Consider the following 56,762-nt stretch of genomic DNA (forward strand, 5'->3'; position numbering starts at 1 on the left):
GACCGGGCCCAGGTCGGCGGACCACCCCGTACCCCCACAAGCCGACCGCGCCGCGCCCGCGGACCGGGCCCAGGTCGGCGGACCACCCCGTACCCCCACAAGCCGACCGCGCCGCGCCCGCGGACCGAGCCCAGGTCGGCCGACCACCCTGCGCCCGCGCAAGCCGACCGCGCCGCGCCCGCGGACCGGGCCCAGGTCGGCGGACCACCCCGTGCCCGCGCAAGCCGACCATCCCGCACCCGCAGCCGCGGACCGGGCCCAGGTCGGCCGACCACCCTGCGCCCCCACAAGCCGACCGCGCCGCGCCCGCGGAAAACAGGTTTCCGTGTTCGGAAGTGGCCGCTAGCGTGCCCGCCATGGACAGCCCCGCCGGCCCTGCCGCGCCCGATCTGGCGATCACCACCCTCGCCGAGCGGCCTCAACTGCAGGACGCGGTCTGGGGTCTCGGTGACTCGTGGCCCGAGTTCGTGCTCAACGACCCGGTCGGCTGGTCGCACTACGGACGGATCGTGAGCGAGCTGCCCGAGTACGCCATGGTGGCCACGGACGAGCGCGGCGAGGTCGTGGCGCGCTCGCTCAGCGTGCCGTTCGCGCTGGCCGCGGAAGGGCGCGGCGAACTGCCCGCGGGCGGCTGGGACCAGGTCCTGATGTGGGCCTTCGCGGACCGGCGCCGCGGCGTCGAACCGGACACCGTGAGCGCCGTCGAGATCACCGTCGCGACCGGACTGCAGGGGCGCGGCCTGTCGTACACCATGCTCGCCGCGATGCGTGACAACGTCCGCGGCCATGGCTTCACCGAACTCGTCGCGCCCGTACGCCCCAACGCCAAACACCTCGAACCGCACGCCCTGATCGAGGAGTACGCACACCGCGTGCGCCCGGCCGACGGCCTGCCGCACGACCCGTGGCTGCGGGTCCATGTCCGCGCGGGCGGTGTCATCGAGCGGATCGCGCCCCTGTCGATGACCGTCAGCGGCACGCTCGCGCAGTGGCGTGAATGGACTGGCCTGCCCTTCGACAAGGAGGGTCTCGTGACGGTCGAGGGAGCCCTCGTACCGGTGCACTGCGTTCCGGATCGGGACTACGCCGTGTACGTGGAGCCCAACGTGTGGGTGCGGCACACACTTTGAGCGTCCGGGGCGGTCAACCCCGGTCCGCACCCCGGCTCCGAGGGCTACGCTCGACCCAGCACACGCCCGTTCGGTTCCCCAGGAGCAGTCCCCATGCACGGCCACGGCTTTGCACCGCCTCCTCAGCGCCCCTCGACCGCGCTGCCCGTCGTGCTGCGCGTGATCTTCGTGCTCCTGGCGGTGTTCTCCTGCGGCCTGCTCGCGTGGGCGCCGCTGCTGCGGCTGGCGATCCTGACCCGCGAGGTGCGCGACTGGGTGCTGTTCGGCGTCTCGTTCGTGCTGATCGTCACCTCTCTGATCCTCATAGGCGCCGAACCCACCCAGGAACTCGACACCGGGCAGGAGTACTTCGGCCTCGTCCTGCTGCTCGGCGGCGGCGCCGCGATCGTCGCGTACTACCTCTTCGCGGAGATACGCCACTTCTCACGGCCGCACCCGCAGCCCCACGCCGGCTACGCACCCACGCCCCCGCCGCCCGCCTACGGCTATCCGCAGCCGGGGCCCGCGCCGCACCAGCAGACCACCCACACCTCCGGCCCGCCGCCGCACATTCCGCCGCAGCCGCTCCACCCGCAGGCCGCACAGGCCCACCTCCATCCCCACCCCCAGCCGCACCCCCACCCCCAGCGCCCCGCCCCCGCGCGCATCGACCAGGTCAGGGCCGAACTCGACGAGCTCAGCAGCCTGTTGCGCAAGCAGGACGAGCCGCGGGAGCGCCCTGAGGGCGAGCCGCGGTGAGCGGACGCCTCATCGCCGGCCGCTATGAACTGTCCAAGCTCATCGGGCAGGGCGGCATGGGCCAGGTCTGGACGGCGTACGACCAGCGCCTGGACCGCCGGGTCGCCGTGAAGCTGCTCCGCCCCGACCGGGTCGCGGGACAGGACGCCGACGAGCTGCGCCGCCGCTTCGTGCGCGAGTGCCGCGTCACCGCGCAGGTCGACCACCCGGGCCTGGTCACCGTGCACGACGCGGGCAGCGACGACGACGACCTGTTCCTCGTGATGCAGTACGTCGACGGCACCGACCTCGCCGGACACATCGAGCAGCACAAGCCCTACCCGTGGCCGTGGGCCGTCGCGATAGCCGCGCAGATGTGCGCCGTGCTGTCCGCGGTGCACGCCGTGCCGATCGTGCACCGCGACCTCAAGCCCCGCAACGTGATGGTCAGGCCCGACGGCACCCTCACCGTCCTCGACCTCGGCGTCGCCTCCGTCATGGACGCCGACACCACCCGGCTCACCCACACCGGCTCACCCATCGGCAGCCCCGCCTACATGGCGCCCGAGCAGGCCATGGGCGGCGCGGTCGGCCCGTACACCGATCTCTACGCCCTCGGCATCCTGCTGTACGAACTGGTCAGCGGGAACGTCCCGTTCGACGGCGCCACCGTCCTCGGCGTCCTGCACAGCCACCTCTACGAGACGCCCGTCCCGGTACGCAGGCTGCGCCCCGACCTGCCCGAGGCCCTGGACGCCCTGGTGACGCGGCTGCTCGCCAAGGACCCGCAGCACCGCCCCGGTTCGGCCCAGGAGGTGTACGAGTCGCTCGCCCCGCTGCTGCCCGCCCGGGGCGCCGACCGATGCGCCGGACCGCTCGACCCGACCCGGCCCTTCCTGCGCCCGGGCGCCCCCTGGCCGGACCGTGCGTCGGCGCCCGCCCCGGGACCCGTCCCCGCCATGCCCGCCACCCCGCCCGCGGCCGCGCCCTCCGATGTCGCCCGCGCCGTCGACGACGTGAAGCGGCTGCTCGGCGAGGGCCGTGTCACCCAGGCCGTCGACCTGCTCGGCGCCATCCTGCCCACCGCCGAGGCCCAGCACGGCCCGCGCTCCACCGTGGTCCGCACCCTGCGCAAGCAGTACGCCGCCACGCTCATGGACGACGGCCAGTACCGCCGCGCCCTGCCCGAGCTGCGGCGCCTCGCCGACGAGCGGAGCGCGGAGGCGGGCCATGCCGACCCGGCCTCGCTCCAGTTCCGCTACGAGGCCGCGCAGTGCCTTGAGCAGCTGGGCGAACCGGCCGCCGCGCTCACCGAGTACCGGGCCCTGCAGCCGTTCTACGAGAACCAGTACGTCGGCGGCGACCCGGGCACCGCGCTCGAACTGCGCCGCCGCATCGGCCAGTTGCTGCTCGCCCTCGGTGACCGCGCCGCCGCACACGAGACCCTTTCCCGGCTCCTGTACGACGCGGAGCGGCTGCACGGCCCCGCCCACCCGATGCCCGGCGAGATCCGCCGCACGCTGCACTGGCTGGGGCAGGTACGGGGCTGAGACCGGGCAGATATGGAGGGATACGGGCGGGTACGGGCAAGCAGGGGGCCGAGCGGGCGGTCGCGCGGAGGGGGCGTACCCCCAACTCCTGCCGAATCGTTGGTCGAATCAGTGGCCGAACCCCCGGCCACTGCCTAACATCGATCTCCGCAAGGCCCTTGTGCAACGACGCACAAGCTCGCCGCTCGCCGCCGGGAGGCCCCTTTGCACCGCCTGAACCGCCTGCATCGCCGCCGTCGCACCGCGCTCGCCGTCTCCGCCGCGCTGCTCGCCGCGGCCCCCCTCCTGACCGCCTGCGGCAATGACGCACACCCCGGCGCCGCGGCCGTCGTCGGCGGCGACCGCATCACGGTCGCGCAGCTGCAGTCCCGGGTGAAGGAAGTGCGGGTGGCACAGCGGGCCGCCACCGAGAAGTCCGGGCAGTACGCCCAGGCGGTCGAGAAGACCGGCGGCCTCACCCGCGACACCCTGCAGTCGATGGTCCTCGACAAGGTCCTGCACCGCGCCGCCACCGACGCGGGCGTCGAGGTCAGCCGCCGCGAGATCCAGGAGCTGCGCGGCAAGCTGGAGCAGCAGGCGGGCGGCACCAAGGCCCTGGAGACGGGCTGGCTGCAGCAGTACAACATCCCGGCGTCCCGGATCGACGACAGCCTGCGCACCGAGATCGAGGCGCAGAAGCTCTACGGCAAGCTCGGTGTCGACCCGAACACCCAGCAGGGCCAGGCCGCCTTCTGGAAGGCCCTCTCGGAGGCCTCCAAGGACCTGAAGATCGACCTCAACCCGCGCTACGGCACGTGGGACGTGGACAAGAGCCGCCGCGTGGACGCCCGCACACCGTGGGTGAAGTCCGGCCCGTCCGGCTCCTCCGGCGTCTGAGGAACGGGGGAGGGCAGGCGCCCGCAGGCACGGGCGGCGGGACCCGTTAGGTTCGGGGGGTGAACGCTGAACCCCTCGCGCCCGGCCGCATCGTCCTGCTGACCACGTCCCACCGCGTGGCCCCCGGCCTCCTCTCCTGGCCCGCCTGGAAAGAGCTGAACCAGGCGGCCAGCGTCCTGTGCGCCGACCCGGACCATCCGCAGCTGCCCTACCTCCGCGAGGCGGGCGTCACCGTCACCGTGTCCGCGCCCACCGCCGAAGAGCTGGTCGACGCCTGCGCGGACGGCCGCACCGTGATCGTCGTCGCCACCGGAGAGGGCGAGCCGCGCCTGACCGACGGCCTCGCACGCCTGGCCGGCTCGGGCCGGGTGCAGATGCCCGACCTGGAGCTGCTCCCCGCCTCCTACGACCTGCCGGGTGCCCGCCTCCTCGACCTCGTCCAGGTCATGGACCGGATCCGCGTCGAGTGCCCCTGGTCGTCGCAGCAGACCCACGAGGGCCTCGCGAAATACGGCATCGAGGAGGCGTACGAACTCGTCGAGGCCATCGAGGACGGCGACCGCGCCGAACTGCGCGAGGAGCTCGGTGACGTACTCCTGCAGGTGGTCTTCCACGCCCGGATCGCCGAAGAGGCCGACCCGGAGGACGGGGAGCCGTTCTCCATCGACGACGTCGCGGGCGGCATCGTCGCCAAGCTGATCCACCGCCACCCGCATGTCTTCGGCGACGACTCCGCCGAGACCCCCGAGGACGTCAAGGCGCACTGGCTGCGCACCAAGGCCGAGGAGAAGCAGCGCGACTCCGTGACCGACGGCGTCCCGCTCGGTCAGCCCGGGCTCGCGCTCGCCGCGAAGCTGGCCTCCCGCGCCCGCACGGCCGGGCTGGACGTGACACCGCCCGCAGGCGAGGGCATCGGCTACGACCTGCTCGCCCTCGCGGTGCGCGCCGAGGCCGCGGGGACCGACCCGGAGGCCGCCCTGCGAGCCGCGGCCCGCGCCTACCGCGACGCGATCCGCGCGGCGGAGGCGCAGGCGTGAACCCGCACGGCAGCACCTCTGCGGACGCAGACGCAGACGCGACCCCGCATGGCAGCACCTCTGCGGACGCAGACGCAGACACAGACGCGACCCCGCATGGCAGCACCGCTGCAGACGCAGGCGCGTGCCCGCACGACCGCACCGCCGATGGGCCCCAGCCGCCGCTGTTCACCTGGGAGTTCGCGACCGATCCGTACCCCGCGTACGCCTGGCTGCGCGAGCACGCTCCCGTCCATCGCACCCAGCTGCCGAGCGGGGTGGAGGCCTGGCTGGTGACCCGGTACGCGGACGCCCGGCAGGCCCTCGCGGACCAGCGGCTCTCGAAGAACCCCGCGCACCACGACGAGCCCGCGCACGCCAAGGGCAAGACCGGTATCCCCGGCGAGCGCAAGGCCGAGCTGATGACACATCTGCTCAATATCGACCCGCCGGACCACACGCGGCTGCGCCGCCTGGTGTCGAAGGCGTTCACCCCGCGCCGGGTCGCGGAGTTCGCCCCGCGCGTACAGGAACTCACCGACCGGCTCATCGACGGCTTCGCCGCGAAGGGCGAGGCCGATCTGATCCATGAGTTCGCCTTCCCGCTGCCCATCTACGCGATCTGCGATCTGCTCGGTGTCCCGCGCGAGGACCAGGACGACTTCCGCGACTGGGCGGGCATGATGATCCGGCACGGGGGAGGGCCACGCGGCGGTGTCGCCCGCTCGGTGAAGAAGATGCGCGGCTATCTCGCCGAGCTCATCCACCGCAAGCGCGAGGAGCCCGGCGACGATCTGATCTCCGGCTTGATCAGGGCCAGCGACCACGGCGAGCACCTCACCGAGAACGAGGCCGCGGCGATGGCCTTCATCCTCCTCTTCGCCGGCTTCGAGACCACGGTCAACCTCATCGGGAACGGTACGTACCAACTCCTGCGCCACCCCGAGCAGCGCGAGCGTCTGCAGCGCTCCCTGGCGGCGAGGGAGAGCGGCCTCCTGGAGACCGGCGTCGAGGAACTCCTGCGCTACGACGGCCCGGTCGAGCTGGCCACCTGGCGGTTCGCCACCGAGCCGCTGACGGTCGGCGGCCAGGCCATCGCCGCCGGCGACCCGGTCCTGGTGGTGCTCGCCGCCGCCGACCGCGACCCGCAGCGCTTCGCCGGGCCCGACACCCTCGACCTCGCCCGCCGCGACAACCAGCACCTCGGCTACGGCCACGGCATCCACTACTGCCTCGGCGCCCCGCTCGCCCGGCTCGAAGGCCAGACGGCGCTCGCGACCCTGCTGCGCCGCCTTCCGGATCTACGGCTTGCGGTGGAACCGGATGAATTGCGCTGGCGCGGCGGCCTGATCATGCGTGGACTGCGCACGCTGCCGGTCGAGTTCGGCCCCGAGTGACAAGCCATAGAACTGACGGGGCGTCAAGACTGTGACTTTCACGTGATCTCCGCTGCATCGCCTTGTGACAAGCGTTCGACTCTCGCTACGTTCACTGTCGGCTCAGCAGCCACGGCAGCAGTCATGCCGGCAGTCACGCGAAAGGGAACCGCATGCTCTCCGGTAACGGCCGTCACCGACGCCCCCGCCAGGCTCCGGCCCTCGTGGTCGCGGCAGGCGTCACCGGATCGGCCATCGCCATCCCGCTGCTCGGCGCGGGCAGCGCGAGCGCCGCGGACGCCGCCACCTGGGACCGGCTCGCCGAGTGCGAGAGCGGCGGCGTGTGGAGCGCCGACATGGGCAACGGCTATTACGGCGGACTGCAGTTCACCCAGGCGACCTGGGAGGAATTCGGCGGCCTCGAGTACGCCCCGAGCGCCGACCTCGCCAGCCGTGCCCAGCAGATAGCCGTCGCCGAGCAGGTACTCGCCGAGCAGGGGCCGGGGGCCTGGCCGACCTGCGCCCCGGTCGCGGGCCTGGCGACCGAGGCTCCGGCGGAGCCCACGCCGACGCCCACGCCCACCGACCCGGGGTCCGAGAAGCCCGCGCCCGAGAAGCCCGCGCCGGGTGAGACGGAGACCGGGCCCTCCGAGCCGGACGGGACGCAGTCGCCGCAGCCGGAGTCGCCATCGGGCGAGCGTCCGTCGGACGAGCGGCCCGCGGACGAGCACCCCACCGACGAGCCGCCCACCGACGCCCCGTCAGCTGACGATCCGTCCGACGGCGCCCCCTCCTCCGGTGCGCCGACCGAACAGCCCACGACTCCGCCGTCCACCGACACTCCGGATGAATCGGGAGACAAGAGTCACGACGAGGGCGCGGGCAAACCGGACAACTCACATCAAGACGGCAAGGGTCGGCACCGCGGCGACCGCGCCCCGGAGGGTCCGGACGAGGGTCGCGACGGCAACTCGTCGGGCCGGCACGCCTCGCGCGGCGACGACTCCCGCGACGGCGGCGAGGGCGGCTATGAAGTCCGCCCCGGCGACAGCCTCTCGGCCATCGCCGCGAGCCGCGGCGTCGACGGCGGCTGGCCCGCTCTCTACGCCGCCAACGAGAAGACCGTCGGCGGCGACCCGGATCTCATCCTTCCCGGTCAGCACCTTGATCTGACCGGAAAATAACGGCAGTTCGGACATCGCTCCGCGGTGAATGTCCGTAATAAAGAGACATCGGCCCCGGTGAGAGATGGGTCTCATCAGCCCAGATCGTCTTTGTATTTCTGCCGATCGCATGTTTACGGTCGTGACCGCTCGCCACTGGCGGGCCCCGATGGCCGTCACGCCGAATCCTGCCGGCGGCTCTTGGGCACAGTCGTCGCGTAAAGCGCCGTAGGCAGGAGCGGGGGACCCAAGGTTTGTGCCGGGGCCGCACGTTGAGAGACGCGCGGACCGGCTTGGGGTGAAGCCGCCGGTACGTCCACGACGTACCCGGTGGCCGGGCAACTCACTTGGCCCGAACCCGACAGCTCACCTCGCAGGCGTCGGTGAGGGGATATCTCCATGCTGTTTTCCGGCAAGGGCAAGCACCGTCGTATGACCAAGGCCGAGAAGGCCGGCCGCGCCGTCGCCGTCGCCGGCGTCGCCGGTGCCGCGGTCGCCGCGCCGCTGATGACCGCGGGCACCGCCTCCGCCGCCACCTCCTCCGAGTGGGACGCCGTCGCACAGTGCGAGGCGGGCGGCAACTGGTCGATCAACACCGGCAACGGCTACTACGGCGGCCTGCAGTTCTCCGCCTCCACCTGGTCCGCGTACGGCGGCACCAAGTACGCCGCCACCGCCGACCAGGCCTCCAAGGCCCAGCAGATAGAGATCGGCGAGAAGGTTCTCGCGGGTCAGGGCAAGGGCGCCTGGCCGAACTGCGGCACCGGCCTGTCCAACGCCGCGTACAGCGGCGGCGGTTCGCAGCAGCAGAGCGCCCCCGCGCAGGAGTCCGCCCCGCAGCAGCAGGAGCAGAAGTCGGCGCCGCAGCAGCAGGCCGCTCCGCAGACCGAGGCCCCCAGCACCAAGGCCGAGACCCCGAAGAAGACCGTCGAGACCCCGACCGGCAAGAAGGTCGAGAAGGGTGACGGCGAGTACAAGGTGAAGACCGGCGACACCCTCTCGAAGATCGCCGAGGCGGAAGGCGTCAAGGGCGGCTGGCAGAAGCTGTACCAGCTGAACAAGGACATCATCGACGACGCCGACTTCATCTTCCCGGGCCAGCAGCTGCACCTGAAGTAAGCAGCCGTACCTGAAGCGGGCAGCCGCGCCCGCAGCGGGCGGCCACGCCTGAAGCGGGCGGCCACGCCTGAAGCAGCCGGTACGCGTCGCCCGGCCGGCCGAGCAGTACCCCCACCACCACTCGGCCAGGCCAGGCGCGCGGCCCGTACCGCGGTCACATCCCCCCCACACCCCGCCCCGGCGCGCATTCCCCCGTACGCGCCGGGGCGGGGTCATGTCCGGACGCCCGCGCCTCGAACGCGGGCCGGAAGGCGCTCGTGAATTTGTCCACTCTGTGACTACTGCCCAGTAATAAAGAGGTCGGCAACGAGGTCTTTTGCCCCGCACTGCGGGCCTTCGGGCCTCTTTTCGTCCCAGGGGACGGGCGGTCGGCTGGCCGAAGCCGTCGGGGCGGTTAGGCTCGGGAGACGCAAGGCCATGCAGACCGCGGCGCACGCACAAAGTGCGTCCACCCCTATGCGTCACATCCCAGAAGGAGATGCTCGTGCCGTCCATCGACGTCGTCGTAGCCCGGGAAATCCTGGACTCCCGAGGCAACCCCACGGTCGAGGTCGAGGTCGGCCTCGACGACGGCAGCACGGGTCGTGCTGCCGTTCCGTCCGGTGCCTCCACCGGTGCCTTCGAGGCCATCGAACTCCGTGACGGTGACCCCAACCGTTACCAGGGCAAGGGCGTCGAGAAGGCCGTCCTCGCCGTCATCGAGCAGATCGGCCCGGAGCTGGTCGGCTACGACGCCACCGAGCAGCGCCTGATCGACCAGGCCATGTTCGACCTGGACGCCACCGACAACAAGGGCTCGCTCGGCGCCAACGCCATCCTCGGCGTCTCGCTCGCCGTCGCCCACGCCGCCTCCGAGGCCAGCGACCTGCCGCTCTTCCGCTACCTGGGCGGCCCCAACGCGCACCTGCTGCCGGTGCCGATGATGAACATCCTGAACGGCGGCTCGCACGCCGACTCCAACGTGGACATCCAGGAGTTCATGATCGCCCCGATCGGCGCGGAGTCCTTCTCCGAGGCCCTGCGCTGGGGCACCGAGGTCTACCACACGCTCAAGAAGGTCCTGAAGGACAAGGGCCTGGCCACCGGCCTGGGCGACGAGGGCGGCTTCGCCCCGAACCTGGACTCCAACCGCGAGGCCCTCGACCTGATCGTCGAGGCCATCAAGCAGGCCGGCTACGAGCCCGGCCAGCAGATCGCGCTCGCCCTGGACGTCGCCGCCTCCGAGTTCTACAAGGACGGCAAGTACCAGTTCGAGGGCAAGGACCGCTCCGCGGCCGAGATGACCGAGTACTACGAGGAGCTCGTCTCCGCGTACCCGCTCGTCTCCATCGAGGACCCGCTGTACGAGGACGACTGGGCGGGCTGGAAGGTCCTCACCGACAAGCTGGGCAGCAAGGTCCAGATCGTCGGCGACGACTTCTTCGTCACCAACCCGGAGCGCCTGGCCCGCGGTATCGAGGAGGGCTCCGCCAACTCCCTCCTGGTCAAGGTCAACCAGATCGGTTCGCTGACCGAGACCCTGGACGCCGTCGAGCTGGCCCAGCGCAACGGCTACAAGTGCATGATGTCCCACCGCTCCGGCGAGACCGAGGACGTCACCATCGCCGACCTGGCCGTCGCCACCAACTGCGGCCAGATCAAGACCGGCGCCCCGGCCCGGTCCGAGCGCGTCGCCAAGTACAACCAGCTGCTCCGTATCGAGGAGATCCTCGACGACGCCGCGGTGTACGCGGGCCGCTCGGCCTTCCCGCGCTTCAAGGGCTGACACAGCCCCTGGGGCCCGTAGAAAGCCCGGTTACGTACGTCCCCGCACTCGGTCCCGTACCGTGTGCGGGGACGTACGCGCGTATCGGGGAGGCGGGTCAGTCGTGGCAGCAGCGAAGAAGGACCGTGACCGGTTCTCCACCGCCACACGCCTGCGGCTGTTCGGCGAGCAGACCGCGGCCCGCGTCTACCGCTCCCAGACCCGCCGCCAGGCCCGCCGCTCCCGGCTCACCGGCCGCGCGGCCCTGCTCGCCCTGGTCCTGTGCTCGCTGATCGTGGCGCTCGCGTACCCGATAAGGCAGTACGTCGCCCAGCGTGCCGACATCCAGGAGCAGGAGCGCAAGCTGGCCGACGCCCGGGAGCGGACCGAGGAGCTGCGCGACGCGAAGGCCCGCTGGCAGGACCCCGCGTACGTGGAGCGCCAGGCCCGCGAGCGCCTGCACATGCAGCTGCCCGGCGAGACCGGCTTCACCGTGCTCGACCCGGACGCCGAGACCCGGCGCCGCACCGACCGGGGCGCGGCCGACCGTGCCTGGTATGTCAACCTCTTCGACGGCGTCGACAAGGCGGACCGCAGCAGCACCGACGACTGACGCCGTCGTACAACACTCACCGAAAGACATAAGCACCGGCATGGAAACGCCCCCGCCCTCCACCCCGCGCACCGAGCCCACCGACGCCGACGTCGAGGCCTTCAAGCAGCAGCTCGGCCGCCCGCCGCGCGGCCTGCGGGCCATCGCCCACCGCTGCCCGTGCGGTCAGCCGGACGTGGTGGAGACGGCCCCGCGGCTTCCCGACGGCACCCCCTTCCCGACGCTGTACTACCTGACGTGCCCGAAGGCCGCCTCGGCGATCGGCACCCTCGAGGCCAACGGCGTGATGAAGGAGATGACCGAGAGGCTCGCCGTCGACCCCGAGCTCGCCGCGGCCTACCGCGCCGCCCACGAGGACTACATCCGCCGCCGCGACGAGATCGAGGAGCTCTCCGGCTTCCCGAGCGCCGGCGGCATGCCTGACCGCGTGAAGTGCCTGCACGTCCTGGTCGCGCACTCCCTCGCCGCGGGCCCGGGCGTGAACCCCCTGGGCGACGAGGCCGTGGCGATGCTGCCCGAGTGGTGGCGCAAGGGTTCGTGCGTGCCCTCCCATACAAGCCCCTCCGGCGATTGAGGAGCGGGGGTCTGGGGGCAGAGCCCCCAGGACACGGCGCCGCACAAGACCACGAACAGGAGCCCCCACCCATGACCCGGGTAGCCGCGATCGACTGCGGCACGAACAGTATTCGCCTCCTCGTAGCCGACGCGAACCCCCGAACCGGGGAACTCCTCGACCTGGACCGGCGCATGACCGTCGTCCGCCTGGGCCAGGGCGTCGACAGGACCGGACGGCTCGCGCCCGAGGCCCTGGAGCGCACCTTCGCGGCCTGCCGCGAGTACGCGGACGTGATCAAGGAACTCGGTGCGGAGCGCATCCGCTTCGTCGCGACCTCGGCCTCGCGCGACGCCGAGAACCGCGCCGACTTCGTGCGCGGTGTCGTGGACATCCTCGGCGTCGAGCCCGAGGTGATCAGCGGTGACCAGGAGGCGCAGTTCTCCTTCACCGGTGCGACCAAGGAGCTGACGGGCCGCACCGACCTGGCCCAGCCGTATCTGGTCGTCGACATCGGCGGCGGCTCCACGGAGTTCGTCGTCGGCACCGACAGCGTCCGCGCCGCCCGCTCCGTGGACGTCGGCTGCGTACGGATGACGGAGCGCCATCTCGTCCACGACGGGAAGGTCAGCGACCCCCCGAGCGAGGCGGAGACCGGCGGGATCCGGGCCGATATCGAGGCGGCCCTCGACCTCGCCGAGGAGACCGTGCCGCTCCGCGAGGCCCGCACCCTTGTCGGGCTCGCGGGTTCGGTGACCACGGTGGCCGCGATCGCGCTCGGCCTCGAGGAGTACGACTCCGCCGCGATCCACCACGCGCGCATCCCCTATGAGCAGGTCGTCGAGATCACCAAGCGGCTCCTGAGCTCGACGCACGCCGAGCGCGCCGCGATCGGGGCGATGCACCCGGGCCGGGTCGATGTGATCGGCTCCGGTGCTCTCGTACTGCTCGCGATCATGGAGCGGATCGACGCCGCCGAGGTCGTCGTCAGCGAGCACGACATCCTCGACGGGATCGCCTGGTCCCTGGCCTGAGAACGGGCACAGCGGGGGCGGGCCGGGCAGGCGAGCGGGGCCGGAGAAGCGGTGCGGCGGGCCGGAAGCGGGACTTCCGGCCCGCTTTCCACAAGAACTTCGTGAAGTTCTTCACAAGGAAAAACGGCCTGATGGGGGTATGTGACGGCCCTTGAGCCCGAATCGGGGAGCGCTACCGGGCGGAGTCACTGATTCCGGATCGTTCCCGGGGTGTGACGGGCGGATGAACCGGGGCGGTGGTCCAGTGCCGACCGGACCCGGAGTGGCAGCTCAGCACGGGTCTCAACGGTCCCGCCAGGCCCCATGGTTCCCTCGCGTGGCCATGAGGTGAGTCACGTGGGCCGCGCAGTGTAGCAGAGGGTGTACAGACCCTTGTGAAGGGGCTCACGAGCGACCCTCGACCAAGGGGTGGATACTCGATGGCATGAGCACCACGGAGCGTCCCAGGATCCTCGTAGTAGGCGGTGGGTACGTAGGCCTGTACGCAGCTCGACGCATTCTGAAGAAGATGCGCTACGGCGAGGCGACCGTCACGGTCGTCGACCCGCGCTCGTACATGACGTACCAGCCCTTCCTCCCCGAAGCCGCCGCCGGCAGCATCTCCCCGCGCCACGTCGTCGTACCCCTGCGACGTGTGCTTCCCAAGGCGGAGGTCCTCACCGGCCGGGTCACCACCATCGATCAGGACCGCAAGGTCGCCACGGTCGCGCCGCTCGTCGGCGAGGCCTACGAGCTGCCCTTCGACTACCTGGTCATCGCCATGGGCGCGGTCTCGCGCACCTTCCCGATCCCCGGCCTCGCCGAGCAGGGCATCGGCATGAAGGGCATCGAGGAGGCCATCGGCCTGCGCAACCACGTCCTCGAGCAGCTCGACAAGGCCGACTCCACGACGGACGAGGAAGTCCGCCGCAAGGCGTTGACCTTCGTCTTCGTCGGCGGTGGCTTCGCCGGCGCCGAGACCATCGGCGAGGTCGAGGACATGGCCCGTGACGCGGCCAAGTACTACAACAACGTCAAGCGCGAAGACATGCGCTTCGTGCTCGTCGACGTCGCGGACAAGATCCTCCCCGAGGTCGGCCCGAAGCTCGGCCAGTACGGCAAGGAGCACCTCGAGGGCCGCGGTGTCGAGGTCTACCTCAAGACCGGCATGGACTCCTGCGTGGACGGCCACGTGGTCCTGAACAACGGCCTCGAGGTCGACTCCAACACGATCGTCTGGACCGCGGGCGTCAAGCCCAACCCGGCGCTCGCGCGCTTCGGTCTGCCGCTCGGCCCCCGTGGCCACGTCGACACCCAGACGACCCTCCAGGTCCAGGGCACCGACTACATCTGGGCCGCGGGCGACAACGCCCAGGTCCCGGATCTGGTCGGCCGCGCCGCGGGCAACGAGAACGCCTGGTGCCCGCCCAACGCCCAGCACGCCCTTCGCCAGGCCAAGGTCCTCGGTGACAACGTCATCTCGGGCATGCGCGGCTTCCCGCAGGGCGAGTACAAGCACGCCAACAAGGGTGCGGTGGCGGGCCTCGGCCTCCACAAGGGCGTCGCGATGATCGTCATGGGCAAGATGAAGATCAAGCTCAAGGGCCGGCTCGCCTGGTACATGCACCGCGCGTACCACGGCATGGCGATGCCGACCTTCAACCGCAAGATCCGCGTCTTCGCCGACTGGACCCTCGCGATGTTCCTCAAGCGCGAGGTCGTCGCCCTGGGTGCCCTGGAGGCGCCGCGCGAGGAGTTCTACGAGGCCGCGAAGCCGGCCCCGGTGGCCCCGCCGGCCGTCGAGGCCACCGACAAGCCGGCCGCCGCCGGCAAGTCGGAGAAGGCCAAGGCCTCCTGACCCTCCGGTTTCACAGTCCGACCCCGCAGGGGCCGTCCGCCATCCGTGGTGCGGGCGGCCCCTGCGGCGTTTTCGGCCAGACCCTCGCCCGCTGCCGCTTCTGGCCAGACCTTGGCCCGATTTAGTTGGTAGGGCCATGTATTTTGCCGTCCTGTTACCCCGCAACGGGACTGCGGGCAGGCCCTGTTGGTGTTTACGTGGTGTTGGACCGTTCCGGGACATGAACCAGGGAAGGTGACCCACCATGGCAGATGCCGCGCTGCGGCTGAGGACCCTCGCCGAAGACTTGCTGGGCGGAGCCCGGCTCCCGGTCCGCATCCGCGCCTGGGACGGCAGCGAGAGTGGGCCCCCCGGAGCGCCCCTGCTGGTGGTACGCAACCGCCGTGCCCTGCGCCGGCTGCTGTGGAAGCCCGGCGAGCTGGGCCTGGCCCGTGCCTGGGTCGCCGGTGAGATCGATATCGAGGGCGATCTGTACGAAGCCCTCGATCAGCTCGCGGGTCTGATCTGGGAGAGCGACGAGCCCGCGCGGTCCAGGCGGGAGATCGCCCGCGACCCGCGGATCCGTGCCGCCGTACGCGAGATGGTGGCCCTCGCGGGACCGCTGCCGCCCCCGCCGCCGCCCCGCGAGGAAGTCGGCAGACGCAGCGGCCCGCTGCACACCAAGATCCGTGACCGGCAGGCCATCAGCCACCACTACGACGTCGGCAACGACTTCTACTCCCTGGTGCTCGGCCCGTCGATGGTCTACTCGTGCGCGTACTGGGAGTCCGGTGAGGACGGGGCCACGACCCTGGCGGACGCCCAGCGCGACAAGCTCGAACTCATCTGCCGCAAGCTGGCGTTGCGGCCCGGACAGCGGCTGCTCGACGTGGGCTGCGGCTGGGGCTCGATGGCGATCCACGCGGCGCGTGAGCACGGCGTCCAGGTCGTCGGCGTCACGCTCTCCCGCGAGCAGGCCGCGTACGCCCGCAAGCGGATCGCGGAGGAAGGCCTCACCGACCGGATCGAGATCCGCGTCCAGGACTACCGCGACGTCGCCGACGGCCCCTACGACGCGATCTCGTCCATCGGCATGGCCGAACACGTCGGCTCCACCCGGTACCTGGAGTACGCGCACGTCCTGTACGCCCTTCTGAAGCCCGGCGGGCGGCTCCTGAACCACCAGATCGCGCGCCGCCCGCAGTCGGACGAGTCGTCGTACACGGTGGACGAGTTCATCGACGCGTATGTCTTCCCCGACGGCGAACTGGCCCCCGTGGGCCGCACGGTCTCGCTCCTGGAGGACGCGGGCTTCGAGGTCCGCGACCTGGAGTCGATCCGCGAGCACTACGCGCTGACGCTGCGGCACTGGGTGGCGAACCTGGAGGCGTCCTGGCCCCAGGCCCTGCGCATGGTCTCGCCCGGCCGGGCCCGCGTCTGGCGCCTGTACATGGCGGCGTCCGCGCTGGCCTTCGAGCGGAACCGGATCGGGGTCAACCAGGTCCTCGCGGTGAAGACCCCGGTCTCGGGCGAGTCCGGGCTGCCGCTGCGGAGCCGGGAGTGGCGCTGAATCAGGCGGGACCGGCGCTGAATCAGGCGGAACCGGCGCTGATTCGGGCCGCGCAATGAGAAGGGCCCGGGCGCGACGCATCCGCACCCGGGCCCAACTCCCGTACCCCTACTCCGCCTTGATGGCCGACAGCATGTTCAGGCGGGCCGCACGCCGCGCCGGCCAGAGCGCGGCCAGGACGCCGACCACCGCGGCCAGGGCCAGGAACAGACCCATACGGCCCCACGGCAGCACCATCTCGTACGTCCCCACGGACGCGCCGATCAGCTCACCGGCCGCCCAGCCGAAGAACACCCCGAGCCCGATCCCGAGCACCCCGCCGAAGAGCGAGATCACCAGGGACTCCATGCGCACCATGCGCTTGATGCCCTTGCGGTCGAGGCCGATGGCGCGCAGCATCCCGATCTCCTGGGACCGCTCGAAGACCGACATGGCCAGGGTGTTGATGACACCGAGCACGGCCACGATGACCGCCATCGCGAGCAGGCCGTACAGCATGTTCAGCATCAGCGTGAACATCTGGGCGATGCCATCGGAGATGTCCTTCTTGTCCTCGACGGCGATGGCCGGGTTGTCGCCGAGCGCCGTGCGGATCGAGTCCTTGGCGCTCGCCGTCGCGCCGTCCGAGGTCTTGACCATCACCTGCATATCGCTGATCTCGGCCTGGTGCGGGGCGAGTTCGTCCTTGTCGAGCATGATGCCGCGCAGCATCTCGTTGCCCTGGTAGACGCCCGCGACCTGCAGGGTGCCCTTCTTGCCGTCCTCGTATGTGACGGTGAAGCCGGAGCCCGCCTTCCAGCCGAACTGCTCGGCCGTGTCGGCGTCGACGACGACCTTGTGGCCACCGAGCCCGTCCCACGAGCCCTGCTTGAAGTCCAGCGTGGCGAGGTCGCCGATGGTCCTGGCGTCGACGCCGGTCAGGTACTCGCTCTTGCCGTCGATCCGCGAGGGCGAGTTCCGCAGCGGGCTGGTGGCCGTGACGCCGTCGATCTTCTGCAGCTTCTTCTCCACGTCGGGCGAGAGCGTGTTGAAGTTCTGCATGGAGACGACGTAGTCGGCCTTGAGCGAGTCCGTGGCCATCTTGTCGATCGCCTTCTGGAAGCTGCCCGCGATCACCGTCATACCGGTGATCAGGGTGAGCCCGATCATCAGCGCGGAGGCGGTGGCGGAGGTGCGCCGCGGATTGCGCACGGCGTTCTGCCGGGCCAGCTTGCCGGAGATCCCGAAGAGCTTCAGGACCGGGGACGCGAGCGCGATGATCGGCCGCGAGAGGAGCGGGGTCAGCACGAAGACCCCGATCAGGAGCAGCCCCGCGCCCAGGCTCATGGGCATCTTTCCGTCGCTGCCCATGCCGACGCCGGCCAGCACACCGGCGGTGCCGGCAGCGGCGAACAGGGCGCCGATGGTGTTCCGTACGACCAGGGACTTGGTGGTCGCTGCGGCGTGCACGCTGTTCATGGCGGCCACCGGCGGGATCTTCGCGGCGCGGCGGCCGGGCAGCCAGGCGGCGAGCATCGTGACGACGATGCCCACGACGAGCGAGGCGAGCACCGTGGACGGCGAGACGACGAGCGGACCGTCCGGCACCGCACCGCCGAAGGAGCCCATCAGGGAGCGCAGACCGGCGCCGATGCCGACACCGGCGGCCAGACCGGCGACGGCCGCGACCGTGCCGACCACGAAGGCCTCGAGGAGCACGGAGCGCGTGACCTGACGCCTGGAGGCGCCCACCGCGCGCATCAGGGCCAGCTCCTTGGTGCGCTGGGCGACCAGCATCGTGAAGGTGTTGGCGATGATGAAGATGCCGACGAAGAGCGAGATACCGGCGAAGACGAGCATGCCGGTCTGCATACCGCTCATGGAGCCGGCGATCTGCTCGGCCTGCTCATCGGCGAGCTGCTTGCCGGTGGTGGCCTCGGCGGTGCCCTTCGGCAGCACCTTCTCGATCTCGGTCTTCAGCGCGGCCTGGCTGGTGCCGGCCGCGGCCTGGACGTCGATCTCGCTGAACTGGCCGGGCTTGGCGTACAGCGACTGTGCGGTCTTCGTGTCGAACAGGGCGAGGCTGCCGCCCGCGGCGACATTGCCGTCGTCGGTGGTGAAGATGCCGGAGACCTTGGGCGTGAGCACCGGGCCGTCGATGGACATCCGGACGGTGTCGCCGATCTTGAATCCGGCGCGCTCGGCGGTCTTCGCGTCCAGGGCGATCTCACCCTTGTCCGCGGGCGCCCGGCCGTCCTTCATCGGGTAGCGCGGGTCCTTGCCGTCCTTGCCGGCGTAGTAGTTGGCCCCGGTGGTGGACCAGCCCTCGCCGACGAGCTTGCCGTCCTTGTCCGCGATGGCGGCGAAGCCGGAGACGGTGCCGGTCGCGGAGGCGGCGCCCGGCACGTTCGCGGCCTTGTCGAGCAGGTCCTGGGTCAGCTTGGGCGCGGCGCCCGGCTTGGCGCCGTCGCCCTCGCCCCGCTCCGGCTTCACGGCGACGTCGACATGGTCGAGGCCCTTGGCCGAACTCTGCTGGTACGCCTGGGAGATGGTGTTGGTGAAGACCAGGGTGCCGGAGACGAAGGCGACGCCGAGCATGACGGCGAGCACGGTCATCAGCAGCCTGGCCTTGTGCGCGAGGACATTGCGCAAGGCGGTACGGAACATGGTGGAAGTCCTGGTGGTGGGGGCCGTGGGCGGCCGTCAGTGAGGTGGCCTGCGGGTGACTCAGCTGGTGCGGCCCTTGGCGTCGAACCGCTTCATGCGGTCCAGGACGGCGTCCGCGGTCGGCTCGTAGAGCTCGTCGACGATCCGGCCGTCGGCGAGGAAGACGACGCGGTCGGCGTAGGCGGCGGCGACGGGGTCGTGGGTCACCATGACGACGGTCTGGCCGAGCTCGCGCACGGAGTTGCGCAGAAACCCGAGCACCTCGGCCCCGGAGCGCGAGTCCAGGTTTCCGGTCGGCTCGTCGCCGAAGATGATGTCGGGCTTGGAGGCCAGGGCGCGGGCCACGGCGACGCGCTGCTGCTGGCCGCCGGAGAGCTGGCTCGGCCGGTGGCTGAGCCGCCCGGACAGGCCCAGCATCTGGATGACCTGCTCGACCCACTGCTTGTCCGGCTTACGGCCCGCGATGTCCATGGGCAGCGTGATGTTCTCGGCGGCGGTCAGGGTCGGCAGCAGGTTGAAGGCCTGGAAGATGAAGCCGATCTTGTCCCGGCGGAGCTTGGTGAGCTGCTTGTCCTTCAGGGAGCCGAGCTCGGTGTCACCGATCCGCACGGACCCGGAGCTGAACGAGTCGAGCCCGGCGACGCAGTGCATCAGCGTCGACTTGCCGGAGCCGGACGGGCCCATGATCGCGGTGAACTCGGCCTGCCGGAAGTCGACCGTGACCCGGTCGAGGGCGACCACCTGGGTCTCGCCCTGGCCGTAGACCTTGGTCAGCTCGGTGGCGCGCGCGGCTACTGCGGTGGCCTGGTGAGCAATGGGAGTGGTGGTCACGGGGCGGAGCTCCTGTCGGCACGACGTCAACGATCTCCGAGAAGGCTCTGTCCGAGACTTTCTCCGTGACCGTTATCTGAGGACCGTTCCATCGTGCTGTCGGATCCAGGCCCGGAAGTCAGCCCCAGCTCTCGTTCTGGGCTTCCTCTTCAGGCGGACCGGGAGGGGCCCGTGTCATACCTGGGGATGACCGTGGACCCTGAGACACCCCCGCTCGGGGCGACAGAATTCCGTCATTCCTTCACGGCGCCTCCGCAGCGGCGGAAAGGCCGCCAGCACGCAGCGATGACCGCTTCTGACGCCTGACGCCCCCTCAGACGTCAATAAAATAAGACAACATCGGTCTGTCGTTCCGCTGTTCGGGGGATGTGTCCGGATAGGCTCGGGGCCCCGCAAACGCGGAGTCCACGGCCTGCCCGGATGGTGGAATGCAGACACGGCGAGCTTAAACCTCGCTGCCCCTCGCGGGCGTACCGGTTCAAGTCCGGTTCCGGGCACCTTCCGCTTCCTGGATCTCGGCGGGGTCACCTGGAGCGGTCCGCCTTCCGCGCATCCCCGATTCACGGGATCATGCCCTTTCGCCCGCCCCGCCCAGGTCTCCGCCCGGGGTCTGAGGCACTCTGGAGGGAAAGATCCTCCCAGAGCACTAGGGTGCATCTTTTGCTTACGCATTACTCTTGACCTAAGGCCACGCAGGGTGGCCATGGAGGAGTGAAATGAGGAGCAGCAACCCGGTCTTCTCGCGACGGGGGTTCAGCCGCGACAACGGCTATGCGGGCTTCGGCTCGGCGCCGCAGGCCGGGGGCCCCGCCGTCGGTACCCAGGGCAACCCGTACGCGGGTGGCACCGCCCAGGCGCCGACGAACCCGTACGCGCAGAACCCCTACGCGCAGCAGGACCTCCAGCACGGCGCCCCGCAGGCGCCGGTCTCCACCGGCAACAAGATGACGATGGACGACGTCGTCATGCGGACGGGCATCACGCTCGGCCTCGTGATCGCCGGCGCCACCGTCGCCTGGGTCACCAATGTGAGCCTGGGCATCGCCATCGGCGCCGCGCTGGTCGCGATGGTGTTCGCCCTGATCCAGTCGTTCAAGCGGAAGCCCGTCCCGGCGCTGATCCTGGCGTACGCGGCTCTTGAGGGTGTCTTCCTGGGCGCGATCAGCAACTACGTCAACACCTACGTCGCCGAGGGTGCGGCGATGCAGGCCGTGCTCGGCACCATGGCGGTCTTCGTCACGATGCTGGTGCTCTACAAGACCCGTATCGTCCGCGTCACCGCGCGCTTCACGCGCTTCCTGATGATCGCGGCCACCGCGTTCCTGGTGCTGACCGCCGTGAACCTGCTGTTCATGGTGTTCGGCGGCGGTGACGGCCTCGGCTTCCGCAGCGGCACGATGGGCATCATCTTCGGCATCGTCGGCATTCTGCTCGGTGCCTTCTTCCTCGCCCTCGACTTCAAGCAGGTCGAGGACGGCATCGCGTACGGCGCTCCGCGCGAAGAGTCCTGGATGGCCGCGTTCGGTCTGACCATGACCCTCGTGTGGATCTACCTCGAGATGCTGCGGCTGATCTCGATCCTGCAGGGCAACGACTAGCGGTAGTCGCAGCAGTAGCAGCTGGTTAAGCAGGCGAAGGGCCCGCGGAGTTCGCTCCGCGGGCCCTTCGTCGTCTTCGTCTTGTGGTCGGTCGTCTTCGTCTGGGAGGCGCAGGCTCACATCAGCCTGCGCGCGGCCCTCCTCATGTCGTACTCGTGGACGATCGCTTTGGCATGACCGTGGGCGAGGTCGTATTCGCCCCGGAGCCAGCTGACCTTCTCCTCGAAGCGGAGGAAGGACGGACCTTCGTCGACTGCGCGAAGCCAGTCGGACACTTCGCGGCCTGTGCAATGGGGGATGCGGGCGAGCAGATTGCGGTGGGTCTCCTCGGAGAAGACTAGGGACATCGGCGCCTCCGGACGCTGTCGATGCAAGTCCTTCACGTCACCGTGCCTGAGTGTTGGGTTGTTGGCAACAGCCCAGGAAAGGCGCATAGGGTCGGAGGGTGCTCGATACGAAGTCTTTGACGGATGCCGTGGACCAGTTCGCCGACCGGCTGCGGGCCGCGCCCGAGAGCCGCCTCCAGCGGGCCGCGGCGGCCGAAGCCCTCGCTCTGGCCAGGGAGTTGGCCGTGCGCGCGCAGCGGATCGAGGCGCCGCAGGACGAGGCCCGCCAGATGCCGGACGCCGGACTGTTCGCCGTCGCCGACCAAGTCACCGTCGCGGGGCGCGATTTGGCCCTTGTGCTGACGGATGCCCGGCAGCTCGACGAGGCACTGGAGCTCGTGCGGGGCGCGCAGAAACGCGCCGGAGTGTAGCCACTCCGGCGCGTTCGGATACGTAGGACGCGGTGGGTGCCGCCTCCTGTCGGCTCAGGCCGAGGCGATGACGCGGTCCGCCAGGATGTAGACGTTCTCGTCGCCGCAGGCGAAGGTCAGGCTGTACGCGCCGGAGACACCGGAGCCGCCGAGCAGTACCGGGGTGTCGCCGGTGCGCAGGGCCTCGGCGAGGCGCTCCGCGGTCTCGCGGTGGCCCGGGGTCATGCAGAGCGTCGTGCCGTCGGTGAAGACATATACGTCGAGGGTGCCGAGCGGGCCCGGGCGGACATCGCTGAGGGCGGTGCGGGCCTGGGCCAGCTCCTCCAGACAGCTCACGGTGTGCTCGTGGTCGCCGCCGGTGGCGTCGCGCATGGACTGCACCGGCACGAAGTCCGGGTGGGACGGGTGCCGGCGGCGGGCCGCGGCCAGCTCCGGGGAGTCCTCGGGGAACTCCTCGACGGCGCTGAAGTCCTCGGTGGACTCGGCCAGTTCGTGCTGCAGCTCGCGCTCGATGCCGGCGAAGTCGGACTGCCGGGGCAGAAACAGCTCCTCGGCCAGGTTCGGGGGCAGGCCGCCGAGCAGCGACGGGGCGTCGGCGGCGTCGCGGGCCTCCTGCGCGGCCCAGAACGCCCGCGCCTCGGCCAGCTCGCGCTCCCGCTCCTCGGCGAGGGCTTCGGCGACGGCCGTGCGTATGGCGTCGGTGTCGGGGGTCTCCGATGCGGTGCGGGCAGCCGGCACGGTGGGCCGGTCCGCGTGCTGCTCAAGGCTCGCGGTGAGCTCGGTGCGCAGCGCGGTGATCTCGGCGAGCTGCTTGCGCAGCCCGTGCACGGCGTGCAGGGCGGCGGCGCCAACGGCCGTGGCAGCGGCGGTGGCGAGCAGCAGGGCAAGAGGCATGGCGCTCACTGACGTACTCCCGGTTTCAAGTCGACCCCCGACTTCCTACATCAGCTTGTCGGAGGCGGCTAAAGCCTGTCAGTGCATTAGGTCACGAATTGGACAGGTCTTTCTACCCGACGATTACGCTCACAACGCTCTGACCTGCGCAAATGTCACTCCCCCAGGACATAGGTCACATCCTGGGGGAGTTTGTGTCACGGCTGGGACTCAGGGGGTCACGCGGAGTGCGTGTGCCTTACCCGAGGTGCCGCCCGGCCGCCCGGCCGCCGGCCGCCCGGTGTCAGCTGAGGCGCTCGATGACCATCGCCATGCCCTGGCCGCCGCCCACGCACATGGTCTCCAGGCCGAACTGCTTGTCGTGGAACTGGAGTGAGTTGATCAGGGTGCCGGTGATCCGGGCGCCGGTCATGCCGAAGGGGTGGCCCACGGCGATGGCGCCGCCGTTGACGTTCAGCTTGTCGAGGTCGATGCCCAGGTCGCGGTAGCTCGGGATGACCTGGGCGGCGAAGGCCTCGTTGATCTCGACCTGGTCGATGTCGTCGATGGTCAGGCCCGCGCGGGACAGCGCCTGCTTCGAGGCCTCGACCGGGCCGTAGCCCATGATCTCGGGGGAGAGGCCGGAGACGCCGGTGGAGACGATCCGGGCCAGCGGGGTCAGACCGAGCTCGCGGGCCTTGGTGTCGCTCATGATCACGAGCGCGGCGGCGCCGTCGTTGAGCGGGCAGCAGTTGCCCGCGGTGACCAGGCCGTCGGGGCGGAAGACCGGCTTCAGGCCCGCGACGCCCTCCATGGTGACGCCCGCGCGGGGGCCGTCGTCCTTGCTGACCACGGTGCCGTCGGGCAGCGTGACCGGGGTGATCTCGCGCTCCCAGAACCCCTTGGCGATGGCCTGCTCGGCGAGGTTCTGCGAACGCACGCCGAACTCGTCCATGTCCTGGCGGGTGACGCCCTTGAGGCGGGCCAGGTTCTCGGCGGTCTGGCCCATCGCGATGTACGGGTCGGGGATCAGGCCGTCCTCGCGCGGGTCGTGCCAGTCGGCGCCCTCGGTCTCGGCGGTACGGGCGGTACGGGCCTCGGCGTCGGCGAACAGCGGGTTGTGGGTGTCGGGCAGGCCGTCCGACGAGCCCTTCACGGAGCGGGAGACCATCTCGACGCCGGCCGAGATGAAGACATCGCCCTCGCCCGCCTTGATGGCGTGCAGGGCCATGCGGCTGGTCTGCAGCGAGGAGGAGCAGTAGCGGGTGATCGTGCAGCCCGGCAGGTGGTCCATGCCCATCTGCACGGCCACGATCCGGCCCAGGTTGTGGCCCTGCTCGCCGCCGGGCAGGCCGCAGCCGAGCATCAGGTCGTCGATGTCCCTGGGGTCGAGCCCGGGGACCTTGTCGAGCGCGGCCTGGACGATCGTGGCGGTGAGGTCGTCCGGGCGCAGGTCCTTCAGGGAGCCCTTGAAGGCGCGGCCGATCGGGGAGCGGGCGGTGGAGACGATCACGGCTTCGGGCATCAGGGAGCTCCCTCGGTGCGGGTTGGGCAGGACCGTGAGGGAAGTTACCCCTACGTACGGCGAAGGTCACCGTCCAGGGCGTGTGACCCCTGCCTCTTTTCTAAGCGCTTGCTCAGACCCTTGCGCGGCGCCTTGCCCGGCCCCGGACCCGGCCCCGGAGGCCGGTTCGGCCGCGGAGGTCTCGCCCGGTGGGCCCTCGGGCGGCTGGATCCGCCGCCGGCGCCGGTGCTTGAGCAGGGCCCACGGACCCCGCGGGCCGGTCGGCATCGCCGCGGCGACCTCGGTGCCGCCCTCGGCCGCCGCCTCCGCCGCGGCCCTGGCCACCGGCAGGAAGCCCTCGTGCCGGGAGACGTCGGGGCGCTCTTCCTCGGGCCAGAGGCCCAGTGCCGCGCACACGGTCGGCAGGACGGCCATCGCCGCCGTCGCGTAGCCCTCGGCCGACGGGTGGTAGTTGTCCGGGCCGAACAGCTCGCGCGGGTTGGCGATGAACTCCGGTCCGAGCAGATCCCCGAGCGACACCGTCCGCCCGCCCTGCTCGACCGTGCCGATGGTCTGCGCCGCCGCGAGCTGCCGCGAGACCCGCCGGGCCAGCCAGCGCAGGGGCTGCTGCACCTGCTCCACCGAGCCCAGGTCGGGGCAGGTGCCGACCACCACTTCGGCGCCCGCGGTGCGCAGCCGGCGTACCGCGGCGGCCAGGCAGCGCACCGAGCGGGTGGGCGGCATCCGGTGGGTCACGTCATTGGCGCCGATCATGATCACGCAGACATCGGGCACGGCGGACGAGTTGGCGAGCAGCAGGGTGACCTGCCGGGCCAGGTCGTCGGACATCGCGCCCGGCAGAGCGACATTGCGCAGCACCACGGGGCGCTCGGCGACCGCGGCGAGACCCTGCGCGATCAGGGCGCCCGGGGTCTGCTTGGCCCGGTGCACACCCTGGCCCGCCGCCGTGGAGTCGCCCAGGAGCGTGAGGCGCAGCGGTGAGCGGTTGTCCAGGGGGTCGACGAAGGCCCTGCCGTACAAGCCGTCCGCGTTCGGCGGCTGCGGCGGCTCCGTGCCCCGTGGCGTACCCACATGCCGCTTGGCCATCTGTACCTCGGCCAGCAGCACACCCACCGTCGCCGCTCCAAGGAGCCCGACTCCGCCGCCGCCGTATGCCGCGCCCGCGGCGATCCGCCGTGCCACCCTCGCCCTCGACATGAACCGAAGCCACCTCCTTGTAGCGCCGTACATCAACTGCTTGCCCGGTAGGGACGGTGGGTCAATCTCCGACCCGGCCAGGGGGCGCAACATTGGCGACTCCTGGCGGCGCGGTGACGACGGGCCCGCGCCCCCGCAGGCAGCGGCCCGGCGCCCGCCGAGGGGGGTGCGGCAAGGCGCCTGGACCGCTCCGACGTCGGCTTTCGCCCGAGTCGCAGCGACCTCTGGCAGTCTGCCTCGCACCGCTCGAATTCCGCTTAGGCTGACCGCATTCCTAGGGAGAACCGGAGACAACGGTGCAATTCCACGACTCGATGATCAGTCTCGTCGGCAACACCCCGCTGCTGAGGCTCAACAACGTGACCGCGGGCATCAGGGCCACCGTCCTGGCCAAGGTCGAGTACTTCAACCCGGGCGGTTCGGTGAAGGACCGCATCGCGCTGCGCATGATCGAGGCCGCCGAGGCCAGTGGCGAGCTGCAGCCGGGTGGCACCATCGTCGAGCCGACCAGCGGCAACACCGGGGTCGGGCTTGCCATCGTGGCCCAGCAGAAGGGCTACAAGTGCGTCTTCGTCTGCCCGGACAAGGTCTCCACGGACAAGATCAATGTGCTGCGGGCGTACGGCGCGGAGGTCGTCGTCTGCCCCACGGCCGTCGACCCCGAGCACCCGGACTCGTACTACAACGTCTCCGACCGGCTGGTCCGTGAGACGCCCGGCGCCTGGAAGCCGGACCAGTACAGCAACCCGAACAATCCGCGCTCGCACTACGAGACGACCGGACCCGAGCTGTGGCAGCAGACGGACGGGAAGATCACCCATTTTGTGACGGGCATCGGCACCGGCGGCACCATCACCGGCACCGGCGGCTATCTGAAGGAGATCAGCGGGGGCCGGGTGCGGATCGTGGGCGCCGACCCCGAGGGCTCGGTCTACTCCGGGGGCTCGGGGCGGCCGTATCTCGTCGAGGGCGTCGGCGAGGACTTCTGGCCGACGGCGTACGACCGGAACGTCACCGACGAGATCGTCGCCGTATCCGACAAGGACTCCTTCCAGATGACCCGCCGCCTCGCCAAGGAGGAGGGCCTGCTCGTCGGCGGCTCCTGCGGCATGGCGGTCGTGGCGGCCCTGAAGGTGGCCGAGGGGCTCGGCCCCGATGACGTCGTGGTGGTCCTGCTGCCGGACTCGGGGCGCGGCTATCTGTCGAAGATCTTCAACGACGAGTGGATGAACGACTACGGCTTCCTGGAGCAGCCCGGTGACGCGCCGCGCGTCGGCGACGTCCTGGAGCACAAGGAAGGCGGTATCCCCAAGCTGGTGCACATGCACCCGGAGGAGACCGTCGGCGATGCCATCGACGTCCTTCGTGAGTACGGCGTCTCGCAGATGCCGATCGTGAAGCCGGGCGCGGGGCATCCGGATGTGATGGCGGCCGAGGTGATCGGCTCCGTGGTCGAACGCGAGCTCCTGGACGCCCTGTTCGCGCAGCGTGCCTCGCTCGCCGACCCGCTGGAGAAGCACATGTCGGCGCCGCTGCCGCAGGTCGGCTCGGGCGAGCCGGTGGCCGATCTGATGTCGGTGCTTTCGTCGGCGACGGGGGCGGACGCGGCGATCGTGCTTGTCGAGGGCAAGCCGACGGGTGTGGTGAGCAGGCAGGACCTGCTGGCCTTCCTGGCGCGGGACACGAAGTAGCGGGCTGCGGCGGGGTGTTGGGCGCGGTGCCGGCCGTCGCGACTGCGGGGTTCGTGGAAAAGGTACGAGCGCGACACGTCCGCGCAGCACTCGCTTAACACGGATCCGGCACATTAAGGGGTGTCGGCGGGGGAGGGAGCGGCTCCCCTCCTTGGCCGGCACCGAGCGGCGAGCAGGTACCTCCGGAGCGGCTCCCGGACCTCCTGAACGCCCTGGACGCGGAAGCCGGCCCTGACCCGGCCCGCGTCCCTCGCGGGGACCGCCGTCGTCCCGCCCTCCGGTTCGCCGGGGGTGCGGCGGTCCCCGCGCAATCGCTCCGCTTGGCTTGGGTTGTCGGGTTTACGTCACTTGTGACCTTGCTGTCGGGGTGCTTGCCGCTACATCGGCCTGCGGCCTCGTCCTCAAACGCCGGACGGGCTGATTGAGCCCTCAGGCGGTGGACGGGCTGGTCGGTGCCCAGCTGCCCAGGAGCGCCAGGCGTTCTGCTGTTTCTGAGCCCGGGGTCGGGGTGTAGACGACCAGGAGTTGGTCCGGGTCGCCGGGGAGGGTGAGGGTTTCGTAGGGGATGGTCAGGAGGCCCGCCACGGGGTGCTGGATGCGCTTGATGCCGTGGGTTTTCTCCTTGACCTGGTGGTCGGCCCAGAGGCGGCGGAAGTCGGCGCTCTTCAGGGACAACTCGCCCACCAGCGCGGCCAGTTGCTTGTCCTCCGGGTGGCGGCCCGCGTCCAGGCGCAGATACGCCACCGTCTCCGCCGCCACCGCGGCCCAGTCCGGGTAGCAGTCGCGGGCGGACGGGTCGAGGAAGACCTGGCGCAGGACGTTGCGCTCCCGTGGGCTCTGGGTGCTGTAGCCGAGCAGGGCGTCGCCCATCGCGTTCCAGGCGAGGACGTCCATACGGCGCCCGAAGACGAAGGCCGGCGCCTTCTCGATGGTGTCGAGCAGCAACTGCAGCCCGGGGCGCACCTTCTGGGAGCCGCCGCAAGGGCGGCCCTGCTTCGGGGCGCGCTTGGCGGGCCTGGCCACGTCGTGCAGATGCGCGTGCTCGGTCTCGTCCAGCTTCAGGACCCGGGCGACCGCGTCCAGGACGGCGTCCGAGACGCTCTGGCCCCGGCCCTGCTCCAGGCGGATGTAGTAGTCGACGCTCACGCCCGCCAGCTGGGCCACCTCCTCGCGGCGCAGGCCGGGCACCCGGCGCCGCCCGTGCGCCGGCAGGCCCACGTCCTGTGGCTGGATACGGGCGCGCCGTGAGCGCAGGAAGTCTCCGAGGTCTCCGTCCATGGGGTGAGCCTAGGACAGCCGTGCGGATCGAGCCTGGTACTGCCGGACCTAGGAAAACCCCTGCTCTGGGTACGGGCCTTGGATCCGCGCAGAGTCGTTCCCGTCAACGGCGAGGGGCCATGGCACGACGCCACGGCTGCACACCGCCGCACCAGGACACGACACAGGGAGCGACCCTCATGACGTACGAGAACCTCGTCGGCCGTACCGCCGTCGTCACCGGCGCCGCCAGCGGTATCGGAGCCGCGACTGCCGGACTGCTCGCCGCGAACGGGGCCCGGGTCGCGCTGCTCGCCCGGCGTGCCGAGCGGCTCGAAGAGGTGGCCGAGAAGATCCGCGCCGGGGGCGGGCAGGCCCTCACGGTCGTCGCGGACGTCACCGACGACGCCTCCGTGGACGCGGCGGTGGCCCGGGTGCACGCGGAGTTCGGGCCTGTGGACCTGGTGGTGAACAACGCCGGTGTGATGCTGCCCAACCCGCTGGAGCTCGGGCGGCTCGACGAGTGGCAGCGGATGGTGGACACCAACGTGACCGGCGCCCTGCGGGTGATCCGGGCCTTCACCGCCGATCTGCTCGCGGCCGCGGAGGCGGGCCGCACGGCGGATCTGGTCGATATCTCCTCGATCGGCGCGCACACGGTCTTCCCCAACTACGCGGTGTACGGGGCGACCAAGGCCGCGCTGACCTTCCTGTCGGAGTCGCTGCGCAGCGAGCTTGGCCCGCGCGACGTACGCGTCACCAACATCGAACCCGGCCTCACCGAGAGCGAGTTGCGCGGGCACATCGACAACGGGGAGCTGTCGGAGCAGCTGGACGGGTTGTTCGGGGCGGTCGGGGCGATGTCGGCGGAGGATCTCGCGGATGTGATCGCGTACACCACCAGCCGTCCGCGCCACGTCAATCTGCGGCAGGTCATCGTGCTTCCCACCCGCCAGGCGTAGGTCCGTGCCGTCAGCCCTACCGGTGCCGCGCCGGGCTCAGTCCTCCCAGTCGGAGTCCCGGGCGCGCCGGTCGCGGCCCCGGCCGAAGTGCGGGAAGCGGTGCAGGGATGCCACCGCGTTGACTCCGACGATGCCGCCCCAGGCGACGATCAGGCCCGCGAGGCCGGCGTTCACCGCGGCGACGGCGGTGAGCGGGACCGCGAGGATCAGTGAGACCAGGCCGAAGCCGAAGCGCTCGCCCCAGCCGTCCGTGGGCTGCGGCGAGCGGGCGCCGCGGGCCACGGCCATCTGCTGCTCGGCGAGCCGGCGGCGGACGCCGCGGTCCACGGTGGTGTCGACGCGCTGCTCGACCTTCTCCAGGAATGACTCGACGAGCGCCGAGTCGTACTCCTCGCCCAGCTCTCGGCGGGTCTGCAGGGTGGCGTCGAGTTCCTTCTTGAGTTCAGGGTCGCGGGCTTCCATGCTCTTGACGGTACGGAGCGGGGGCGGCGGGCGCAGTGGGGCTAACCCCCGATTCGTCCCCCGTGTTTCCCCTACGGGAAGCCAGTGCCCAGTACAGGGCGGCCGGCACGAGCAGGCCCACGATCCAGGAGATGTCGGCGCCGCCGAGTGGCTCCACGAGGGGGCCCGTGTAGAAGTGGGTGACCAGGAACGGCAGCTGCGTGGCGAGCCCGATGACGTACACGGACAGCGCGTCCCAGCGCCAGGCCCCGTACCGCCCGTGCGGGTCGGACAGGGCGTCCAGGTCGTAGCGCTCCTTGGAGATCAGGTAGTAGTCGACCAGGTTGATCGCCGACCAGGGCGTGAAGAAGGTCAGCAGGAACAGCAGGAAGTCCTTGAAGGCGGTCAGGAAGCTGTCCTTGCCCAGGAGCGCCACCGCGGTGCCCGCGACCATGATCAGGGCTATGTAGAGCGCCCGGCCCTTCGGTGAGAGGACCTTCTGGCCGCGGAATCCGCTGATGCTGGTGACGATCGACATAAAGCCGCCGTAGGTGTTCAGAACGTTGATCGTCAGCTTGCCGAGCGCGATCACGAAGTACAGGAACGCGGCGACGAGGCCGGTGCCGCCCAGGCCGACCACGTAACTGACCTGGTTGGCCATGAAGGCGTCACCGGCCGTCGCCGCGACCAGGACGCCGAAGGTCATCGACCACTGCGAGCCGAGCGCCGAGCCGGAGAGGGTCCACCAGAAGGTGGCGCGGCCGGAGGTGGTGCGCGGCAGATAGCGCGAGTAGTCCGCGACATACGGCCCGAACGCCAGCTGCCAGGAGGCCGAGAGCGACACCGCGAGCAGGAACATCGGCAGGTCGAAGTGGGCGTCGGCGAGCAGCGCCGAGAGGTCCGCGCGCTCCAGGAGGCGGGCGCCGAGATAGACGAAGGCCAGGGCGCAGATGACGCTGGCGGCCCGGCCCACGGCGTGGATCATCCGGTAGCCGACGGCCGCCATCACCCCGGAGGCGAGAGCGAAGATCAGGATGCCGGGGGTCTCGCCGAGGTGGGTCAGCTCGCCGACCGCCTGCCCGGCGAGGACGCTGCCGGACGCGAAGAACCCGATGTACATCAGGATCACGAGGCACAGCGGTACGACGGCGCCGCGCACCCCGAACTGGGCCCGGGACTGGATCATTTGGGGCAGTCCGAGCTTCGGCCCCTGGGCGGAGTGCAGGGCCATCACGGCCCCGCCGACGAGATTGCCGGTGACCAGACCGATGACCGACCAGACCACGTCACCGCCGAAGACGACCGCGAGGGCGCCGGTGACGACCGCGGTGATCTGGAGGTTGGCGCCCAGCCAGAGAGTGAACTGGGAGAAGGCGGTGCCGTGCCGCTCCTCGTCCGGTACGACGTCGATCGAGCGCTGTTCCACGAGTGAGCCGGCCATCTGTCCCCCAGCCTGGTTGCCCGTCTGCATATCCTCATGCAGAGTTCTGGGTGACTGAATAGATTGTCAATGCCCTGGTGTAAAACACTGGTTACTCGCTCGCCACCGGTTACGAAGGAGGGGGCCCGATGACCGACAGTCCGGCCGCCCGGCTGCAGCAGCTCTTCGAGGGCCACCGGCTCACGCCCACCCAGCGCCGGATCGCGCACTGCATGGTGCGCCGCGCCGCCGATGTCCCCTTCCTGTCCAGCGTGGAGCTCGCCGACCTCGCCGGGGTCAGCCAGCCCTCGGTCACCCGGTTCGCGGTCGCGCTCGGCTTCGACGGCTACCCGGCGCTGCGCAGACATCTGCGCGAGGTGACTCCGGGGGAGCCCGCCCCGGCCGCGGCCGAGCGCAACGAGTACCAGCAGGCCGTCGAGGCCGAGATCGAGAATCTGCGGCATCTGGCGGCCGCACTCGCCGACCCGGGCCCGGTGGAGCGGGCCGGCCGGCTGCTCGCCGCGTCCCGGCCGCTGCCGGTGCTCGGGCTGCGCGCGGCGGCGTCCCAGGCGTACGGCTTCTCGTACTTCGCCGCCAAGGTTCACCCCGATGTCCGTCTCCTCGACGAGGGCGGCTCCATGCTCGCCGACCGGATCGACGGAGCGGTCCGCGCGGGTGCGTCGGCGCTGCTGTGCTTCGCGCTGCCGCGGCACCCGCGCGAGGTGGTCGAGGCGCTCACCCACGCGCGGGACGCGGGCCTGACCGTGGTCACGGTCGCGGACAGCGCCTTCGCGCCGGTGGCGAAGGTCTCGGACCTGCTGATCCCGGCGGCGGTCGGCACGGGCCTCGCCTTCGACACCGCGTGCGCCCCGATGCTGCTCGGGCGGGTGCTGCTGGAGGTGATGTGCGACGGACTGCCGGACGCCCAGGCGCGGTTGGAGCAGTTCGACGCCCGGGCGGCGGAGCGTGGCCTTTTCGTGGAGTAGCGGAGCGTGGCCTTTTCGTGGAGTAGGCCTGGGGTGTTCGCTCTTACGTATCGGACGCCTTCAGGGCCACCTTGTTGACCACCCACAGCGCCACCCCGATCGCCACGAGCACCCCGGCGCGGATGTAGACCTCCGCCGGACGGTCGGCAAGGGGGCTGGCCAGGATCAGGGCCGTGACCGCGCCCAGTACCGGCAGGATCGTGGGCGCCCTGAAGTGCTCGTGCTCCACCGGGTCGCGGCGCAGCACGAGCACCGCCACGTTGACCACCGCGAACACACAGAGCAGCAGGAACGCCGTGGTGTCGCCGAGGCCCTCGATCTCGCCGGTCGAGACCAGGCCGATCGCCAGGACCGAGACGAAGACGATGCCGACGACCGGGGTGCGGCGCCGGGGCAGGACGCGGCCCATGGCGCGCGGCAGGATCCGTTCGTTGGCCATGCCGTAGCAGAGCCGCGAGGCCATCATGATGTTGATCAGGGCCGAGTTGGTGACCGCGAACAGCGCGATCAGGGCGAAGAGTTTGTGCGGGAAGTCGATCCCGCCCGCCTTGACGACTTCGAGCAGCGGGCCGCTGGAGCCCGCCAGGGTCTTGTGGTCGACCAGGAGCGACGAGACCAGGGCGACCAGGACATAGATCGTGCCGGTGACCGCGACGCCGATGAAGATGGCCCGCGGGAAGGTGCGGACCGGGTCCTTGGTCTCCTCCGCCATGTTCACCGAGTCCTCGAAGCCGACGAAGGCGAAGAAGCCGAGTGCGGTGGCCCCGAGGATGCCGGTCATCAGGGCGTATCCGCTGCCCGTCGACTCGAACTCGCCCAGCCTGGACGGCTCTCCGCCCCCGGTCATGACCGCGTACGCGCCGATCGCGAGGATGATCATGAGTCCGGTCAGCTCGACCACGGTGAGGACGACGTTCGTCTTCACGGACTCCGAGACGCCGCGCAGGTTCAGGGCGGCCAGGGCCAGGATGAACAGGATCGCGACGAGCGTGGGCGGCAGCGCGCCCGCGGTGAGTTCGCTGAGGTAGTCACCGCTGAAGGCGCGGGCGGCGGCGCTCGCGGAGGCGAGCCCCGAGCACATCACCATGAAGGCGATGATGAAGGTCAGGAACGGGACCTTGAACGCCTTCTGGGTGTAGAGCGCGGCCCCGGCCGCCTTCGGGTACTTGCCGACGAGTTCGACGTACGAGGCCGCTGTCAGGATCGCCACGACGAAGCCGATCACGAACGGCAGCCACAGTGCGCCGCCGACCTTCCCCGCGACCTTCCCGGTGGTGGCGTAGATGCCGGTGCCGAGGATGTCGCCGATCACGAACAGGATGAGGAGCCCGGGGCCGATGGCCCGTTTCAGCTCCGGCCGTGCCGGTTCTTCCTCGACCGGCCCCGCGGCGGATGAGTCGGTGGTGGACAACTGGTACCTCCCCCGATCGGTGATACGTCGGTGGAAGTTCTGCCCGTGCGCCGGGCCGCAATGCGCGCCCCGCCGATCTCAGAGGTTCCTCAGAGGTTCACAGCGAGCCGACGGCCTTTCACGGTGAAATGAGGGCTGTTCACAGCGAGTCGAGGGCCCGGGTGTGCGCGCCGCCCGACTCCGCGACCAGTTCCTCGGGCGTCTGCGGCGTGCGCACCGTCGCGAAGCGCACCGCGCCCCCGTCCGGCCCGCCTGCTCCGTCCGCACCGTCCGTGCCGGCCGAGAAGCCGTAAACGCCGGGCCTGGCAAGGCTGTTGTACGCGTAGTGGTGGGCGAAGTAGTACGCGCCGGTGTCCAGGGCGGCCGCGTAGTCCCCGGCCTGAAGCAGCGGCAGCGGGCGGTTCTCGGCGAGCAGATCGCCCGCGAAACAGGCGGGTCCGGCCACGTCCTGGGCGACGGCGGGGCCCGTCTTGGGCCGCCCCTTCGCGTCGTACGCGGCGATCCGCAGCGGCCACGAGTCCGGGGCGTAGACCGTGCGGGCGGCCACCTGCGCACCGGCGTGGGTGATCGCGATGGGACGGTTGCCCGCGGCCTTGGTGTACTCGACGCGGGCCACGATCGTGCCGTGCTTGGCGAGCAGGGAGCGGCCGAACTCGGTGACGAGGCCGTAGCGCCCGTCGAAGAGCCCCGGCACCTCGCGCTTGAGCAGCCGGGCGTACGCCGCGAACGTGGGCGTCTCGGCGTCGGAGCCGAAGTTGACCGGCAGACCGCCGCCGATGTCGATGGTGTCGACCTGCCGCCTGCCCGCCAACTGGTTGATCTCCTCGGCGAGTTCATAGGTCACGCGGACGCCCTCGGCGAGCAGTTCCAGGGGGATTCCCTGGGAGCCCGAGTGGGTGTGCAGACGGGTCAGCCAGGGGCGGTCGAGGAAGGCGCGTACGACCCACTCGCGGGCCCCCTCGTCCCGCAGGCCGACCCCGAACTTCGAGGTGGCGGTGGCCGTGGAGAGCGCCCCGATGGAGCCCCCGCCGATCTGCGGGTTCACGCGCAGGCCGACCGGGGAGCGGGTCGGCGCGGACCGGGTGAGGGTGTCGATACGGGAGATTTCCTGCGGGTTGTCGGCATTGACGGCGATGCCGAGCGCGAGGGCCTGGCGCAGCTCGGCCGGGGTCTTGGCGGGGGAGTCGAGGACGGTGTGCGCGGGCCTGACGCCGGCGGCGCTGACCAGGGCGAGCTCACCCGGACTCGCCACCTCGGCCCCGATGCGCTCCTTGTTCAGGAGCCGCAGCACGGGCACGAGGGGGCAGGCCTTGACGGCGAAGGCGTGCAGGACGGGGGCCGTGGTCACCTCGGCGAACGCGGCGCGCAGGGCGGCGGCCGAGCGCCGGATGCCGGTGATGTCGAGCAGGGCGGCGAGCGGGGCGTCCGGGCCGACGATCCCTTGCTCGACGGCGGCGCGTACGGCCTCGTCACGGCGGGCGGCCGCCGCGGCGGCACGGGGATCGGGGGAGAACGCTGTCGTGGCGTCCATGTCACCTATGGCCATTGATCCAGCCAATCATCACGAGCCGCGCCCCGCAGACGCACCCGTGTATTGACTAGACCTATTCAGAGAACCAGGATGTGAATAGACGTGCCAACTCAAGGAGGCAGACCATGTCAGGACCCCGGCCCGTTCGAGCCCCGCGCGGTACGGAACTGAGCGCCCTGGGATGGCAGCAGGAAGCCGCGCTGCGGATGCTGCAGAACAACCTGGACCCCGAGGTCGCCGAGCACCCCGACAAGCTCGTCGTCTACGGCGGCACCGGCAAGGCGGCCCGTGACTGGCGCTCCTTCGACGCGATGGTGCGCACGCTGCGGACCCTGAAGCAGGACGAGACGATGCTCGTCCAGTCGGGCCGCCCCGTCGGTGTCATGCAGACCCACGAGTGGGCGCCGCGCGTCCTGATCGCCAACTCCAACCTGGTCGGCGACTGGGCGAACTGGGAGGAGTTCCGCCGCCTGGAGGCCCTCGGCCTCACGATGTACGGCCAGATGACCGCCGGTTCCTGGATCTACATCGGCACGCAGGGCATCCTCCAGGGCACGTACGAGACGTTCGCCGCGGTCGCCGCGAAGAAGTTCAACGGCACGCTCGCCGGGACGATCACCCTCACCGCCGGTCTCGGCGGCATGGGCGGCGCCCAGCCCCTCGCGGTCACCATGAACGACGGCGTCGCGATCTGTATCGACTGCGACCCGCGGGCGATCGAGCGCCGGATCGAGCACAAGTACCTGGACGTCAAGGCCGATTCCCTGGAGCACGCGCTCCAGCTCGCCGTCGAGGCCCGCGACGCCCGCCGTCCGCTCTCCATCGGCCTGCTCGGCAACGCGGCCGACCTGCTGCCGCGCATGCTCGCCGAGTCCGCGCCCATCGACATCGTCACGGACCAGACCTCGGCCCACGACCCGCTGGCGTACCTCCCGGTGGGTGTCGAGTTCGACGAGATGGCGTCGTACGCGGCGAAGGACCCGGCGGGCTTCACCACCCGCGCACGTGAGTCCATGGCCCGGCACGTCGAGGCCATGGTGGGCTTCATGGACGCGGGCGCCGAGGTCTTCGACTACGGCAACTCGATCCGCGGCGAGGCTCAACTCGCGGGCTACGACCGGGCGTTCGCGTTCCCCGGCTTCGTGCCGGCGTATATCCGCCCGCTCTTCTGCGAGGGCAAGGGCCCGTTCCGCTGGGCGGCCCTTTCGGGCGAGGCGTCCGACATCCACAAGACGGACAAGGCGATCCTCGACCTCTTCCCGGAGAACGAGTCCCTGCACCGCTGGATCAAGATGGCGGGGGAGAGGGTCCACTTCCAGGGCCTCCCGGCGCGCATCTGCTGGCTCGGCTACGGCGAGCGGGACCGCGCGGGCGAGCGCTTCAACGACATGGTGGCGAGCGGGGAGTTGCAGGCTCCGCTGGCGATCGGCCGCGACCACCTGGACTGCGGCTCGGTGGCATCCCCGTACCGCGAGACGGAAGCCATGCTCGACGGCTCCGACGCGATCGCCGACTGGCCGCTCCTGAACGCCATGGTGAACGTGGCCTCCGGTGCGTCCTGGGTCTCCCTCCACCACGGCGGCGGCGTCGGCATGGGCCGCTCCATCCACGCGGGCCAGGTGACGGTGGCGGACGGCACGCCCCTGGCCGGCGAGAAGGTGCGCCGCGTCCTGACGAACGACCCGGGGATGGGCGTGATCAGGCACGTCGACGCGGGTTACGACGGCGCCGAGTCGGTGGCGGCGGACCGGGGTGTGCGCATTCCGATGCGTGAGGGGTCGGCGGAGTGAGCATCCCGCACGAGCGGGGGCCCGGGAGCGGAGCCCCCGGGGCAGGAACCCCGCCCACCTTCCAGCAGATGTGGCGGGACCTGGCCCCCGTCGGCCGCCACCCGGACACCGGGGGCTACCGCCGCTTCGCCTGGACCCCCGCGGACGCGGACTGCCGGGCGTGGTTCAAGGAGCAGGCCGAATCCCGCGGCCTCGCCCACGAGCTCGACCGCAACGGCAACCAGTGGGCCTGGCTCGGCGACCCGCACGCGGGAGAGGCGGTCGTCACCGGCTCCCACCTCGACTCCGTCCCCGACGGCGGCGCCTTCGACGGCCCCCTCGGCGTCGTCTCGTCCTTCGCGGCGCTCGACGAACTGAGGGCGCGCGGAGCCGAGTTCACCCGCCCCCTCGCGATCGTGAACTTCGGCGACGAAGAGGGCGCGCGGTTCGGTCTGGCCTGCGTCGGCTCCCGGCTGACCGCGGGGCAGCTGAGCCGCGAGAAGGCGTACGAGCTGACGGACGCCGACGGGATCACGCTGCCGCAGGCGATGGAGCGGGCCGGCCACGACCCGGAGCGGATCGGCCCCGACCCCGAGCGCCTCGCCCGTATCGGCGCGTTCGTCGAGCTGCATGTCGAGCAGGGCCGCGCCCTGGACCTGAGCGGCGACCGGATCGGCATCGCCAGCGCCATCTGGCCGCACGGCCGCTGGCGCTTCGACTTCCGGGGCGAGGCCAACCACGCGGGCACCACCCGCCTGACCGACCGCCGGGACCCGATGCTGTCGTACGCCGAGACCGTCCTGGCCGCCCGGAGGGAGGCCGAACTCGCGGGCGCCCTCGCCACGTTCGGCAAGATCTCGGTCGAGCCGAACGGCGTGAACGCCATCCCGTCCCTGGTCCGCGGCTGGCTCGACTCGCGCGCCGCCGACCAGGAGAGCCTCGACACCACGGTCACGGCGATCGAGAAGGCGGCCCGCGAGTACGCGGAGCGGCACGGCATCGACCTCACCGTCGTACGGGAGTCCTTCACGCCCGTCGTGGAGTTCGAGCACGCCCTGCGCGACGAACTCGGCCGGATCCTCGGCGCCCGCACCGACCTGACGGCCCCCGTCCTCGGCACGGGCGCGGGACACGACGCCGGAATCCTCTCCGGCTCGGTCCCGACGGCCATGCTGTTCGTACGCAACCCCACGGGCGTCTCGCACTCCCCGGCCGAGCACGCGGCCGAGGACGACTGCGTGGCCGGGGTGCTCGCCCTCGCCGACGTACTGGAAGGACTGGCCTGCAAGTGACGGGAACGACGCAGACGTACTGGCTGGAACAGGCCTGGCTCGAGACCAATGTCGAACCCGGCGTGGTGGTGGAGACCGCGCCGGACGACGGCCGGATCACCGCCGTACGCAAGGGAGTCGAGACCCCGCCGCCCGGCGCCACGGCGCTGCGCGGCCTGACCGTCCCCGGCCTGGCCAACACCCACTCGCACGCCTTCCACCGCGCCCTGCGCTCCACGGTGCAGGTCGGCTCGGGCACGTTCTGGACGTGGCGCGAGGTGATGTACCAGGTGGCGGCGCGGCTCACCCCCGAGACGTACTACGCGCTCGCACGGGCGGTGTACGCGGAGATGGCGCTCGCGGGCGTCACGGCGGTCGGCGAGTTCCACTACGTCCACCACGCGCCCGGAGGCACGCCCTACGACGACCCCAACGCGATGGGCGAGGCGCTGATCGCGGCGGCGCGGGACGCGGGCATCCGCATCACGCTGCTCGACACGGCGTATCTGTCCTCGGGCTTCGGCGCCGCCCCCGACCGCCACCAGCTGCGCTTCTCCGACCGCACGGCGGACTCGTGGGCCGAGCGGGCCGCGGCGCTCAAGGACGGCGACGGGGTACGGATCGGGGCGGCGATCCACTCCGTACGGGCCGTACCCGCCGGGCAGTTGGGCACGGTCGCCGAGTGGGCCCGCGGCCGCGGCGCCCCGCTGCACGTCCACCTCTCGGAGCAGACCGCCGAGAACGACGCCTGCCAGGCCGCCCACGGCTGCACGCCCACCCGGCTGCTCGCCGACCACGGCGTCCTCGGCCCCGGCACGACCGGCGTCCACAACACACATCTGACGGCCGACGACATCCGGCTCATCGGCGGCTCAGGCACGGGCACCTGCATGTGCCCCACCACGGAACGCGACCTGGCCGACGGCATCGGCCCGGCGGCGGCCCTGCAGGAGGCGGGCTCCCCGCTGTCCCTCGGCTCCGACAGCCACGCCGTGATCGACCTCCTGGAGGAGGCGCGGGCCCTGGAGCTCGACGAGCGCCTGCGCACCCGCACCCGAGGCCACTGGACGGCGGCGGCACTGCTGCGGGCGGCGTCGGCAGACGGCCACGCGGCGCTGGGGTGGGCTGACGCAGGCACGCTGGAGGAAGGGGCGCTCGCGGACTTCGCGACGGTCGCGCTCGACTCGGTCCGTACGGCAGGGGTGCTGCCGCGGATGGGGGCGGAGGCGGCGGTGTTCGCGGCGTCGGCGGCGGATGTGCGCCACACGATCGTGGGTGGCCGCCAGATCGTCCGTGACGGGGCGCACGCGCTGCTCCCGGACGTGCCGTCGGCCCTGGCGGACGCGATCGGCGCGCTCCGTTCGTAAGCGTGAGCCGTGCTGTACGAGAGGAACTCATGAGCACCACCACCCTCATCACCAACATCTCCACCCTCGTCACCAACGACCCGGACCTCGGCGAGGGCCCCCTCGGCCAGGTCAAGGACGCGGCCGTCGTCCTGGAGGGCGACCGGGTGGCGTGGGTGGGCCGGGCCGAGAGCGCCCCCCAGGCCGACACCGCGTACGACGCACAGCACCGCGCCGCCATCCCCGGCTTCGTCGACTCCCACTCCCACCTGGTCTTCGCGGGCGACCGCACCCAGGAGTTCAACGCCCGTATGGAGGGCCGGAGTTACTCCGCCGGAGGCATCCGCACCACCGTCAAGGCCACCCGCGCCGCGAGCGACGAGGAGCTGGAGCGGAACGTCGTGCGCTATCTGCGCGAGGCCGCACGGCAGGGCACGACCACGTTCGAGACGAAGTCCGGCTACGGCCTGACCACGCACGACGAGGCCCGCGCGCTGCGGATCGCGTCCCGGCACACCGACGAAGTGACCTTCCTGGGCGCGCACATCGTCTCCCCGGACTACGCCGACGACCCGGCCGCGTACGTGGAGCTCGTCACCGGCGAGATGCTCGACGCCTGTGCGCCGTACGCGCGTTGGGTCGATGTGTTCTGCGAGAAGGGCGCCTTCGACGGGGACCAGGCCCGCGCCATCCTCACCGCGGGCAAGGCCAAGGGCCTCACGCCGCGCATGCACGCCAACCAGCTGAGCTATGGCCCCGGCGTGCAGCTCGCCGTGGAGCTGGACGCCGCGAGCGCGGACCACTGCACGCACCTGACGCAGGAGGACGTGGACGCCCTCGCCCACGGCAACACCGTCGCGACCCTGCTGCCGGGTGCCGAGTTCTCCACCCGGGCCGAGTGGCCGGACGCCCGGCGGCTCCTCGACGCGGGGGCCACGGTCGCGCTGTCCACGGACTGCAACCCGGGCTCGTCCTTCACGTCCTCCATGCCGTTCTGTATCGCCCTGGCGGTACGCGACATGGGGATGACCCCGGACGAGGCCCTCTGGGCGGCCACAGCGGGCGGTGCGCGCGCCCTGCGACGTACGGACGTCGGACGCCTGAGCCCGGGGGCACGGGCCGATCTGGCGCTCCTCGACGCCCCGAGCCATGTGCATCTCGCCTACCGTCCGGGCGTACCCCTGGTCGGCGAGGTCTGGCAGCGGGGCGAGCGCGTGCGCTGACGGCACGAGGAGGGCCGGCGCAAACAGATCGGCGCCGGTGCGGCAGGACGCGCTCGTGAGAGCGAAGTCCTCCCGCACCGGCGCCGCTGCTGCGCGTGGCCCGGCGGGCCGGGGTCATTCCTCGACGGTCAGCCCCTTGCGCAGCCGCACCAGGGTGCGCGAGAGCAGCCGGGAGACATGCATCTGGGAGATGCCGAGCTCCTCGCCGATCTCGGACTGCGTCATATTCGCCACGAAGCGCAGAGACAGGATCTTCCGGTCGCGCGGCGGGAGTTCGGCGATCAGCGGCTTCAGGGACTCGACGTACTCGATGCCCTCGAGTCCGTGGTCCTCGTAGCCGATCCGGTCCGCGAGCGCGCCCTCGGAGTCGTCCTCCTCCGGCTGCGCGTCGAGCGAGCTCGCCGTGTAGGCGTTGGATGCCGCCATGCCCTCGACGACCTCGTCGTTGGAGATGCCGAGGCGCTCGGCGAGCTCCGTCACGGTCGGTGCGCGGTCGAGCTTCTGCGCCAGTTCGTCACCGGCCTTGGCGAGGTCGAGGCGCAGCTCCTGGAGCCGGCGCGGGACGCGCACCGACCACGAGGTGTCGCGGAAGAAGCGCTTGATCTCGCCGACGATGGTCGGCATGGCGAAGGTCGGGAACTCGACGCCGCGGCTGAGCTCGAAGCGGTCGATGGCCTTGATCAGGCCGATGGTGCCGACCTGGATGATGTCCTCCATCGGTTCGCTGCGGGAGCGGAACCGGGAAGCGGCGAACTTCACCAGGGCAAGATTGAGTTCGACGAGCGTGTTGCGTACGTACGCGTACTCGTGCGTGCCTTCCTCGAGATTCTCGAGGCGCTCGAAGAGGGTCTTCGACAGTGCCCTTGCGTCCAGCGGGCCGACTTCGTCGTAGGGCGGGATCTCGGGAAGTCCCGGGAGCTCCGCGAGCCCTTCGAGGACGTCGGGGCCGGGTACGGCCTCCATGACGTCCAGAGGCTCCGATTCCGTGGTTTCCGCGGCTTCCTCTCGGGGAGCCGGGAGAGTGGGGGGTTCGGTCTCGAAGTGTTCCGCTGGGGGTGTCGACGTCGCGTTGCGGGTAGGCGATGCGTCGAGCCGGGGTGACATGAGGTCCTCCATCGTTCTCGGCATATGGCTGCCGATGCCAATACGTGCACTACGGTGTGCGGCGCCTCCAAAGCCGGCCGTGTTTGTTTGCTGTCTCTCTAGGCCTACCCGCTTCCGCCCGCCCCTTGCAAGTGGCTTATGCTGCTAAATGTCCGTTTTCGGGGGGATGTTCGGGTACCCCGGGACGTACGGAAGGCGTAGGCTTCCATGGCGTCAATCACCAGCTCGAGACCTTCGGAAGAGAGACGGCATGGACCGCGCGACGGTCGGCAGCGCAAACCGAGGCCGGCTTCGGGTCGAGGTGCACAACGAGGGCGGGAGCGCCGTTGTGACCCCGGTGGGTGAGCTTGATCACCACACCGCGGATCTCCTGCGTGAACCCCTGGAAGACTGCCTGGCCCAAGGCCTGGCGCGACTTGTCGTCGACTGCTCGCGGCTGGAGTTCTGCGATTCGACCGGGCTCAACGTCCTGCTCGGCGCCCGCCTCAAGGCCGAGGCCGCGGGAGGTGGAGTCCATCTGGCCGGGATGCAGCCCGTGGTGGCCAGGGTCTTCGAGATCACCGGAGCGGAGGCGGTGTTCACAGTGCACCCCTCGCTCGAGGCCGCACTGGCCGACTGACCGCGGGGAGTTACGGCACAGTTGTCCCGACGTGATCGGTACGTAACCTGCATCACACCCCCCGGATCGAATAAGTGGGTGTTCTCACGGATCGGCCGGGCAGGAGACAGCTGGAATTGCTGAATGCCGGGAGTGCAGAACCGCTTCTGCCGTCGTCAGCGTCTCGAGACTTGGAAGCGAGTTTCGGCCCCGTCCTCCGGAGCCGCCCACTCGCCCCCTGGTCCCGGCCCGAGTTGTTGTCCTACAGACCGCCCAGATCGACAGAGATCTCAAGAACTGGTGAATCGGTGAGGTGAAGCGCTGATGAGCACCACCCGGCCCTTCTCGCCGGGCGACCGTGGCCCGGAGCCGGGCGCCGCGGGTGAGGCCCCGCACGCGGCGGCCACGCGCACCGTGCGCCAGGTCCGCAGGCTGAGCCTCAACGGCGCCAGCGGCGTCGTGCCGCTCGCCCGCGACTTCACCCGCCAGGCGCTCTACGACTGGGGCTGGCTGCCCGCGACGGGCGCCGATCAGCGGGCGGCCGCCGAGGATGTCCTCCTGGTCGTCTCCGAACTGGTCACCAACGCCTGTCTGCACGCCGAGGGCGCCGACGAGCTCTGGGTCGGCTGTGACAACAAGGTGCTGCGCCTCGAGGTCTCCGACCGCGGCACGGGCCAGCCCGCGCCGCGCACTCCGCACCGTGCCGGACGGCCCGGCGGGCACGGCATGTTCATCGTGCAGCGGCTCTGCCTCGACTGGGGCGTCGTACGCACACCCGGTGAGGCCGGCAAGACCGTCTGGGCGGAGCTGGCCGCGCCCAGTTAGCTGCCCCGCCACGGGTTACCGCAGGTTCGGAGCCCGTCATATGACCCCGCCGACAGCCCGAGATCCGGGCTGTCTTTTGTCTTCCCTCCACAAGGTCCCCGGCGTACCTTGAGCGCCCAATCTGATGTGTCGTCAGGAACTGTCAGTGACAGATGGGCAGTTGGCACGAGCGTCGAAAAGCTCGAAAGAGGGGAACTTCAGGTGTCGTACCAGAAAAGGAACCCTGCGGCGCGGAGCGCCTCGTTGAGGGGCGGTGGTCGGGAGACGGGTGGGCGCTGTGCCGCGTTCGTGGCGGCCGCGGCCATGGCCGGCTCAGCGGTGCTCCTCGCCGCTCCGGCCGCGCACGCCGAGGTCGTAGACGTCGACTACCAGTGCAAGACGCCGATCGGCAACAAGGGCGCCGTCTCGCCGATCGACATCAAGAGCGTCGAGAGCGGCGGCGGATACAAGCTCACCATGTCCTTCCAGAAGGGCGTCTCGTCCAGCCCGGTCGAGCTCGGCAAGGGCGCCATGAAGCCCAGCGCCCTGATCAAGCTCGGCGGCGCCGAGACCGGCAACGTGCCCGTGTCCGGGCCGCCCAACTCCGAGGCGATTCCGGCCAACACCCCTATCAAGATCAGTGACTTGTCGGGGACGTATACGCCGAAGAAGAGCGGCAAGGTCACCTTCACCGCGTCCACGCTCACCATCAAGGCGATGGGCACGACCACCACCTGCACACCCAAGAACAACCCCAAGCCGTCCCTGTCCCTGGACGTGAAGAGCGCCGGCGGCGGTGCCACGGGCGGCTCGACCGGCGGTTCCACCGGTGACTCGGGCAGTGCGCCCGCGGGCGGCGAGGAACTCCCGCAGACCGGGCCCGAGGACTCCGCGGTCGCGCTCGGCACCCTCGGCGGCACGGTGCTGCTCGCCGGTGCCGCGGGCGTGCTGTGGCTGACCCGGCGCAATCAGGCGGCGCGCAGGTAGCGGGAGGCGACTCCCCGGGGCCGCTCCGCACCGGTCCCGCGCCGCGCCGGCCTCCGTGCCGGCCCTGCGCCTGAAGCCCGTACGCGCACGCAGCACGCAGCACGCAGCACCAGGAGCCGCCGATGCCGTCCGTTGCCCGAGCAGTCGCCCGCCCGTCGCCCGTCACCGCCCTCGCATCGAGCGCTGCGCGCGCAGTCCTCACGGTCGCAGTCCTCGTGGCGGGCGGCCTCTTCGCCATGTCCGGGCACCCGTCGGCCGCGGCCGACCAACCGCCCTGGTCCCTCGCGCCCTCATCGGGCTCATCGGGCTCATCGGGCGGCGGATCCGGACCGGCCGGGGACGGGCGGCCCTACGTCTATCTGGAGGGCACACCGGGCACCGTCCTCGAGGACAAGGTGACGGTCACCAACCCGGGCGACAAGCCGCGGACCGTCGAGCTGCGCGGGGCCGACGCCTACAACAAAGGCGACGGCTCCTTCGCGATCAGGCCCGACCGGCGGTCCGCCGACGGCGGTGCCTGGGTCAGGCTCGCGGAGCGGAAGGTGACGGTGCCGCCGCGCACCCGGGCCGAGGTGCCGTTCACGGTGACGGTGCCGGCCGGGGCGGCTCCCGGGGACCATCCGGCGGCGATCGTGGCGAAGGGGGCGGGGGAGAGCGCGGGCGTACGCCTGCATCTGCGGGTCAGCGGGCCGACCCTCTCCGCCCTCACCGTGGAGCGGGCCCGGTTCGTGGACGACGGAAGCCGGATCACCTACGACCTGGTCAACCGCGGCAACACCGTGCTGAGCCCGAAGCTCGCGGTGCACGCCGAAGGCGTCTTCGGCGAGGTGCTCGACCGCGGCCCGCGCGCCCTGCCCGTCGAGCTGCTGCCCGGCCGCCGGGTCACCCTCTCCGAACCCTGGCCCGACGCCCCCGCCCTCGACTCGGTCGACATCCGGCTGACCGTGACGGCGGCCGGCGGCGCCCATGACACCACCACGACCTCCGCCGGCTTCGTGCCGTGGGGCGCCGTGGCGGGTGCGGCCGCGGGCCTCGCGGCGGTGGCCGGTGCCGGGGTCCGGGCGGTACGCCGACGGCGGCGCGCGGCGGACCCGGACCACCCTGAACAGCAGCAGACGGAACGCGAGTTGACGGGAGCGGCGACGTGAGCGGCAAGGCGAGCATCCGGGCACTGATCCTCGCGGTGGCGGCGGCCGTGACCCTGGTCCTGGCCGCACCGCCCGCGCCCGCGGCGGACGGCCCCTCCGTCGAACTCTCCAGAACGGAGGCGGGCAAGGGCGGCACCATCACCGTCACCGGCAAGGGCTGGCGGCCGAAGACCCTCCTGATGATGCTGATCTGCGGCCGGGCCGCACCGGACAAGGACCCCATCGGCGGGACCAACGCCTGCGCCAACTCCGACGGCCGCGCCGTCACCACCGACGGGGACGGCGGCTTCAGCAAGAGACTCCCCGTGGCCGAGCCGCCCGAGGCCTGCCCCTGCGTGGTGCGGGTGGCCACCGTGACGGGTGAGAAGGCCACCGCGCAGGCCGCGTTCGAGGTCGCGGGGCACCCGGTGAAGCCGCTGCCGAAACAGCCGAGCGGCGGCAAGCTGGCCGTCCTCGCCGCCACCCGCCTGGAAGGGTCGAGCTCCGTCCTCACCTGGTTCGGCGCCCCGCCCGGCCGCGAACTCGTGGTGACCGTGGGCAATCTCGGCTCGGCCCCGGTCAAGGACCCGGTCTTCAAGGTCGGCACCTCGCACGGCGTGCTCGCCCCCGAGTGGGAGGAGCAGCAGTGGCGCGGCACGATCGCACCGGGCAAGAAGGCCCAGGTCAAACTGAAGGTACAGCTGGATTCGGGGGCGCACGGCGACTATCTGGTCTCCCTCCAGTACGGCGGCAAGGTGCTCGCCGAGCAGCCGTGGGGCGTGGGCCGGCCCTGGGGCGTGACGCTCTTCTGGATCCTGCTGTGTGTCGTCGTGCCCGCGGCGGTCTTCCGTATCGGTATGGCGATCGTCGACCGGGTACGTCCGCGCCGCCGCTCCGGCGGCCACCATGCGCGCCGCGTACGTGAGGTGCGGGGCCTGCGCTTCCCCAAGGCACTCACTCCGCTCTCCGGCACCGCCTCCCGGGCGGCCGAGAAGCGACGGCGTCCGGACGGCCCCGGCGGGACCGCGTCCGATCCGGCCACCACGGCCTCGCTGCCGTGGTTCACCCCGGACTCCGCTCCGGGTGCACCGACTCAGCTCTCCGCACCGCAAGAGAACCGTCCGACGGCACCAGGGAAGGGAAACACGTGACCACTCAACGGAGAGTGAGTGCGGCCGGCGTCGCGCTCATGCTCAGCGGCGCGGGGCTGATACTCGCCGCGAGTCCGGCGCAGGCCGCCGAGACCGCGTACAAGACCGAGTGTGTGCCACCCGCCATCTCCGGTATGGACCCCGTGCACGGGACCACCGAGGTGGAGATCGAGGCACCGGCGGAGGCGAAGGTCGGCGACGAGGTCGAGGTGGTGTGGAAGACGGTCAAGGCCGCCTCCAGGAACCCCGATGTCATCGATCTGGAGAAGGACACCGTCAAGCCGACCGGAACCATCAAGGTCGGCGGCGGACAGAGCGCGGAGCTCGCCGTGGAAGGCGAGCGCAAGAACCCGCCGATCAAGAAGAACAGCCCCATGGTCCTGTCCGACATGAAGGGCAAGCTGAAGCTGACGGCGCCGGGCGAGGTGACGCTGACCCCGGACAAGTACAACATCAACGTCAGCAAGCCGATGTCGACGGACACCAAGTGCGCTCCCGAGGAAACCGTGAAGTCCGCGGCGACCATCAAGGTCAGTGGCGGCGGCGGGAGTTCGGGCGGTACGACGGGCGGCCTGCCGACGACGGCGCCGACCGGACTGCCCACGGGCCTGCCGACCGGCCTTCCCACCGGCGGCGACTCGGGCGGCAGCGGCGGTGACTCCGGCGGTTCGGCGGGCGGCGGCGACAGCGGCGGCTCGGACTCCGGCGGCTCGACCGGCGGCGGAGGCGGGCAGACGGACTTCGAGGGCAAGGAAGTCCAGATCCCGTACAAGTGCAAGACGCCGATCGGCGACAAGGAAGCCACGTCGCCCGTGCAGATCAACGCGAAGAAGAGCGGCGGGAACTACGACCTCACCGTGAAGTTCAAGAAGTCCGTGATGGACAGCCCGGCCGATATCCCGGCGGACTCCGTGAAGCCGTCGATGGCGGTCAAGCTGGGCGGCGCGGACAAGGGCACGGTGGCGGTGGAGGGCCCCACGAACAAGGAGCCCATCAAGTCCGGCGACCCGATGAACATCCCTGATCTGACCGGGACTTACAAGCCGGGCGCGGACGGCAAGTCCACGCTGTCACCGGGCGTCCTCACGGTGAAGGCGCTCGGCACGACGACCACCTGCACGCCGGACAAGACGGAGGTCTCCCTGGAGATCGACACGGCGGCGCAGCCGGGCGGCGCGGCCGGCGGCGGTTCGGGCTCGGCCTCCGGCTCGGCGGGCGGCTCCGCCGCGTCCGGCGGCGGCCTCGCCGACACCGGCGCCGACGACAACGGCACGCTGCGGGCGCTCGGCCTGGTGGCGGGAACGGTGATCCTCCTCGGAGGAGCGGTCTTCACCTTCATGCCGAAGCGCCGCTGGCGCTGAGCGGGCTGAGCGAGTTGAGCGGCACTCCCCGGAGGGGCCCGGCCAGGGTCCCTCCGGGGGTGGCGTCAGGCCCGCGCCCGCAACCACCCGAGGACAGCCTTCCGCACCTTTGCCGACTCCAGCAGCGCACCCCCGTGCGCCGCCCCCCGCTCCACCCGCACCGTCACGTCCCGTCCCCCCGCGACCCGCTGGGCGGCGGCCACGTCCGCCGAGTGCGCGGGCGGTACGAAGTCACGCGCCGAGTGCACCAGAAGCAGCGGCGCGTCCTCGCTCCCCGACGCATGCGTACGAGCAGCCATGTCCCCCCACTGCTCCCAGCACTTGCGCCCGCCCTTGTCCGGGTCGCACCCCGCGAGCTCCCGGGCCTCACGGCGAAGGCGGCGCTGCTCGGGCCGGGCCTTGGGGCGGGCGCCGTCGGCCCAGGCGCGGTAGGGCGTGGCGACCGGTGACAGGGCGACGACGCCGCGCACCCGCGTACGCCCGGCGCCGTACGCCCCGGTGACCGTGGCGATCTGGCCGCCCGCCGAAGAGCCGACGACCAGCGGCGGTGCACCGCCGTGGCGCGCGGAGACCCAGCGCAGGGCGGCGAGCAGATCGGCGCGCTGGGCGGGCCAGCGGGCATCGGAGTTCAGCCGGTAGTCGCTGTCGTACACGGTGAACCCGCGCTCCGCGAACCACCGTGCCTGGGAACTCCAGTCGGTGTCCTCGGCCCAGTAGCCGCCGTGCACGATGACGAGGGCGGGGCGCCGCTCCCCGGAGGGTCCGTACACCGCCACGGTCTGGCGGGGGTGCGGCCCGTAGGGATAGGCGCGTACGACAGGGCCGGGGGCGGCCTGGACGGCGGCGGAACTCCCGGACAGCAGCGCCCCGCAGACGGCGAGGGCGAGCAACGCACGGCGCATGGCCCGATGCTGCACCGCGCGCCCCCGGGGCCAGGGCAGAAACGGCGGAGGGCCACCGCACGAGTGGTGCGGCGGCCCTCCGTTCGAACCAGTGGGGTGGGTCCGGTGGGGTCAGCGGACGTTGCCCATGAGCCCGATGACCTTCTTCCGGTAGGCGTAGATCCCGAGGCCCGCGAGACAGGCGACCGCGGCTTCCACGGCGACCACCGGCCAGGTGTTGAGGTCGACGCCGCCGATGGACAGGAGGCTCATGACCGAGTCGCCCGCGGTGACGGCGAGGAACCAGACACCCATCATCTGGGAGGCGTACTTGGCCGGCGCCAGCTTCGTGGTGACCGACAGGCCGACCGGGGAGAGGCAGAGCTCACCGATGGTCTGCGCGAGGTAGATCGAGACCAGCCACATCGGGCTGACCTTGGTGCCGTCCTCGGCCATCAGCATCGGCACGACGAAGATGAAGAACGAGACACCGATGAACCACAGCGCCATACCGAACTTGACGGTCGTGCTCGGCTCCTTGCCCTTGCGGGCCAGCCACAGCCACACCCAGGCGAACAGCGGCGCGAGCGCCATCACGAACAGCGGGTTCAGGGACTGGAACCAGGTGGCGGGGAAGTCGATGCCGAAGACCGAGCCCGAGGTGGAGCCCTTGCCGAAGACGGAGAGCGTGGAGCCCGCCTGGTCGAAGATCATCCAGAAGATCGCGGCGACCGCGAAGAACCAGATGTAGCCGCTCATCTTGGACTGCTCGGTGTCGGTCAGCTCCTTGTCCCGCTTGATGCGGACGAGGACGGTGATCGGGATCAGCAGACCGATCAGGGCGAGCGGGACCAGGGCCCAGTTCAGGGTGAACATGCCGGCCGCGACGACGCCGCCGTAGACGACCGCGGCGACGATGACCGTCACCAGCGTCTTGACCAGGACGGACTTGCGCTCGGCGGGGCTGAGCGGGTTCGGGACCTCGCTGCTGCGCGGGTTGAGGTGCTTGGTGCCGAGCAGGAACTGGATCAGGCCGAGGGCCATACCGACACCGGCGAGCGCGAAGCCCAGGTGCCAGTTCACGGTCTCGCCGACGGTGCCGATGATGAACGGGGCGACAAAGCCACCGAGGTTGATCGACATGTAGAAGACGGTGAAGCCGCCGTCACGACGCGGGTCGTCCGGGCCGTCGTAGAGCTGGCCCACCATCGTCGAGATGTTGGACTTCAGCAGACCGGAGCCGGCCGCGACCAGGGCCATACCGGCGAAGAACATCGCCTGGCCGGGCAGCGCGAGGGTGAGGTGACCGGCGATGATCACGATGGCCGCGATGGCGACGGTCTTGCGGGGACCCCAGACGCGGTCACCGAACCAGCCGCCGGGCATGGCGAGCAGGTAGACCATCGCCAGGTAGACGCCGTAGATGGCCGTCGCCGTGGCCATCGTCATGGCGAGGCCGCCGCCGTGCAGGCCTTCCTTGGTGCCGTCGGCACCACCCGAGATCAGGTAGTACACGAGGAGTGCCCTCATGCCGTAGAAGCTGAAGCGCTCCCACATCTCGGTCATGAAGAGGGTGGCCAGGCCGCGGGGGTGGCCGAAGAAGGTCTTCTCGGAGCCGGGTGCGGTACCGGCCGAGTCCTTCGTCAGGCTGGACGCCATGGGTGTTCCTTGTTCGCTCGGGACGCGCCGCAAAGCGGGGCCGCGCCCGGGTGGGGGGTGGCCGGCACCGGTACGGCACTGCCTCCCCCTACGCCAAGGGGCCTGGCCCGGAAAAGGGGCCGAAGGAGAAGAGGCAGACGCTCCGGGATCCACACCCACGCGCAACGTCGCACGCGGGCCCGGCCCACAGGTCATTCACTAACTCTCAGGCTGACGGGTCAGCCCTGTGCTCTGAAGAGGCCATCAGCCGCTATGGGGGGCCAAAGGTCCCTCAGTAGCACTTAAAGGCGCTGAGTCACCATACGGCAGGGGAACAGCAGGTATAGGCCCTTTGAGAGATGGATCACAGGTTCCGTTGGAACCAAGCCAGCGATTCGAAGGTAACCCACCGGGAATCCGCCCGGACCGCAGGGGCACCGCTCCGGATTCGGGCGCCGGAAGCCCCCGTACGGCCTGATCCGCGGACACGCCCCAGGTCGGCGGGGTGTGCGGACTACCATCACCCCATGACCCGTGTACTGCTCGCCGAGGACGACGCGTCCATCTCGGAGCCGCTGGCCCGCGCCCTGCGCAGGGAGGGTTACGAGGTCGAGGTGCGCGAGGACGGCCCGACCGCGCTCGAGGCGGGGCTGCAGGGCGGCGGCGCCGCCGTCGACCTGGTCGTGCTCGACCTCGGGCTGCCCGGCATGGACGGCCTCGAAGTGGCCCGGCGGCTGCGCGCCGAGGGGCACACGATCCCGATCCTGATCCTCACCGCCCGCGCGGACGAGGTGGACACGGTGGTCGGCCTCGACGCCGGAGCCGACGACTACGTCACCAAGCCCTTCCGCCTGGCCGAACTGCTCGCCCGTGTCCGGGCGCTGCTGCGGCGCGGCGCCACCGAGCCCGCCCATGCGCCCGCCACGCACGGGGTGCGGATCGACGTCGAGTCGCACCGCGCCTGGATGGGCGAGGAGGAACTCCAGCTCACAGCCAAGGAGTTCGACCTCCTCAGGGTCCTGGTGCGGGACGCGGGCCGGGTCGTCACCCGCGACCAGCTGATGCGTGAGGTCTGGGACACCACCTGGTGGTCCTCGACCAAGACGCTCGACATGCATATCTCCTGGCTCAGGAAGAAGCTGGGCGACGACGCCGCCAACCCGCGGTACATCGCGACGGTGCGGGGCGTCGGCTTCCGCTTCGAGAAGAGCTGAGTGGCTTCGGGGAAGTCCGGTGCGGTCCGTCGCGCCCCGAAGGGCGCGACACTGTATCGATATACGGCTCCGCCGCGCGGGCGCGACCAGCCACGGTCCGACCGAACATGGGGCAGGTCCGGGGGCGCCACGGCCCCGGCCACACAGAACCCGTAACCACCCGGAGGGCCCCGTGAGGCGCCGCCTGATCAACTCCACCCTCGCCGTGGTGCTCGTCGTGATCGCCGTCTTCGGCGTCTCCCTGGTGATCGTCGAGACCCGCACCATCACCAGCAGCGCCCAGGAGCGGGTGCACTCCGAGGCGGACCGGCTCGTGGCGATCGTCGACAGCCGCCTCATGGGCTCCGACCGGATCACCGCGGGCGTGCTGCGCGACCAGGTCGGCACCGAGCGGTACGCGCTGATCGAGATCCCCGGCCGGTCCCCGATCGAGATCGGCAGCAAGCCCGACGGCGATGTCATCGCCGCCACGGCCGTGGGCGAGCAGGGCGAGACCGTCACCGTGCAGGAGCCGCGCTCCCGGGTGACCGGCGAGGTCGGCCGCACCCTCCTGATGATCGGCACCGTGGCGCTGCTCGCCGTGGTCGCCGCCGTACTGCTCGCGGTGCGCCAGGCCAACCGCCTCGCCTCCCCCCTGACCGATCTGGCCGAGACCGCCGAACGCCTCGGCTCGGGCGACCCGCGCCCCCGCCACAAGCGGTACGCGGTGCCGGAGCTCGACCGGGTCGCCGACGTCCTGGACTCCTCCGCCGAGCGGATCGCGCGGATGCTCACGGCCGAGCGGCGGCTCGCGGCCGATGCGTCGCACCAGCTGCGTACGCCGCTCACCGCGCTGTCGATGCGCCTTGAGGAGATCACCCTCACCGACGACCCGGACACGGTGAAGGAGGAGGCCACGATCGCGCTCGCCCAGGTCGAGCGCCTCACCGACGTGGTCGAGCGGCTGCTCACCAACTCCCGTGACCCGCGCACCGGCTCTGCCGTGACCTTCGACCTGGACGAGGTGGTCATGCAGCAGATCGCCGAGTGGCGTCCGGCCTACCGCGGCGTGGGCCGCGCCATCGTCTGCTCCGGCAAGCGGCATCTGCGGGCCGTCGGCACTCCGGGCGCGGTGGCCCAGGTGCTCGCCGCGCTGATCGAGAACTCCCTGATGCACGGCGGCGGCACGGTCGCCCTGCGCACCCGCGTCACCGGCAACCAGGTGGTCATCGAGGTGACCGACGAAGGGCCCGGGGTGCCGGCCGAGCTGGGCTCCCGGATCTTCGAGCGCACCATCAGCGGCCGCAACTCCACGGGGATCGGTCTGGCGGTCGCGCGGGACCTGGCGGAGGCGGACGGCGGCCGGCTCGAGATGCTGCAGCAGCAGCCGCCGGTGTTCGGCCTGTTCCTGTCGCGTACGCGCCTCAAGGACGTGCCAGCCGAGGCGGACCCGAAGACGATCAGATGAGCCGATCCGACGAGGGGGCGAAGGTCAGATGACGCGCTGGCTGCCCTTGGCGGCGGTCCCGGCCGTCTCGTCGGACTCCGACGAGGCCTCAAGGAACGATTCAGCATCCGCCACCGCCTCGCGCGCGGGCAGCGCACGGAACACCCAGGTGCGGTACGACCAGAAGCGGAAGAGCGTCGCGATGCCGATGCCGAGGAACTTGAAGACATTGCTCTGCAGCTGGCTGTCCCAGCCGAAGCCGTACGTCGCCGCGTACAGCACGCCGTTCTCGATCACCAGGCCGACCAGCGAGAACAGCAGGAAGAGCGTCATCTCCTTGGTGCGGCCGCTCTTGTCGCGGTCGCGGTACGTGAAGTAGCGGAACCCCACGTAGTTGCAGCAGATGGCGACGGCCGTGGCGAGGATCGAGGCGCGCACCACGGGAATGTCGGTGGTGTGCCGGACCAGGTTGAACACCACGAGGTTGACGAGCGTGCCGATGCCGCCCACCGCACCGAACTTGGCGATCTCGCGGATGAGCTGGTCCAGTTGCACGCGCAGTGCGCCACGCTCACTCATGGTGATCGCTCAGCCCCGTCCGGTCGGTTCGGCAACTCCTGATTAACCCAGTCATGCTAACCAGCGACCCCGAGCGGCGCCCGCGGGCACCCGCGGGGTGTGGCGGTGCTGTGACAACTGACGCCCGGGCGGTTGTGAGATGTGACGCAGGACTCGTCGGTCTCTACGTATCCCAGGGGCCCTTATCCTGGAGGATGTGACGTTCCCGGTAGTCGGCATGGTCGGCGGGGGGCAGCTCGCTCGTATGACACACGAGGCGGGCATCCCGCTCGGCATCAAGTTCAAGCTCCTCAGTGACACCCCCCAGGACTCGGCGGCCCAGGTCGTGAGCGATGTCGTCATCGGCGACTACCGCGATCTGGAGACCCTGCGTGAGTTCGCTCGCGGCTGCGATGTGATCACCTTCGATCACGAGCACGTACCCACCGAGCATCTACGAGCCCTGGAGGCGGACGGAATTCCCGTGCGCCCCGGCCCCGATGCCCTGGTGCACGCCCAGGACAAGGGTGTGATGCGGGCGAAGCTCGAAGCGCTCGGCGCCCCGTGTCCGCGCCATCGCATCGTGACGGACCCCGACGACGTGGCCGCGTTCGCCGCCGAGGGCCTCGCCGAAGGCGAGCAGGGAAAAAGGGGCGGGCGCGAAGCGCCCTCCGGTAAGGGCGGTGGCGGGCGACGGGCGGGCGGCTTCCCCGTCATCCTCAAGACGGTGCGCGGCGGCTACGACGGCAAGGGCGTGTGGTTCGTACGCTCGGCCGCGGACGCCGCCGAGCCGTTCAAGGCCGGCGTTCCGGTGCTCGCCGAGGAGAAGGTCGATTTCGTACGGGAGTTGGCGGCCAATGTCGTCCGCTCGCCGCACGGCCAGGCCGTGGCGTACCCGGTCGTGGAGTCCCAGCAGGTCGACGGCGTCTGTGACACGGTGATCGCCCCGGCGCCCGGGCTCGGCGAGGAGCTCGCGGGCCGCGCGCAGGAACTGGCGCTGCGGATCGCCAAGGAGCTCGACGTGGTCGGCCATCTCGCGGTGGAGCTCTTCGAGACGCACGACGGCCGCATCCTCGTCAACGAACTGGCCATGCGCCCGCACAACTCCGGGCACTGGACCCAGGACGGCGCGATCACCTCGCAGTTCGCCAACCATGTGCGCGCGGTCCTCGACCTGCCGCTCGGCGACCCGCGCCCGCGCGCCAGGTGGACGGTGATGGCGAACGTCCTGGGCGGCGACTACCCGGACATGTACCAGCCGTATCTGCACTGCATGGCTCGCGACCCCCAGCTCAAGATCCATATGTATGGCAAGGACGTGAAGCCGGGCCGCAAGGTGGGCCACGTCAACACCTACGGCGACGACCTGGACGAGGTGCTCGAGCGCGCCCGTCACGCAGCCGGCTATCTGCGAGGAACGATCACGGAATGACCGCCCCGACCGCCCCGATCAGCGAAGCCACCGGCCCCGTCGTCGGCATCGTCATGGGCTCCGACTCCGACTGGCCCGTGATGGAGAACGCCGCGAAGGCCCTCGACGAGTTCGAGATCCCCTACGAGGTCGATGTCGTCTCCGCGCACCGGATGCCGCGCGAGATGGTCACCTACGGCGAGGACGCCGCCGACCGCGGTCTCAAGGCGATCATCGCGGGCGCCGGGGGAGCGGCCCACCTCCCGGGCATGCTCGCCTCGGTCACCCCGCTCCCGGTGATCGGCGTCCCCGTGCCGCTGAAGTATCTGGACGGCATGGACTCCCTGCTCTCCATCGTGCAGATGCCCGCCGGGGTGCCGGTGGCCACGGTCTCGGTCGCCGGCGCCCGGAACGCGGGTCTGCTCGCCGCCCGGATCCTCGCCGCCCACGACCCCGAACTGCTCGCCCGCATGCGGGAGTTCCAGCAGGAGCTGAACGACCAGGCGACGGAGAAGGGTAAGCGGCTGCGCGCCAAGGTGGAGGGCGGCGCTGCGGGCTTCGGCTTCGGCTCGGCACAATGACCGCCATGGCAACAGATCAACGGGCCGCGGCCCGCGCGCTCCTCGATGAGTTCCCCGTGGTGGACGGCCACAACGACCTGCCGTGGGCGCTGCGCGAGAAGGCCCGCTACGACATCGACCGCCTGGACATCGCCGCCGACCAGACGGGCCGTCTGCACACCGACATCGCCCGCCTGCGGGCCGGCGGCGTGGGCGCGCAGTACTGGTCGGTGTACGTCCGCACGGACCTCAGCGGCGACGCGGCGGTCAGCGCGACCCTCGAACAGATCGACTGCGTCGAGCGGCTGCTCACCCGCTACCCGGCGGACCTGCGCCGCGCGCTGACGGCCGCGGACATGGAGACGGCCCGCGCCGAGGGCCGGATCGCCTCCCTGATGGGCGCCGAGGGCGGCCACTCCATCAACAACTCGCTGGCGACACTGCGCGGCCTGTACGCGCTCGGCGTGCGCTATATGACCCTGACCCACAACGACAACATCGCCTGGGCGGACTCGGCGACGGACGAGCCGGGCGTCGGCGGCCTGTCCGCGTTCGGCCACGAGGTCGTCCGCGAGATGAACCGCGCCGGCATGCTCGTGGACCTCTCGCACGTGGCGGCGACGACGATGCGCGCGGCCCTCGACACCTCCGCGGCGCCCGTGATCTTCTCGCACTCGTCGTCCCGCGCGGTCTGCGACCACCCGCGCAACATCCCGGACGACGTCCTGGAGCGGCTGCCCGCCAACGGCGGCGTGGCCATGGCCACCTTCGTGCCGAAGTTCGTGCTGCAGGCCGCGGTGGACTGGACGGCGGCCGCCGACGAGAACATGCGGGCGCACGGCTTCCACCACCTGGACACGACCCCGGAGGCGATGAAGGTCCACGAGGCCTTCGAGGCCACGCATCCGCGGCCGGTCGCCACCACCGCCA

At 70.9% G+C, this 56,762-nt stretch carries 49 protein-coding genes, 1 tRNA gene and 1 riboswitch (1 of these 51 running past the window's edge); of the genes, 35 read left to right on the top strand and 15 right to left on the bottom strand.

Annotated elements, in window-relative coordinates:
* Positions 1-356 precede the first annotated feature (356 nt).
* The 14 genes from ACFQVC_RS37485 (at position 357) to ACFQVC_RS37550 (ending at position 16,277) form a co-directional block, all read left to right on the top strand.
* Positions 357-1,130, top strand: coding sequence for an N-acetyltransferase (locus tag ACFQVC_RS37485; RefSeq protein ID WP_381839394.1), 774 nt, complete (start codon positions 357-359; stop codon positions 1,128-1,130).
* A gap of 93 nt (positions 1,131-1,223) precedes the next feature.
* On the top strand, positions 1,224-1,868 hold the full coding sequence (locus ACFQVC_RS37490; RefSeq protein WP_381839396.1) for a hypothetical protein: 645 nt from the start codon (positions 1,224-1,226) through the stop codon (positions 1,866-1,868).
* Positions 1,865-3,397, top strand: a complete 1,533-nt coding sequence (locus ACFQVC_RS37495) for a serine/threonine-protein kinase (RefSeq protein ID WP_381839398.1) — start codon at positions 1,865-1,867, stop codon at positions 3,395-3,397. Before ACFQVC_RS37490 ends, ACFQVC_RS37495 begins: the two co-directional genes overlap by 4 nt.
* A 222-nt stretch (positions 3,398-3,619) precedes the next feature.
* Positions 3,620-4,273, top strand: coding sequence for a SurA N-terminal domain-containing protein (locus tag ACFQVC_RS37500; RefSeq protein WP_381839609.1), 654 nt, complete (start codon positions 3,620-3,622; stop codon positions 4,271-4,273).
* A gap of 59 nt (positions 4,274-4,332) precedes the next feature.
* The gene (locus ACFQVC_RS37505) at positions 4,333-5,310 is read left to right on the top strand and encodes a nucleoside triphosphate pyrophosphohydrolase (protein WP_381839401.1); all 978 of its coding nucleotides are present in this window, start codon (positions 4,333-4,335) and stop codon (positions 5,308-5,310) included.
* 164 nt (positions 5,311-5,474) lie between these two features.
* Complete coding sequence (locus ACFQVC_RS37510) at positions 5,475-6,686, top strand: cytochrome P450 family protein (RefSeq protein ID WP_381839612.1); 1,212 nt, start codon at positions 5,475-5,477, stop codon at positions 6,684-6,686.
* Between the two features lie 152 nt (positions 6,687-6,838).
* A complete protein-coding gene (locus ACFQVC_RS37515; protein ID WP_381839404.1) occupies positions 6,839-7,849 on the top strand; it encodes a transglycosylase family protein in 1,011 nt (336 codons plus the stop codon).
* A 193-nt stretch (positions 7,850-8,042) separates the two neighbouring features.
* A riboswitch (cyclic di-AMP (ydaO/yuaA leader) is annotated at positions 8,043-8,223 on the top strand.
* A gap of 4 nt (positions 8,224-8,227) precedes the next feature.
* Complete coding sequence (locus ACFQVC_RS37520) at positions 8,228-8,947, top strand: transglycosylase family protein (RefSeq protein WP_381839407.1); 720 nt, start codon at positions 8,228-8,230, stop codon at positions 8,945-8,947.
* 478 nt (positions 8,948-9,425) lie between these two features.
* The gene (gene eno, locus ACFQVC_RS37525; RefSeq protein WP_381839410.1) at positions 9,426-10,712 is read left to right on the top strand and encodes a phosphopyruvate hydratase; all 1,287 of its coding nucleotides are present in this window, start codon (positions 9,426-9,428) and stop codon (positions 10,710-10,712) included.
* 103 nt (positions 10,713-10,815) lie between these two features.
* On the top strand, positions 10,816-11,304 hold the full coding sequence (locus ACFQVC_RS37530) for an FtsB family cell division protein (protein WP_381839413.1): 489 nt from the start codon (positions 10,816-10,818) through the stop codon (positions 11,302-11,304).
* A 40-nt stretch (positions 11,305-11,344) separates the two neighbouring features.
* Positions 11,345-11,878 carry a DUF501 domain-containing protein gene (locus tag ACFQVC_RS37535; RefSeq protein WP_381839416.1) on the top strand — a complete coding sequence of 178 codons (534 nt, stop codon included), beginning with the start codon at positions 11,345-11,347 and terminating at the stop codon, positions 11,876-11,878.
* A 71-nt stretch (positions 11,879-11,949) separates the two neighbouring features.
* Entirely contained in the window at positions 11,950-12,891 is a 942-nt protein-coding gene (locus ACFQVC_RS37540) for a Ppx/GppA phosphatase family protein (RefSeq protein WP_381839419.1), read from the top strand.
* A 424-nt stretch (positions 12,892-13,315) separates the two neighbouring features.
* On the top strand, positions 13,316-14,728 hold the full coding sequence (locus ACFQVC_RS37545) for an NAD(P)/FAD-dependent oxidoreductase (RefSeq protein WP_381839421.1): 1,413 nt from the start codon (positions 13,316-13,318) through the stop codon (positions 14,726-14,728).
* A 244-nt stretch (positions 14,729-14,972) separates the two neighbouring features.
* Positions 14,973-16,277 carry a class I SAM-dependent methyltransferase gene (locus ACFQVC_RS37550; RefSeq protein WP_381839424.1) on the top strand — a complete coding sequence of 435 codons (1,305 nt, stop codon included), beginning with the start codon at positions 14,973-14,975 and terminating at the stop codon, positions 16,275-16,277.
* A gap of 108 nt (positions 16,278-16,385) precedes the next feature.
* Here ACFQVC_RS37550 and ACFQVC_RS37555 read toward each other — a convergent pair whose 3' ends face one another.
* Together ACFQVC_RS37555 and ACFQVC_RS37560 are read right to left on the bottom strand one after the other, a co-directional pair.
* On the bottom strand, positions 16,386-18,923 hold the full coding sequence (locus ACFQVC_RS37555) for an ABC transporter permease (protein ID WP_381839427.1): 2,538 nt from the start codon (positions 18,921-18,923) through the stop codon (positions 16,386-16,388).
* Between the two features lie 60 nt (positions 18,924-18,983).
* Positions 18,984-19,754: an ABC transporter ATP-binding protein gene (locus tag ACFQVC_RS37560; protein WP_381839430.1), complete on the bottom strand. Its 771-nt coding sequence runs from the start codon at positions 19,752-19,754 to the stop codon at positions 18,984-18,986.
* A gap of 414 nt (positions 19,755-20,168) precedes the next feature.
* Here ACFQVC_RS37560 and ACFQVC_RS37565 point away from each other — a divergent pair.
* Together ACFQVC_RS37565 and ACFQVC_RS37570 are read left to right on the top strand one after the other, a co-directional pair.
* Positions 20,169-20,251: transfer RNA gene (locus tag ACFQVC_RS37565), tRNA-Leu, on the top strand.
* A 219-nt stretch (positions 20,252-20,470) separates the two neighbouring features.
* Positions 20,471-21,352 carry a Bax inhibitor-1/YccA family protein gene (locus tag ACFQVC_RS37570; protein ID WP_381839433.1) on the top strand — a complete coding sequence of 294 codons (882 nt, stop codon included), beginning with the start codon at positions 20,471-20,473 and terminating at the stop codon, positions 21,350-21,352.
* 116 nt (positions 21,353-21,468) lie between these two features.
* Here the strand turns inward: ACFQVC_RS37570 and ACFQVC_RS37575 are convergent, their stop codons facing one another.
* The gene (locus ACFQVC_RS37575) at positions 21,469-21,699 is read right to left on the bottom strand and encodes a DUF4287 domain-containing protein (protein ID WP_381839436.1); all 231 of its coding nucleotides are present in this window, start codon (positions 21,697-21,699) and stop codon (positions 21,469-21,471) included.
* A gap of 98 nt (positions 21,700-21,797) precedes the next feature.
* Between ACFQVC_RS37575 and ACFQVC_RS37580 the strand changes: the two genes are divergently transcribed.
* Complete coding sequence (locus ACFQVC_RS37580; protein ID WP_381839439.1) at positions 21,798-22,109, top strand: hypothetical protein; 312 nt, start codon at positions 21,798-21,800, stop codon at positions 22,107-22,109.
* Between the two features lie 54 nt (positions 22,110-22,163).
* Here the strand turns inward: ACFQVC_RS37580 and ACFQVC_RS37585 are convergent, their stop codons facing one another.
* The 3 genes from ACFQVC_RS37585 to ACFQVC_RS37595 form a co-directional block, all read right to left on the bottom strand.
* A complete protein-coding gene (locus ACFQVC_RS37585) occupies positions 22,164-23,003 on the bottom strand; it encodes a hypothetical protein (protein WP_381839615.1) in 840 nt (279 codons plus the stop codon).
* Positions 23,004-23,286: 283 nt separating this feature from the next.
* Positions 23,287-24,507, bottom strand: coding sequence for an acetyl-CoA C-acetyltransferase (locus ACFQVC_RS37590; protein ID WP_381839442.1), 1,221 nt, complete (start codon positions 24,505-24,507; stop codon positions 23,287-23,289).
* A 66-nt stretch (positions 24,508-24,573) separates the two neighbouring features.
* Positions 24,574-25,704, bottom strand: a complete 1,131-nt coding sequence (locus tag ACFQVC_RS37595) for an SGNH/GDSL hydrolase family protein (RefSeq protein WP_381839445.1) — start codon at positions 25,702-25,704, stop codon at positions 24,574-24,576.
* Between the two features lie 296 nt (positions 25,705-26,000).
* On the opposite strand from ACFQVC_RS37595, the gene ACFQVC_RS37600 reads away from it, so the two are divergent.
* Positions 26,001-27,395 carry a cystathionine beta-synthase gene (locus ACFQVC_RS37600; protein WP_381839448.1) on the top strand — a complete coding sequence of 465 codons (1,395 nt, stop codon included), beginning with the start codon at positions 26,001-26,003 and terminating at the stop codon, positions 27,393-27,395.
* Positions 27,396-27,824: 429 nt separating this feature from the next.
* Here the strand turns inward: ACFQVC_RS37600 and ACFQVC_RS37605 are convergent, their stop codons facing one another.
* A complete protein-coding gene (locus tag ACFQVC_RS37605; protein WP_381839451.1) occupies positions 27,825-28,673 on the bottom strand; it encodes a helix-turn-helix transcriptional regulator in 849 nt (282 codons plus the stop codon).
* 179 nt (positions 28,674-28,852) lie between these two features.
* Between ACFQVC_RS37605 and ACFQVC_RS37610 the strand changes: the two genes are divergently transcribed.
* A complete protein-coding gene (locus ACFQVC_RS37610; RefSeq protein WP_381839454.1) occupies positions 28,853-29,614 on the top strand; it encodes an SDR family oxidoreductase in 762 nt (253 codons plus the stop codon).
* A gap of 36 nt (positions 29,615-29,650) precedes the next feature.
* Here the strand turns inward: ACFQVC_RS37610 and ACFQVC_RS37615 are convergent, their stop codons facing one another.
* Both ACFQVC_RS37615 and ACFQVC_RS37620 read right to left on the bottom strand, forming a co-directional pair.
* Positions 29,651-30,076, bottom strand: a complete 426-nt coding sequence (locus ACFQVC_RS37615; protein ID WP_381839457.1) for a hypothetical protein — start codon at positions 30,074-30,076, stop codon at positions 29,651-29,653.
* Positions 30,057-31,496 carry a purine-cytosine permease family protein gene (locus ACFQVC_RS37620; RefSeq protein ID WP_381839460.1) on the bottom strand — a complete coding sequence of 480 codons (1,440 nt, stop codon included), beginning with the start codon at positions 31,494-31,496 and terminating at the stop codon, positions 30,057-30,059. Before ACFQVC_RS37620 ends, ACFQVC_RS37615 begins: the two co-directional genes overlap by 20 nt.
* A gap of 128 nt (positions 31,497-31,624) precedes the next feature.
* Here ACFQVC_RS37620 and ACFQVC_RS37625 point away from each other — a divergent pair, with 128 nt between their 5' ends.
* The gene (locus ACFQVC_RS37625) at positions 31,625-32,461 is read left to right on the top strand and encodes a MurR/RpiR family transcriptional regulator (protein ID WP_381839463.1); all 837 of its coding nucleotides are present in this window, start codon (positions 31,625-31,627) and stop codon (positions 32,459-32,461) included.
* A 43-nt stretch (positions 32,462-32,504) separates the two neighbouring features.
* Here ACFQVC_RS37625 and ACFQVC_RS37630 read toward each other — a convergent pair whose 3' ends face one another.
* Together ACFQVC_RS37630 and ACFQVC_RS37635 are read right to left on the bottom strand one after the other, a co-directional pair.
* Positions 32,505-33,872 (bottom strand): APC family permease, encoded by a 1,368-nt coding sequence (locus ACFQVC_RS37630; RefSeq protein WP_381839466.1) that lies wholly within the window; start codon positions 33,870-33,872, stop codon positions 32,505-32,507.
* A 139-nt stretch (positions 33,873-34,011) separates the two neighbouring features.
* On the bottom strand, positions 34,012-35,403 hold the full coding sequence (locus ACFQVC_RS37635; protein ID WP_381839469.1) for a type III PLP-dependent enzyme domain-containing protein: 1,392 nt from the start codon (positions 35,401-35,403) through the stop codon (positions 34,012-34,014).
* Positions 35,404-35,528: 125 nt separating this feature from the next.
* On the opposite strand from ACFQVC_RS37635, the gene hutU reads away from it, so the two are divergent.
* The 4 genes from hutU (at position 35,529) to hutI (ending at position 41,012) form a co-directional block, all read left to right on the top strand.
* A complete protein-coding gene (gene hutU, locus ACFQVC_RS37640) occupies positions 35,529-37,193 on the top strand; it encodes a urocanate hydratase (RefSeq protein WP_381839472.1) in 1,665 nt (554 codons plus the stop codon).
* A 68-nt stretch (positions 37,194-37,261) separates the two neighbouring features.
* Complete coding sequence (locus ACFQVC_RS37645; RefSeq protein ID WP_381839617.1) at positions 37,262-38,464, top strand: allantoate amidohydrolase; 1,203 nt, start codon at positions 37,262-37,264, stop codon at positions 38,462-38,464.
* Entirely contained in the window at positions 38,455-39,810 is a 1,356-nt protein-coding gene (locus ACFQVC_RS37650) for a formimidoylglutamate deiminase (protein ID WP_381839619.1), read from the top strand. Before ACFQVC_RS37645 ends, ACFQVC_RS37650 begins: the two co-directional genes overlap by 10 nt.
* A 29-nt stretch (positions 39,811-39,839) precedes the next feature.
* Positions 39,840-41,012: an imidazolonepropionase gene (gene hutI, locus ACFQVC_RS37655; RefSeq protein ID WP_381839475.1), complete on the top strand. Its 1,173-nt coding sequence runs from the start codon at positions 39,840-39,842 to the stop codon at positions 41,010-41,012.
* A 114-nt stretch (positions 41,013-41,126) separates the two neighbouring features.
* Here hutI and ACFQVC_RS37660 read toward each other — a convergent pair whose 3' ends face one another.
* Entirely contained in the window at positions 41,127-42,128 is a 1,002-nt protein-coding gene (locus tag ACFQVC_RS37660) for an RNA polymerase sigma factor SigF (RefSeq protein WP_381839478.1), read from the bottom strand.
* A gap of 238 nt (positions 42,129-42,366) precedes the next feature.
* On the opposite strand from ACFQVC_RS37660, the gene ACFQVC_RS37665 reads away from it, so the two are divergent.
* From ACFQVC_RS37665 to ACFQVC_RS37690, 6 genes are all read left to right on the top strand, one after another.
* Complete coding sequence (locus ACFQVC_RS37665; RefSeq protein ID WP_381839481.1) at positions 42,367-42,735, top strand: STAS domain-containing protein; 369 nt, start codon at positions 42,367-42,369, stop codon at positions 42,733-42,735.
* 303 nt (positions 42,736-43,038) lie between these two features.
* A complete protein-coding gene (locus ACFQVC_RS37670) occupies positions 43,039-43,539 on the top strand; it encodes an ATP-binding protein (protein WP_381839484.1) in 501 nt (166 codons plus the stop codon).
* 303 nt (positions 43,540-43,842) lie between these two features.
* The gene (locus tag ACFQVC_RS37675) at positions 43,843-44,505 is read left to right on the top strand and encodes an LPXTG cell wall anchor domain-containing protein (RefSeq protein WP_381839487.1); all 663 of its coding nucleotides are present in this window, start codon (positions 43,843-43,845) and stop codon (positions 44,503-44,505) included.
* A gap of 122 nt (positions 44,506-44,627) precedes the next feature.
* The gene (locus ACFQVC_RS37680; protein WP_381839490.1) at positions 44,628-45,653 is read left to right on the top strand and encodes a hypothetical protein; all 1,026 of its coding nucleotides are present in this window, start codon (positions 44,628-44,630) and stop codon (positions 45,651-45,653) included.
* Positions 45,650-46,783 (top strand): neocarzinostatin apoprotein domain-containing protein, encoded by a 1,134-nt coding sequence (locus tag ACFQVC_RS37685; RefSeq protein WP_381839493.1) that lies wholly within the window; start codon positions 45,650-45,652, stop codon positions 46,781-46,783. Before ACFQVC_RS37680 ends, ACFQVC_RS37685 begins: the two co-directional genes overlap by 4 nt.
* Before the next feature lie 38 nt (positions 46,784-46,821).
* Positions 46,822-48,144 carry a hypothetical protein gene (locus tag ACFQVC_RS37690; protein WP_381839622.1) on the top strand — a complete coding sequence of 441 codons (1,323 nt, stop codon included), beginning with the start codon at positions 46,822-46,824 and terminating at the stop codon, positions 48,142-48,144.
* A 65-nt stretch (positions 48,145-48,209) separates the two neighbouring features.
* Here ACFQVC_RS37690 and ACFQVC_RS37695 read toward each other — a convergent pair whose 3' ends face one another.
* Together ACFQVC_RS37695 and ACFQVC_RS37700 are read right to left on the bottom strand one after the other, a co-directional pair.
* Entirely contained in the window at positions 48,210-49,046 is an 837-nt protein-coding gene (locus ACFQVC_RS37695) for an alpha/beta hydrolase family protein (RefSeq protein ID WP_381839496.1), read from the bottom strand.
* A gap of 111 nt (positions 49,047-49,157) precedes the next feature.
* A complete protein-coding gene (locus tag ACFQVC_RS37700) occupies positions 49,158-50,684 on the bottom strand; it encodes a peptide MFS transporter (protein ID WP_381839499.1) in 1,527 nt (508 codons plus the stop codon).
* A 506-nt stretch (positions 50,685-51,190) separates the two neighbouring features.
* Between ACFQVC_RS37700 and ACFQVC_RS37705 the strand changes: the two genes are divergently transcribed.
* Together ACFQVC_RS37705 and ACFQVC_RS37710 are read left to right on the top strand one after the other, a co-directional pair.
* The gene (locus tag ACFQVC_RS37705) at positions 51,191-51,877 is read left to right on the top strand and encodes a response regulator transcription factor (RefSeq protein WP_381839502.1); all 687 of its coding nucleotides are present in this window, start codon (positions 51,191-51,193) and stop codon (positions 51,875-51,877) included.
* 172 nt (positions 51,878-52,049) lie between these two features.
* Positions 52,050-53,324 (top strand): ATP-binding protein, encoded by a 1,275-nt coding sequence (locus ACFQVC_RS37710; RefSeq protein ID WP_381839505.1) that lies wholly within the window; start codon positions 52,050-52,052, stop codon positions 53,322-53,324.
* A gap of 24 nt (positions 53,325-53,348) precedes the next feature.
* On the opposite strand, the gene ACFQVC_RS37715 is transcribed toward ACFQVC_RS37710, so the two are convergent.
* Positions 53,349-53,882: a GtrA family protein gene (locus tag ACFQVC_RS37715; protein WP_381839508.1), complete on the bottom strand. Its 534-nt coding sequence runs from the start codon at positions 53,880-53,882 to the stop codon at positions 53,349-53,351.
* Between the two features lie 196 nt (positions 53,883-54,078).
* Between ACFQVC_RS37715 and ACFQVC_RS37720 the strand changes: the two genes are divergently transcribed.
* The 3 genes in view from ACFQVC_RS37720 to ACFQVC_RS37730 are tightly spaced (each overlapping or abutting the next) and all read left to right on the top strand, a layout consistent with a single transcriptional unit that may run on beyond the window.
* Positions 54,079-55,293 (top strand): 5-(carboxyamino)imidazole ribonucleotide synthase, encoded by a 1,215-nt coding sequence (locus ACFQVC_RS37720; RefSeq protein WP_381839511.1) that lies wholly within the window; start codon positions 54,079-54,081, stop codon positions 55,291-55,293.
* A complete protein-coding gene (purE, locus tag ACFQVC_RS37725) occupies positions 55,290-55,853 on the top strand; it encodes a 5-(carboxyamino)imidazole ribonucleotide mutase (protein ID WP_381839514.1) in 564 nt (187 codons plus the stop codon). Before ACFQVC_RS37720 ends, purE begins: the two co-directional genes overlap by 4 nt.
* On the top strand, positions 55,850-56,762 hold the 5' portion of the coding sequence (locus tag ACFQVC_RS37730; protein ID WP_381839517.1) for a dipeptidase. It continues 287 nt past the right edge of the window; the window shows 913 of its 1,200 coding nt (coding positions 1-913); the start codon lies at positions 55,850-55,852; the stop codon falls past the right edge of the window. The genes purE and ACFQVC_RS37730 overlap by 4 nt, the downstream gene beginning before the upstream one ends.

The organism is Streptomyces monticola (genome assembly GCF_042665355.1).
Lineage (GTDB): Bacteria > Actinomycetota > Actinomycetes > Streptomycetales > Streptomycetaceae > Streptomyces > Streptomyces monticola.

What these genes read in the sequence shown, in the direction of transcription:
- ACFQVC_RS37585 (WP_381839615.1), bottom strand. Translation starts at nt 23,003, where the DNA reads ATGCCTCTTGCCCTGCTGCTCGCCACCGCCGCTGCCACGGCCGTTGGC.
- ACFQVC_RS37570 (WP_381839433.1), top strand. Translation starts at nt 20,471, where the DNA reads ATGAGGAGCAGCAACCCGGTCTTCTCGCGACGGGGGTTCAGCCGCGAC.
- ACFQVC_RS37620 (WP_381839460.1), bottom strand. Translation starts at nt 31,496, where the DNA reads ATGGCCGGCTCACTCGTGGAACAGCGCTCGATCGACGTCGTACCGGAC.
- hutU (WP_381839472.1), top strand. Translation starts at nt 35,529, where the DNA reads ATGTCAGGACCCCGGCCCGTTCGAGCCCCGCGCGGTACGGAACTGAGC.
- ACFQVC_RS37700 (WP_381839499.1), bottom strand. Translation starts at nt 50,684, where the DNA reads ATGGCGTCCAGCCTGACGAAGGACTCGGCCGGTACCGCACCCGGCTCC.
- ACFQVC_RS37545 (WP_381839421.1), top strand. Translation starts at nt 13,316, where the DNA reads ATGAGCACCACGGAGCGTCCCAGGATCCTCGTAGTAGGCGGTGGGTAC.
- eno (WP_381839410.1), top strand. Translation starts at nt 9,426, where the DNA reads ATGCTCGTGCCGTCCATCGACGTCGTCGTAGCCCGGGAAATCCTGGAC.
- ACFQVC_RS37675 (WP_381839487.1), top strand. Translation starts at nt 43,843, where the DNA reads ATGGCCGGCTCAGCGGTGCTCCTCGCCGCTCCGGCCGCGCACGCCGAG.
- ACFQVC_RS37540 (WP_381839419.1), top strand. Translation starts at nt 11,950, where the DNA reads ATGACCCGGGTAGCCGCGATCGACTGCGGCACGAACAGTATTCGCCTC.
- ACFQVC_RS37515 (WP_381839404.1), top strand. Translation starts at nt 6,839, where the DNA reads ATGCTCTCCGGTAACGGCCGTCACCGACGCCCCCGCCAGGCTCCGGCC.
- ACFQVC_RS37690 (WP_381839622.1), top strand. Translation starts at nt 46,822, where the DNA reads ATGCTCAGCGGCGCGGGGCTGATACTCGCCGCGAGTCCGGCGCAGGCC.
- ACFQVC_RS37485 (WP_381839394.1), top strand. Translation starts at nt 357, where the DNA reads ATGGACAGCCCCGCCGGCCCTGCCGCGCCCGATCTGGCGATCACCACC.
- ACFQVC_RS37590 (WP_381839442.1), bottom strand. Translation starts at nt 24,507, where the DNA reads ATGCCCGAAGCCGTGATCGTCTCCACCGCCCGCTCCCCGATCGGCCGC.
- ACFQVC_RS37575 (WP_381839436.1), bottom strand. Translation starts at nt 21,699, where the DNA reads ATGTCCCTAGTCTTCTCCGAGGAGACCCACCGCAATCTGCTCGCCCGC.
- hutI (WP_381839475.1), top strand. Translation starts at nt 39,840, where the DNA reads ATGAGCACCACCACCCTCATCACCAACATCTCCACCCTCGTCACCAAC.
- ACFQVC_RS37615 (WP_381839457.1), bottom strand. Translation starts at nt 30,076, where the DNA reads ATGGAAGCCCGCGACCCTGAACTCAAGAAGGAACTCGACGCCACCCTG.
- ACFQVC_RS37605 (WP_381839451.1), bottom strand. Translation starts at nt 28,673, where the DNA reads ATGGACGGAGACCTCGGAGACTTCCTGCGCTCACGGCGCGCCCGTATC.
- ACFQVC_RS37695 (WP_381839496.1), bottom strand. Translation starts at nt 49,046, where the DNA reads ATGCGCCGTGCGTTGCTCGCCCTCGCCGTCTGCGGGGCGCTGCTGTCC.
- ACFQVC_RS37645 (WP_381839617.1), top strand. Translation starts at nt 37,262, where the DNA reads ATGTGGCGGGACCTGGCCCCCGTCGGCCGCCACCCGGACACCGGGGGC.
- ACFQVC_RS37705 (WP_381839502.1), top strand. Translation starts at nt 51,191, where the DNA reads ATGACCCGTGTACTGCTCGCCGAGGACGACGCGTCCATCTCGGAGCCG.
- ACFQVC_RS37595 (WP_381839445.1), bottom strand. Translation starts at nt 25,704, where the DNA reads ATGTCGAGGGCGAGGGTGGCACGGCGGATCGCCGCGGGCGCGGCATAC.
- ACFQVC_RS37660 (WP_381839478.1), bottom strand. Translation starts at nt 42,128, where the DNA reads ATGGAGGACCTCATGTCACCCCGGCTCGACGCATCGCCTACCCGCAAC.
- ACFQVC_RS37635 (WP_381839469.1), bottom strand. Translation starts at nt 35,403, where the DNA reads ATGGACGCCACGACAGCGTTCTCCCCCGATCCCCGTGCCGCCGCGGCG.
- ACFQVC_RS37550 (WP_381839424.1), top strand. Translation starts at nt 14,973, where the DNA reads ATGGCAGATGCCGCGCTGCGGCTGAGGACCCTCGCCGAAGACTTGCTG.
- purE (WP_381839514.1), top strand. Translation starts at nt 55,290, where the DNA reads ATGACCGCCCCGACCGCCCCGATCAGCGAAGCCACCGGCCCCGTCGTC.
- ACFQVC_RS37490 (WP_381839396.1), top strand. Translation starts at nt 1,224, where the DNA reads ATGCACGGCCACGGCTTTGCACCGCCTCCTCAGCGCCCCTCGACCGCG.
- ACFQVC_RS37555 (WP_381839427.1), bottom strand. Translation starts at nt 18,923, where the DNA reads ATGTTCCGTACCGCCTTGCGCAATGTCCTCGCGCACAAGGCCAGGCTG.
- ACFQVC_RS37670 (WP_381839484.1), top strand. Translation starts at nt 43,039, where the DNA reads ATGAGCACCACCCGGCCCTTCTCGCCGGGCGACCGTGGCCCGGAGCCG.
- ACFQVC_RS37715 (WP_381839508.1), bottom strand. Translation starts at nt 53,882, where the DNA reads ATGAGTGAGCGTGGCGCACTGCGCGTGCAACTGGACCAGCTCATCCGC.
- ACFQVC_RS37680 (WP_381839490.1), top strand. Translation starts at nt 44,628, where the DNA reads ATGCCGTCCGTTGCCCGAGCAGTCGCCCGCCCGTCGCCCGTCACCGCC.
- ACFQVC_RS37535 (WP_381839416.1), top strand. Translation starts at nt 11,345, where the DNA reads ATGGAAACGCCCCCGCCCTCCACCCCGCGCACCGAGCCCACCGACGCC.
- ACFQVC_RS37610 (WP_381839454.1), top strand. Translation starts at nt 28,853, where the DNA reads ATGACGTACGAGAACCTCGTCGGCCGTACCGCCGTCGTCACCGGCGCC.
- ACFQVC_RS37520 (WP_381839407.1), top strand. Translation starts at nt 8,228, where the DNA reads ATGCTGTTTTCCGGCAAGGGCAAGCACCGTCGTATGACCAAGGCCGAG.
- ACFQVC_RS37625 (WP_381839463.1), top strand. Translation starts at nt 31,625, where the DNA reads ATGACCGACAGTCCGGCCGCCCGGCTGCAGCAGCTCTTCGAGGGCCAC.
- ACFQVC_RS37665 (WP_381839481.1), top strand. Translation starts at nt 42,367, where the DNA reads ATGGACCGCGCGACGGTCGGCAGCGCAAACCGAGGCCGGCTTCGGGTC.